The following is a 57,284-nucleotide window of genomic DNA, read 5'->3' as shown; positions in this document are numbered from 1 at the left end:
AAGCAGGCCCTCGCCCAGCTCGCCGCGGCCTACCCCGACCGGATCAACCCCTACCTGTGACCACCCCGCTTACACAGACAAGTTGACACGCCCGCTTGGCCGGGTATCCCAGCCGGTCCAGCTCGGCCCCGAATGCCTTAGCGCTCAGAGGGTCTGCCCCGTCCTGCACTGCCCATGCCGCCCATGACTGGTGCAGGTCACTGGAGCGCGCGGACGCGCCCGCCATGACGACGCAGTTCTCGGCGATGAACCGGCGCACCGCGTCAGACTGGACCGCGTAGGCGTCCGTTGCGGCCTTCACCGCGTCAGGCTCACCCATGCCGTGGTCCTCGTAGTCCCACCACCCGCGCACCGCCCACGTCACTACAGCGTCAGCGGCGGCGCGCAGGCGCTCGGGCAGGGCCGTGTCCCGGTGCTCGGGCGGAATCACCACGTCAAACGGAATGACTCGGACCCGTCGCCACACCGCCGGATCGTTGCCCTTGACCTTGGGCAGATGATTGGTGACGAACACGAATTGGTGCGAGGGCTCCCAGGTGACGGGCGCCTGATACAGATTGCGCGCCGTGATGGGATCACCGCCAGTCAGGCGCTTCATCAGCGCCGCGTCCAGGGGCTTGCCCTCTTCGGTCTCAGAGCCGATGACCAAACGGGCACCGAACAGCTGCATCATCTCTGGCCCGCCTGGCCCCCGTCCGGAGGTCATCAGCAGTTCCGGGTCGATGATGGCGGCGTAGTCGCCCAGCGCGTGCGCAATGGCGGTGTAGGCGGTGCCCTTGCCGTTTGCTCCCGTGCCCGTGAGCACGGGGAACAGGTGCTCACGGACGGCACCGAACACGGCTTGCCCGATGACACGGCGCAGATACTCCCGTTCTGCTTCGACCGGGAGGATCGTTGCCAGAAATGCCTCCCACTCGCCCCCGTCCGCCTTGGGTTCCCACGCGCCACGACATACGCGCGTTAAGCGGTCGGCGGGGTCGTGTGGGCGCAGGGTGCGCGTGCGCAGGTCCAATGTCCCGTTGACGACGTTCAGCAGGTACGGGTCAGCGTCGAGGGCAGACACCGGCACCCGGATACCGGGCAGGGTGGCCGCGATGTCCAGCACGCCTCGGATGCCGGCGGCCGTCTCGCAGCGGCGCACATCATCACGCAGATTGCGGTCACCGTCGTGGGACTCAGCCAGAGCGGAGCGCAGCACCTCATGCACGGCCCGTTCAGCGGCGGCGGTCTCGTCCGGCGCCCACCGCTGCCCGTCCCAGACGTGCCAGCCCAGCCCGTTGACGTACATCAGCCGGCCGCTGTGGGCCTCGGCCAGGCGGTGCGCGATGCGCAGCTGGCCCCGGTGCTTCTCTCCGGGCCGTTCTGCCGGCGGGTGCTCGGCGTAGAGGTCCGGGTGGAAGTAGTCGGGCCGCTGGCGGGTCGTCTCGGACAGGTCCACGTCCTCCATATCAAGCGGCGATGCCATGCGCGTACACCTCCCGGCGGGCCTGGGTGTGCCAGTCCCGGAAGTGGGCGGCAGAGCGGGCGTGGGCCGCCTCGGCGCCGTCCCACCCGGCGAACATGCGGGCCACGGAGTCAGCGATAGCCGGGTGAGCGGGCCCCTCAGCGGCGCCCTGCACGCGTCCGGCGGCCAGACCGGATGCGTGCCCCTGGGCGTAGCCCTCGGCATAGCCGTATGCCCAATCCGCGCAGTGGCGACAGGTCGGGCCGCTCATGCCTTCCACCCCTCGGCCAGCGTCGTGACCGGTGCCAGCCGGCACAGGGTGATGGACGCGGCGTGTCCGCGCTCCACCGCGCGATCAGCGGCGCGCTGAGCGGCGGCCACGGTGTAGAACACGCGGCGCCTGTAGCGGGTTTCCCCGGCCTCGGCGTGGGCGACAACGAGGACGAGGACGCCCTCCAGCATGGTCTCGGGGTCGAGTAAGATGGGAGTGGCGAGCTTGGTAGTGGGGGCCGCCCCGTCGGTAGCGGGGCGGCCCTTCTTCATGTCCGTCATCACGTAGTTTTGGCCTCCGTCTGGCCCGAATCCGGGCATAAAAAAACCCCGCTCGGGGCGGGGTTCGTCAGGTGGGTGATCCGGTCGATCTGTTCAGGGGTGAGCGGGGGCCACGCCTCTACCAGCCGGCGGGCGGCCGCCGCGATTTCAAGGGCGCTCAAGGGCGAGGGCCTCCCGGGCGGCCTGAACGTCGATACGGCGCGTCCGCGGGCCGAGCACGTAGGCCGGCAGGGCGCCCTCCCGGATCAGGCTGTTGATACGGCGGGTGGAGACTCCGAACATCTCTGCGATTTCGCGAGGGCTGTACAGGGTGGGGGCCATCTCGGACAAGGGTTTCCTCCTGAGTTTGGGCACGAAAAAAGGCCAGTCGAGTGACTGGCCTTAGCGATGTGCGTAGGGGTGGGAGTGGGCGGGGGGCTCCCTGCCCGTAGGGCAGATAGAGCGGCCCCGTGGTGTCCGGCGTAGCGGGGCGGCTAGACAACCCTTGTGGGCGCCTGCCCCGAGGACGTGGGACTGTCGTCAGCTTGAGAGGTGTGTTGGCCGCTTCTCCGCCATGTCTGACACCTTGGCCCACCTCTTGCGACCTAACTACACGCTATGACTCACTTCGGCGGCTGTCAACCAGACGGGGCAAAGATCGCCCGCCTGCGGCGACTGGCGGAGAGCGTCCAGCCCTGCCGCCTGGTGGGAGCACTACGTGGCTCTGGCCCACCTCTGGCGACCTAACTACACGTTATGTGACAGTTCCTGCCCCGTCAACGGGATGTGATAAGTATCACCTTGGTGTGCGGGTCCTCCGTGGGCGGCCCACCCTGCTGTCCGCTGGTTCCGCGGAACTCCTCACCCCGTGCGCGGTGTGATCTCCACGGATGCCGGGTCGAACCGGGACCCTTGCGACGTGCGCAGGATCCGCACGTTCATGAGCGTGTCTATCACCGCGCGTCGCCGCGGTATATCCAGACGCTCCCAGCCTGCCGCCACGCTCTCCGCTTCAAGCAGGGGGCGCAGTGCCGCATTGCCCTCGGCCGCGACCATCGCTGCGGTGACCTGTTCGAGACGCTCCGCCATGCGGGCGTTAGCTGCGCGCAACTGTGCGGCGGTAAGGGTGCCGTCGGCGAACTCCACGGCTAGCGCTTCTTGTCGTGCTCGGATCCGGTCGGCCTCGGCCGAGAGTTCTACCTGCCCCGCGTCGTCATGGCGGGTAAAGGCGGCGGCCCCCCGGGTGGACAGGACGCCCACGGCGACCTCAGAAACGTATGCGTCCACGGCCTCCGCGGAACGCGCCACGTGTCCGGCTCGGCACGCGTACTGCCGCTTGTGAGTCGCCGTGTAGTTGGTTCCCACCGGGCTATCGCAGACCCCGCACCGGGCCACGCCGATCAACAGATGTTTAGCGCCGCTGCCTCCTACACGCTTCGTCGGCGCGTCCATGCGATCGAGGGCGGCGCGGTAGACCGATTCGCTTACCAGGGGCGCCCATTCAGCGGGGCCGATGATCTCCCCCCGGTAGGCGCGGAGGCCGGCGTTGCGGGGATTGCGGAGAAACTGCCGAAGGGCGGGTTGAGTCCACTCCCGGCCCGTGCTCGTGCGCACACCCTCCGCGGCCAGACGGCGGCAGATCTCGCGCTGGCCCACGCCTGCATTGAAGTCGTCGTACATGCGACGCACCACGGCCGCCTCGGCGGGGTCATGGGCCACCTTGTCCTCAGCGAATCCGAACGGCCGGCGAGGGCCCCACCCCTTGCCGAGCTCGGCGCGTTGCTGAGCGGCGCGCACCTGCCGCGCGCTCTTACGGTCCACCTCCTGGCGGGAGACGGCCGCCTTAATACGGGCGAACATCCGGCCGGCATCCGTGCCTAGGTCGGCCTCCCCGTTCGCGGTCACGAGGTGTAGTCCGCGTTGTTCGGCGGCGTCGATCCAGTCTTCCAGCTGCCGGGGCTGGCGAGTGAGGCGGTCGAGGTCCCAGCAGACAACGGCGTCGAAGCGGCCGGCCTGCCAGTCTCGGACCATGCGCTCATACCCGGGGCGGGTGACGGTGCGTGATGAAGCTGACACGGACGGATCCTCATAGGTGGCGACGTGCTCCCATCCACGCTGAGCGATGATCCGTTTGCAGTCCTCGCGCTGCCGCTCTACTGCAAGGCCGTCGCCGTGACGGTCGAGGGAGATGCGGAGGTAGATGGCGGCGCGCATGACTCCATCCTAAGCGATGTTGACTTCTATGGGTCCATCCCCGCGTGCAGGCAGCCGGGCTGTTCCATCTCCCGCATCCCGGCGCGCGTGGGCAGGACGCCGCCGTCGCCCTCGTTGCGGTCGCGGGCCTCGGGCGCGAAGAACCGGAACGCGTCGAAGTGCGTGCACCGGATCCGCGAGCCCTCCACCACCGCGTCCGTCCCCTCGGCCCCGAGCCGCAGCGGCAGCTGGGAGTGCCGCACCCCGTGCACGTCCGAGCGGTACGCCATCGCCCACTCGTGCAGCCCGAAGCAGCCCAGGCGTGGCGCCCGCCCCGCCGTGCGCGCGAGCAGGTCCCGCGTGAACGCCACCCCCGACGCGCGGTCGGCCAGCACCGCCGCCGCGTCCACCAGCCAGCCGCCCACCGGGCGGCCGTCGACGACGGCGCCTGCCACCTCGCCGGCCTCGACGCGCCGGTAGTGCTTCCACTCGCCCCGTGGGGTCGTGCCCAGCTCGGCCGCCTCGGCGTGGGCCGCGGCGCCGTCGTCGTCCGCGAGGAGGACCCCCGGCCCGGGGTGCCAGCGCTGCAGCGCGGCGGGGGAGTGCGTGTAGTAGCCGAAGAGGAAGTCCTGCACCGGGTGCTTCTCGCCCCGCATCCGCAGGGCCACCAGCGGGTCCGTGCGTCGGGCGATGCGCTCGCGGTGCGCCAGCGCGTGGGCCCGCCACACGTCGGCGGGCAGGGCGACGACGGCGGGCGGCAGGGTCTCGGAGGGCGCGGGGGCGGTGTGTGGCTCGGGCATGGCCCCACCATCCTCCCCCGTGGCGCCCCTCATGAGCGAGCGGGCCCACGTGATGCCGACGCGGGGAGCGCACTCCGGCGGCCCCAATTCGACGGTCCTGGACGTTGCCTGGCAAAGATCTGGTCAAACGCCCTACCGGACGGTAGATTGCACATGTCTCGCTGTGGTGCCCATCACATGGGCGCCGATCTCCCCGTCCCCCGGCGTCATCCCCGCCGGCGTGCCACGGGTGAGAGCTGGGCGGACCTTGATGAGAAAGGCGGAGGCAATGCCTCAGAACCCCACCCCTGCCCGGCGCCGTCGGGCCCTGGCCGCGGCCGTCGCCGGCGCGAGCCTCGTGGCCGCTCCCGCGCTCGCGGTGTCGGCCACCGCCGTCGAACTGCCCGACGGCAGCACCGTCTCCAGCCCGCAGGGCGAGGTGCAGGTCCAGCAGCAGTTTGAGGACGGCCGCTACTTCGTGGTCCTGAAGGACCAGCCGTCGGTGACCGCCCCCGAGGCCGGCGCCGTTCCGGGCGCCGCCCCGAAGGCGAAGTTCGACCCCTCGCACCCGCGAGTGAAGAACTACGAGGCCAAGCTCCAGCGCCAGCAGGCGAAGGTCGCGAAGACCCACGGCGCCAAGGCCGAGATCTCCTTCCAGCGCGCCGTGAACGCGTTCGTCGCCGAGCTGACCGCCGAGGAGGCCCAGGCGATCGCGAAGGACCCGGCCGTGCTCGGCGTCGCACCGGACGAGCAGGTGGCCCCGGACTACAGCTCCACCGAATTCCTCGGCCTGCCCGGCAAGAAGGGCACCTGGAAGTCCGTGTACGGCAAGGCCGAGAACGCGGGCAAGGGCGTGGTGGTCGGCGTCATCGACTCCGGCATCCACCCGGACAACCCGTTCATCGACGGTCAGCCCGTCCAGCCGCTCAAGGGCAAGGCCAAGGTCGGCGTGCCGTACCGCACCGCGGACGGCCAGATCGCCGTGCTCAAGGCGGACGGCACCACCGCCACGGCCGAGTGCGAGACCGGCCCGGACTTCCCGGCGTCGTCGTGCGACTCCAAGCTGATCGGCGCCTACGCCTTCTCCGACGACTTCGAGCGCTTCGTCCCGGTGGACGAGCGGGCCCCGGAGGAGCGCATCTCCCCGCTGGGCGTGTTCTCCCACGGCACCCACGTGGCCACCACCATCCTCGGCAACACCGGGGTGGAGCAGACCATCGACGACGACTCCTTCGGCGAGGGCGCGGGCGTGGCCCCGGCCGCCCACCTGATCTCCTACAAGATCTGCTGGGAGGACACCGACCCGAACACCGGCGGCTGCTACACCTCCGCCTCCGTGGCCGCCATCGAGCAGGCCATCGAGAACAACGTGGACGTGCTGAACTACTCGATCTCCGGCTCCAACACCTCGATCGTGGACCCGGTGGCCATGGCCTTCAAGTCCGCCGCCGAGGCCGGCATCTTTGTGGCCGCCTCCGGCGGCAACTCCGGCCCCGGCCCGAACACCGTGAACCACGGCTCCCCGTGGCTGACCACCGTGGCCGCGGAGACGTTCTCCAACGAGCTCACCGCCACCGTGCAGTTCTCCGACGGCACGCAGCTCCGGGGCGCCTCCTCGGCCCGCACCGGCGTGGGCCCGGCCGAGGTCATCCACGCGTCCGAGGTCGCCGCCGGCGACGCCGAGGCCGCGCGTCTCTGCCTGCCCGGCGGGCTCACCGAGGAGGCCGCCGGCAAGATCGTGCTCTGCGAGCGCGGCGGGAACGCCCGCACCGAGAAGTCGCAGGTGGTGGAGGAGGCCGGCGGCGTCGGCATGATCCTCGTGAACACCCCGTCCGGCTCGCTGGACGCGGACATCCACGCGGTGCCGACCGTGCACATGAACGACAACGGCGTGATCGAGAAGGTGAAGTCCTCCGACCTCACCGCCACGATCGTCCCGGGCGACACCACCGGCCTGCCGGAGGACCCGCTGCCCCAGATCGCCGGCTTCTCCTCCCGCGGCCCGGCCAACGCCGTGAACCAGGAGCTCCTGAAGCCCGACCTCGCCGCCCCCGGTGTGAACGTGATCGCCGGCGTCTCCCCGCTGGACCCCGACTACCACGGCAACACGTTCGGCCTGATGTCCGGCACGTCCATGGCCTCGCCGAACCTGGCCGGCATGGCCACGCTGCTGATCGGCAAGTACCCGGCCTGGTCCCCGATGGCCGTGAAGTCCGCCCTCATGACCACCGCCGGCGACGTGTACAACGCCGACGGCACCGTGAACACGGACAACTTCGCCACGGGCGCCGGCTCCGCCGATCCGGCCGCCGCCGCCCGCCCGGGCCTGGTCTACGAGTCCGGCAAGGAGCAGTGGGACGCGCTGCTGCGCGGCGACATCGCCGGCCGTGACGTGAACGTCCCGTCCCTGGCGATCCCCGACGTCGTCGGCTCGGCCACCGTGACCCGCACCGTGACCGCCCGGGAGAACGGCCGCTGGCAGTTCTCCGCGAACGTGCCCGGCTTCGAGGTGACCGCCTCCCCGGCCGTGCTGGACCTGAAGGCCGGTCAGTCCGCCGACGTCGAGCTGACCGTCACCCGCACCGACGCCGCGGTGAACACCTGGACCCACGGCTCCATGTCCTGGACCACCGCCAAGGGCAAGGCCGTCCCGGAGGTGACCTCCCCGGTCACCGTGAAGGCGAAGTCCGCGACCGTCACCTCCGCCGTCGAGGGCTCCGGCGCCACCGGCTCCGCCGACGTGGAGATCACCCCCGGCGTGACCGGTGAGCTGACCCCGCAGGTCCTGGGCCTGGGCAAGGTGGACTCCACCGTGGCCGCCGCCACCGCGAGCAACTCGCTCGAGTCCAGCGCACTGGCCGTGTCCACGGTGACCGTGGAGGAGGGCACCAAGTCCCTGGTGGCCTCGATCAACGCGGGCGCCGCCGGCGCCGACTGGGACCTGTACGTGATCACCCCCGAGGGCAAGCAGCTCTCCCGGGCGACCGCGGACGAATCCGAGACGCTGACGATCGCCGACCCCGCCCCGGGCGCCTACACCGTGGTCGGCCACCTGTACGCGGCCAACGGCGGCAAGGACACCGGCACCCTCGAGACGCTCAAGCTGCGCGAGGACGCGGGCAACCTCACGGTCTCCCCGAACCCGGTCCCCGTGACCTCGGGCAAGGCCACCGAGGCGACCCTCTCCTGGTCCGGCCTGACCTCGGGCACCTGGAAGGGCCTCGTCACCTGGGACGCGGGCATCACGACCGACGTGACCGTCCAGGTCCCGTGACCGCCCACCCCCTCCGTCCTCGCTGACGGAGCGGGAGGAACCGCCCGCACGACGCCGGCCCCGCACCTTCATGCTGAAGGTGCGGGGCCGGCGTCGTGGTGGGTGGGGCAGGGGCGGGTGCGGCGTCAGCGGCCGGTGCCGCCGTAGACCGTGGCCTCCTCCTCGGCGTCGAGACCGAAGGCGGCGTGCACGGCGCGGACGGCGTCGTCGAGCTTGCTCTCGGCGGTGACCACGGAGATGCGGATCTCCGAGGTGGAGATGAGGTCCACGTTCACGCCGGCGTCGGCGAGGGCCTTGAAGAAGGTGGCGGAGACGCCCGGGTTGGAGCGCATGCCCGCGCCGATCAGCGAGAGCTTGCCGATCTCCGGGTCCGAGACGATGTCCTGGAAGCCGATCCGGTCCTGGGCGGCGCGCAGGGCGGCCATGGCGTCCTTGCCCTCCACGATCGGCAGGGTGAAGGAGATGTCCGTGCGGCCCGAGCCCTCGCGGGAGATGTTCTGCACGATCATGTCGATGTTCACGTTGGACACGGCGATCACGCGGAAGATCTCGGCGGCCTTGCCGGGCACGTCGGGGACGCCGACGATCGTGACCTTGCCCTCGGAGCGGTCGTGGGCGACGCCGGAGACGATGGGCTGTTCCATGGGAGCGCCTTCCTGAAGGGTGATGGTGTCGTTCGGGTCGGGCATGATCCAGGTGCCCTCGTGGTCGGTGAAGGAGGAGCGCACGTGCAGCGGCACGCCGAAGCGGCGCGCGTACTCCACGGAGCGCAGGTGCAGCACCTTGGATCCGGAGGCCGCCATCTCGAGGGTCTCCTCGGAGGAGAGCTCGGTGAGCTTGCGGGCGGTCGGCACGACGCGCGGGTCGGCAGAGTAGACGCCGTCCACGTCCGTGTAGATCTCGCACACGTCCGCGCCGAGCGCGGCGGCGAGGGCGACGGCCGTGGTGTCCGAGCCGCCGCGGCCCATGGTGGTGATGTCCTTGGACTCGGGGCTCATGCCCTGGAACCCGGCCACGATGGCCACGCGGCCGGCGTCGAGGGCCTCCTGCACGCGGTGGGGGTTGACCTTGACGATCCGGGCCCGGCCGTACGAGGTGTCCGTCAGCATGCCGGCCTGGGAGCCGGTGTAGGAGCGGGCCTCGACGCCCTCGGCGTGGATCGCCATCGCCAGCAGGGACATGGAGATGCGCTCGCCGGCCGAGAGCAGGATGTCCATCTCGCGCGCGGGCGCGTCCTGCGTGAGCTCGGCGGCGAGGTCGAGCAGCTCGTCCGTGGTGTCGCCCATGGCCGAGACCACGACGCACACGCGGTTCCCGGCCCGGACCGTGTCCGCGACGCGGCGGGCCACGCGCTGGATGCCGGCGGCGTCGGCCACGGAGGAGCCGCCGAACTTCTGGACGATGAGACTCATGGGTCGCTCCGGACGGGGTCGAGGGTCGGTTCGGGCCAAGTCTAGGGGCGCGCACCCGCGCGGGTCCGCCAGGTGAACCCCTGTTCCGGATGCTGGACCCGGCGCCCGCGGCCGGCCGGGACGACGGCGCCCGCGGCCCCGCCTGCGACCCCGGTCGGGCTGGGATCGGCGCCGGGATCATCCCCCGGGTGGATCCGCGTCCGAGCACGGCCCGGCAAGGATGGGGCCATGACCGCTCCAGCACCCCCGCCCGCCTCACCCGTCCTGGGGGCGGCCGCCCACGACGGGATCGTGGCCCACGGCCTCGCCCGCTCGTTCGGCGCCGTCCATGCGGTGCGGGACGTCTCCCTCACCGTGCCCGCCGGCTCCGTGACGGCCCTCGTCGGCCCGAACGGCTCGGGCAAGACCACGCTCCTGCTGATCCTGGCCACCCTGCTGCGCCCGGACGCCGGCGCCGTGTCCGTGGCCGGGGTGGACGCGGTGCGCGAGCCCGTCGAGGCCCGGCGGCGGCTCGGCTGGATGCCCGACACCCTGGGCGTGTGGGAGGAGCTGACCTGCCACGACATCCTCTCCAGCCTGGGCCGGCTCTACGGCATGGGAAAGGCGGAGGCGTCGGCGCGCGCGGACGAGCAGCTCGCGTGGGTCGAGCTCACGGAGTTCGCCCACCGGCCCGCCCGCGTGCTCTCCCGCGGCCAGCAGCAGCGCCTGTCCCTGGCTCGGGCCACCGTGCACCGGCCCTCCGTCCTGCTCCTGGACGAACCCGCCAACGGCCTCGACCCGGCCGCCCGCATCCGGCTGCGGGACGACCTGCGCGCCATGGCCGCAGCCGGCACCGCTGTGCTCGTCTCCTCCCACGTGCTCGCCGAGCTCGAGGAGATGTCCGATCGCGCCGTGTTCCTCCGTGAGGGCGCCACGGTGGCCACCCAGGAGTTCCGCGCCACCGACGACCTCGCCCGCCCCTACCGGATCGCCGGGCCCGACCCGACGGCCCGGGACACCCTCGTCCGCGCCCTCGAGACCCGCGGCCTGACCGTCACCGCGGCCACCGGCGCCGGCGCGGGCCAGCGCCGGGACGGCGTCGTGGTGCAGCTGCGGGGTGAGGCCGCCGCGGCCGCGCTGCTCGCGGACCTCGTGCGCGAGGGTGTGCTCGTCAGCCACTTCGCCCCGGAGGGCTCCCGCCTCGAGAACGCCTACCTGGGCCTCCATCTGGAGGGCCCCCGCACCGAAGGAGACCGGCCGTGAGCACCGCCGTCGCGACCTCGATCCACGACCGCCGCCCGCCGCAGCCGCAGCCAGGGGGACGCCTCGGTGCGGCCCAGGCCGTGGCCACCGTGGTGGGCATGGAACTGCGTCAGCGGCTGCGCTCGCGCGGCTGGTACGTGCTGTTGGGCGTCTTCTTCGTGGTGGTGGGGGCGGTGACCCTCGGCGCCCTCGGGCTGCGAAGCCTGGGCGTGACGGAGATGGAGGCGTCCGGCCTGGAGCCGGAGCTGGCGGAGCAGCAGATGCGCGCCCTGGGGCGGACGCTCTTCGACGGCGTCCTGCTCTTCGTTCTCACCCTCTCGCTGCTGGTCTCGCCCGCCCTGGCGGCCAACGCGATCTCGGGCGACCGTGCCGGCGGCACGCTGGCCATCACCCAGGTCACGCTGCTGCGGACCGGGCACCTGATGGCGGGCAAGTGGCTGGCCGCGTGGATCGCCTCCGCCGCGTTCCTCGCGGCGGCGCTGCCGTGGCTGGCGGTCGCGGCCGTGGTGGGGCGCGTGTCCCCGTGGGCCGTGCTGGTGGGGCTCGTGATGATCCTCGTGGAGTTCGGCATGATCGCGGGGATCGGCGTGGCCGTCTCGGCGATCGCCGGGCGCACGCTGTTCGCCGTCGTGGTGACGTACCTGATCGTGGCGGCGCTGACGATCGGCACCCTGGTGGCCTTCGGGCTGTCCCTGCAGTTCCTGCAGACCGAGGTGCGGGCCAACGACGCCGAGTTCGGCTCCATGACGGCGGAGCCGTTCACCGAGGCGGAGCTCGAGAAGATGACCCCGGAGGAGGCGGATCAGGCCTGGGCCGAGTGGGAGGCGGCGAACCCGGAGCTGTTCGACGGGATCGCCGACCGGTGCGTCGGCCCGGTGACCACCCGGACGATCCCCGACCCGCGGCGCAGCGGATGGCTGCTCGCGGCGAACCCCTACGCCGTCCTCGCGGATGCGTCCCCCTGGGAGGGCGGGCTCGTCGAGGACGGGACCTGGGCGGAGCCCGGGCCGCTCAACCTGCTGTCCGTGGGCCTGCGCTGGACCCAGCGTGACCCCGTTCGGGACGTCGAGTGCCTCGACGGCGAGCTGCGCGGTCTCGACCAGAGCGGCGTGCCGGACCGGCAGGGCACCTGGCCGGTGTGGCCGCTCGGTCTGGCGATGCAGGGTGTGCTGGTGGCCGGGCTGGGTTGGTGGGGCCACCGTCGCCTGGACACCCCGGCCGGGCGGCTGCCCGCCGGCACGCGAGTGGCCTGAGCCGGGCCGGCGTCGGGCGGGACCTGCTCGACGCCGGCCGGTGTCAGCCGCTGATCAGGCGGCGTCCTTCGAAGGCACGGCCGAGGGTGACCTCGTCCGCGTACTCGAGGTCCCCGCCGACGGGCAGACCGGAGGCCAGGCGCGTGACGCGGATGCCCGTGGCGCCGAGGAGCCGGCCGAGGTAGGTGGCCGTGGCCTCGCCCTCGAGGTTGGGATCCGTGGCGAGGATGACCTCCTGCACGGCCTCGTCCTGCAGCCGGGTGAGCAGCTCGCGGACGTGCAGCTGCTCGGGGCCGATGCCGGCGATCGGATTGATGGCCCCGCCGAGCACGTGGTAGCGGCCCTGGAAGGCGCGGGTGCGCTCCATGGCCATGACGTCCTGCGACTCCTCGACCACGCAGATCTGGGAGCGGTCCCGGCGCTCATCCCGGCAGAGCGAGCACACCTCGTCCTCGGAGACGTTGAAGCAGACCGAGCACAGTCGCACCCTGTCCTTGACCGTGCGGATGGCGTCCGCGAGCCGCAGCATGTCCTCCCGGTCCGCCTCCAGCATGTGGAAGGCGATCCGCTGGGCGGACTTCGGCCCGATGCCCGGCAGGCGGCCGAGCTCGTCGATCAGGTCCTGCACCGCGCCCTGGTACATCCGTCTCCCTCGTCCGATGGTGCGTCTCGTGGGGCGTGCGCCCCGACGGGGCGCCGTGGTCCGGCGCCCCGTCCATCATGCCCGCGGCCCCGGACGGCGTACGGGCGCGTTCGCCTCAGGCGTCGTTGGGGCGTTCCTCGAGCAGACGACCGCCGAGCACCCGCTCGACGACGGCCCGGCCCACGAGGCCCGAGTCCTCGAGCGGGACGTCGTCGTCGCTGGCGACCTCGTCCTCCCACCCCACACCGGATGTCGCCGGGGCGGCGGGGCCGGTGTCGGCGGGCCGGGCCGGGCCGCGGCCCTGGGCGGCCTCACGGGCGGCGCGGATGGCCGCGGCCCGCGCGTCCAACGACGGCGGCGCCGAGGCTCCCCCGGCGGGCTCGGCGTCGGCGGGGCGTGCCCCGAGCGAGGCCGCGCTCGGTCGGCCCCCGGCGGGAGAGCCCGGCGTGGCGTCCGGGTCGGGGCCACCGGGGGCGCCGGGGCCGCCCGTCCCGCCGCTGGAGCCCGCATTCACCGGAGGCTCGAGGGGCCCACCGGCCCGCAGCCGCTCCATGAGCCGCGGGTACATGCTCGCCGGATGGCCCGAACCCGGGAAGTCCGCCCCGCCCGGGCCGGCAGCCGCGCGCGGCGCGGCGTCCGCGTCGTCGGCGGGCACGCCCGGATCGGGGGTCGCGTCGGCCGTGGGCGCACCCGTGGGGCGCCGCTGCTCGTCCGAGGACGGGCCGGCGCCCGAGGCGGCCGGGTGGGGATCGCGTCGCTCCGTGGCCGCTGCGTCGTCGTCCGGGGCGGGCGACGGCGTGGCAGGCCGGGCGGAGTCACCGTCCGCGGCCGCGCCCGCGCCGTCGTCGAAGCCGGCGGGACGGGTCGCGCCGAAGCGCTTCGCGAACTCCGCGCGCAGCTCCGCCTCCGGACGGGCGAACACGGGGATCGAGTGCTCCTCCTCGCGGACCAGCGGCCCCGGGTCGTAGGCCCGACGGACCTCCTCGGCGCTCGGCTCGCTCTCGTCGGGGGCCGGGGCGTCGGGCCGGACCGGGGAGTCCTGGCCGGCGTCCGGCGCGGCGCCGCCGGGGGCCGGTGCGGCCTGCGGCGGCGCCCCCCAGTCCTCGACCGACGGCACGGGACCGTCCCAGCCGGGTGCGCCGACGGGCCGCTCCTCGGCGTCGCGGGCAGGCGGGGTCCAGCCCTCGGGGCCGTCCGAGTCGTCCTGCTCCGCGTCCGGGTCGAACGCGGGCAGCGAGTCCCACGGGTCCTCCTCGGGCGGGGGAGCGTCGTCCCAGGCGGGCGGCTCCTCATCCGGGCCGCCCCAGCCGTCCGCCGGCGGGGCGGGGGCGGGCGTCGTCGACGACGTCGGCGTCGGCCCCCAGGAGGTGGCGGGAGCCGCGGGCGTCCAGGCGGGGGACGGCTCCGGCGTCTGACGCTGCTGTGTGGCCCGGGGCGGAGCCGCCGGCGGCGCCGGGTCGTCCTCCGCGGTGGAGGGTGCGGCGGAGCGCGGCGGGGCGGGGCGGGAGGACTCCGGCTCGCGCGGGGCCTGCCCCGGTGCCGGAGCGGGTCGGTTCGGCTGCGCCGCCGCCGGTCGGTCGGGCCGGCTCTGCTGCGGGGCCGGACGTTCAGGCCGGTCCGTCCGCGCCGGGCTGGCCGGGCGGGCGCCGGACTGTGCGCGGGCCTCCCCGGTCGGCGCGTCCCCACCGAGGATCAGGTCGAGCCGCGGGCGGATGCCGAGCACCTGGTGGACGGCCTCGCCGAGCACGCGGTCGCCGCCCCGGCCGAGCAGCGACTGGCGGGGTCCGTCCTGCTGGAAGCCGATCGTCAGCAACGAGCCGTCGTAGCCCGCGACGCTCGCGTTGTCCTTCACCAGCATCCACACCAGGCGTGAGGCGTCCTCGAGGGCCGCGAGGATGTCCGGCCAGGCCCGGCGGATCATCTCCACCTGGCTCGCTGCCGGGGCGGGCGTGGGGCTCGACGGCGCGGCCGTCTCCTCCGGCCCGTGGGCGGGGGCCGGCGCGGCACCGGTGCGGTCCTGGGCCTGGGGCCGGCCCTCGGGGCGGCCCTCAGGCTCGGCGCGGCTCCCGGCCTCCGGGCGGCGCGTGTCCCCGGAACGGGCCCCGACCTCAGCCGGTTCGGGCCGCTTGGGCTGCGGCGGCTGCTGCGGACGTTCGGACCCCGTTGCCCCGGCGGCCGCGTCCCCCTCCGGCGCCTCTGCCACGGACTGCGGGGCAGGCGGCGTCCAGCGCTCCGGCGGGGCGGTGGGCGCCGTCGGCGCGGGCTCCTCCGGCCGCCGCATGGCGGCCCGGGCGAGCGCGGCACCGGTCAGAGGGCCGGAGCCGTCCGCGTCCCCGGCCGATCCGCCGCCGTCCTTGGCGGGCGTGCCGGACCGGGCCGGCGTCGTCGTGCCCTCCGGGGCGCCGTCCTCGACGGGCGCGGCGCCACCGAGCTCCAGGCGCCGTTCGAGGGCCTCGAGGCGGGCGGCCAGGCCGCGGTGCGTCTCGTCCGAGGCGGGCAGCAGCAGGCGCGCCATGAGCAGCTCGAGGTGCAGGCGGGGACTGGTGGCCCCCACCATGTCCGTCAGCGCGAGGTTGGTGATGTCCGCGAGGCGGGAGAGCTCCGCGCGGGAGAGCTGCGCGGCCTGCGCCGACAGACGCCGCACCTGGTCCTCCGGCATGCCGTGCAGGATCGCCCCGGCCTCCTCCGGCAGGGCACGGGCGATCACGAGGTCGCGGAAGCGGTCCAGCAGGTCCTCGACGAAGCGGCGCGGGTCCTGGCCGGACTGCACCACGCGGTCCACCACGCGGAACACGGTGGGGGTGTCGTCCGCGGCGACGGCGTCGATCACGTCGTCCAGCAGGGCTTCCGGGGTGAAGCCGAGCAGGCTCACCGCGAGCTCGTAGGAGACCTGGCCCTCCTGGGCACCCGCGATCAGCTGGTCCAGCACGGAGAGCGTGTCACGCACCGAGCCCGTGCCGGCGCGCACCACGAGCGGCAGCACGCCCTTCTCCACGGACACGCCCTCCTCCGCGCACAGCTGCTCGAGGTAGGCGATGAGCGGCTCCGGCGGCACGAGCCGGAACGGGTAGTGATGGGTGCGGGAGCGGATGGTCCCGATGACCTTCTCCGGCTCCGTGGTGGCGAAGATGAACTTCAGGTGCTCCGGCGGCTCCTCCACGATCTTGAGCAGCGCGTTGAAGCCCGCCGCGGTGACCATGTGCGCCTCGTCGATGATGAGGATCTTGTAGCGGTCCCGGACCGGGGCGAACGTGGCCCGCTCGCGCAGGCCGCGGGCGTCCTCCACACCGCCGTGCGAGGCCGCGTCGATCTCCAGCACGTCCAGCGAGCCCGGCCCGCCGGTGGCCAGGTCCCGGCACGAGTCGCACTCGCCGCACGGCGTGGGCGTGGGGCCTTGGGCGCAGTTCAGGCAGCGCGCGAGGATGCGGGCGGACGTGGTCTTGCCGCAGCCGCGCGGGCCGGAGAAGAGGTAGGCGTGGTTCACGCGGTCCTTCGCCAGTGCGGTGCGCAGCGGGACCGTGACATGGTCCTGCCCGATCACGTCCTCGAAACGGTCCGGGCGGTAGCGGCGGTACAGGGCGGTGCTCACCCTCGAAAGCCTATCCGGCGGGCGGACGGGCTAAGGGAGCCGGGGAATGCGCACGCCCGCCGGCCCGTTCCCTGGCCCATGACCACCACGCACATGCACACCGACGCCGAGGACACGATCCACCCCACGCAGCCGGCCCCGGACGCGGGACCGCTGAGTCAGGCCGAGATCGACCGCCTCTTCGCGGACCGCCACACGACGCAGCTCTTCTCGGACGAGCCCGTCGACCTCGCGCTGATCGAGCGGGCCTACGCGGACCTCCGCTGGGCGCCGACCGCCATGAACAACCAGCCGCTGCGGCTCGACGTCGTGGACAGCCCCGAGGCCCGCGCCCGCCTGGCCCCGCTCATGATCGAGTTCAACCGGGAGAAGACGGAGCGCGCCCCGCTCACGCTGATCGCCTCCTACGACCTCGACTGGCACCGCCACATGGGCCACCTCGCCCCGTTCCGGCAGGGCTTCGAGGAGAATGCCGAGGGCAAGCCGGGCATGCGCGAGGGGATGGGCCGCACGAACGCGCTCATCCAAGTGGGCTACCTGCTCGTGGCCCTGCGCGCGCACGGGCTCGAGGTCGGCCCCATGGCCGGGTTCGACGCCGCCGCCGTGGACGCCGAGTTCCACGCGGACCGTGCCTGGAAGTCCCTCCTGGTGATCAACGTCGGCCACGCCGCCGCGGACGACGAGAAGGCGCAGCAGCCCCGCCAGGGCCGCCTCGACTTCGCCCAGGCCGCCCAGGTCCTCTGACCGGGGCCGGGCCTGCGGCGGGCCGGGACGCCGGCCCGCTCAGAGCCCGGTGAACACCCACGGATCACGCGGCAGGGCGGCCGGGTCGAACGCGGGCACGGCGGCCGCCAGCGGTCCCGCGGGCAGGCCGAGGGACTCCAGCAGCCGGTCCCGCACCCGCTCGGGGGTCCACGCCGGGTCCTGCGCAGCGAGGTCCTCGAGCGTCACGGCGCCGTCCCGCTTGGCCAGCCGCCGCCCCTCCGCATTCAGCACGAGCGGCACGTGCAGGTACTCCACTGCGGGCGTCGGCTCCCCGCGCGCGGCGCACAGCACCTCGGCCAGCCAGCGCTGGCGCGGGGCCGAGTCGAGCAGGTCGTCGCCGCGGACCACCTGGTCCACGCCCTGCGCCAGGTCGTCCACGACGACGGCCAGGTTGTACGCGTACGCCCCGTCGTTCCGGCGCAGCACCAGGTCGTCGACCAGGCCCGTGACCTCGCCGTGCAGCACGTCCACGGCGGTGGCGCGCGGGATCTCGCCCGCCGGCAGGCCCGCGACCTTCGCCGCGTCGATCCGCAGGGCGGCGGGACGCACCCGCCGTCGCTCGGCCCGCTCGGCCTCCGTCAGGCCGCGGCAGGTGCCCGGATAGAAGCCGGGCGGACGCAGCGGCACGGCGCCGCCGGAGGCGGGGGCGCCGTCGTCGGGCCTCGGGTGCGGGGCCGACGTCGCCTCGGCGATGTCCTTGCGCGAGCAGAAGCACTCGTAGACCGCGTCCGCGCCGTGCGCGGCCCGCAGGGCGGCCACGGCGGCGTCGTACCGGGCGGTGCGCTCGGACTGACGCACCGGCTCGGCGTCCCAGTCCAGCCCGACGGCGGCCAGGTCCGCCCGCTGCCCGGCCTCGGCCCCGGAGCGGACGCGGTCCAGGTCCTCGACCCGCAGCAGGAAGGCACGGTCCGTGGCGCGCGCCGCGAGCCACGCGACGAGCGCGGTGCGCAGGTTGCCCAGGTGCAGGCTCCCCGTGGGGGAGGGGGCGTAGCGTCCGGCGGGCATGGGATCTCCTGGGGAAAGTGAAGACCCCTCACGCACCTGCCAGAGCCCACCTACCCTTGCTACCTTCCGGTCCTGGGGGAGTTCAGCGAGATGACACCACGTGAGGGGCCGCCCACGACTCTACCAGGGCGGCGGTGGGCGGGGCGATTCGGGCCGCGGCGAGACCCGGACCGGGCCCTCGCCTCCCGCGGGGGATTGGCGCGGCCCAGGACGATCTGGTTATGATGGAGCCTGCCCTCGCGCGGTCCGCCGCATGAGGGCGCACCAAGGAGGATTCGCCTAGCGGCCTATGGCGCACGCCTGGAACGCGTGTTGGGTTAACAGCCCTCGGGGGTTCAAATCCCCCATCCTCCGCGTGTAAGCCCCGGGACCCCAGTGGTTCCGGGGCTTTTCGCATGTCCGGGACCGCTGTCGAGGGGGAGGATGCGCCCGGACTCCTCATCCGCCGCGCTGGGTGCGAGACGTGCGTCACATTTGCGCGTATCCTTCTCCCCAGTCGCCCGGGACCGCCGGCGGCCGCCGCTCGGAGCTCGCACCGCACCGGCCATCCCCACCCGATCTGGAGACCCCATGTCCTTCGCAGATCTCATCACCGCCGTGAACGACGTCATCTGGTCCCCGGCCCTGATCTGGCTCTGCCTGATCGTCGGCCTCTACTTCACCATCCGGACCATGTTCCTGCAGTTCGTGAACATCCCGGACATGGTGAAGCAGCTCCGCGAGGGCCAGGACTCCGCGGACGGCACCTCGTCCCTCCAGTCCCTCATGATGTCGCTCGCCGGCCGCGTCGGCATGGGCAACATCGGCGGCGTCGCCACGGCCATCGCGTTCGGCGGCCCCGGCGCCGTGTTCTGGATGTGGGTCATGGCCCTGCTCGGTGCCGCCACGTCCTTCATCGAGTCCACGCTCGGCCAGATCTACAAGGAGCGCGACCCGGACACCGGCGAGTACCGCGGCGGCCCGGCGTACTACTTCGAGAAGGCCTACAAGCACACGGCCGCCGCCCCCGCGTTCAAGGTGTACGCCATCCTGTTCGCCGTCGTCACCGTCTTCGCCACCAGCTACTTCCTGCCGGGCGTGCAGGCCAACGGCGTGGCCGCGGCCGTGGGCGAGGCGTGGGCCGTGCCCGCCTGGGTCGTGGCCCTGGCCATGGTCATCCTGCTGGCCTTCATCGTCCTGGGCGGCGTGAAGCGCATCGCGACGTTCGCCGTCTACGTGGTGCCCGTGATGGCCGTGCTGTACATCATCCTCGCGCTGATCGTGCTGTTCCTGAACTTCGACCAGATCCCCGAGGTCTTCGGCTCCATCTTCGCCAGCGCGTTCGGTGTGCACGCCGTGTTCGGCGCGATCCTCGGCCTCGCCATCCAGTGGGGCGTGAAGCGCGGCGTCTACTCCAACGAGGCCGGCCAGGGCACGGGTCCGCACGCCGCCGCGGCCGCCGAGGTCTCGCACCCGGCCAAGCAGGGCTTCGTGCAGGCGTTCGCCGTGTACATCGACACGCTCTTCGTCTGCTCGGCCACCGCGTTCATCATCATCTCCACGGGCGCCTACCGGGTGTACTCGGACGGGTCCGGCTCCGGCCTGCTGTTCGAGGGCATCGTCTCGCCGACGGCCTCCGAGGGCCCGGCCTTCGTCCAGACTGGCTTCGACGCCATGTTCACCGGCTTCGGCCCCACGTTCGTGGCCGTGGCGCTCGCGTTCTTCGCCTTCACCACGATCGTGGCGTACTACTACATGGCCGAGGTCAACCTCGTGTTCCTCACGCGCAACCTGCGCAACGGCATGGTCCGCCGCGTCGTGCTGCGCTTCCTGCAGGCCCTGATCCTCGTGTCCGTGGCCTACGGCGCCGTCGCCACCACGGGTGCGGCCTGGGGCCTCGGCGACATCGGCGTGGGCTCCATGGCCTGGCTGAACATCCTCGGCATCCTCGTGCTGCAGGGCCCGGCCCTCAAGGCCCTCAAGGACTACCGTGCACAGAAGCGCCAGGGTCTCGACCCGCAGTTCGACCCGCGCCCGCTCGGCATCCGCAACGCGGACTTCTGGGAGCACCGCGCCGACGGCCTGATCACCCAGGGCGTCGCCGGCACGGCCGAGCACCCGATCGTCACCGAGGGCGGCGCCCACCGCGCCTGACGGGCCGGCGGGGCTGGGCCCTCCCCGCCCCACCACGACGACGGCCCGGACGCCGCCAGCGTCCGGGCCGTCGTCGTGCGCGGCAGGTCAGAACAGCTGGCGCAGGTTCGCCTTCGCGAGGTCGAGCAGCTTGGTGCCCTTGCCGTCGAGGACGGTGCGCATGGCGTAGAGCGCGAAGCCCTTGGCCTGCTCGAACTCGATGCTCGGCGGGATCGTCAGCTCCTGACGCTCGGTCTTGACCACCAGCAGCGCAGGCCCGTCGTGGGCGAGGAACTCGCGCATCACCGCAGGCAGGTCCGTCGTGTGGTCCGCGCGGAAGCCCTTGATGCCGGCTGCCTCCGCGATCGCCGCGAAGTCCGGGTTCTGCAGGTCCGTCCCGAAGGGGACGAACCCGGCGGCCATCATCTCGAGCTCCACGAAGTTCAGCGAGTCGTTGTCGAACACGAGCGTCTTCACGGGCAGGTCGTTCTGCACGAACGACAGCAGCTCGCCGAGCATCATGGCCAACCCGCCGTCGCCGGCCATCGCCACCACCTGGCGGGTGGGGTCGACCGCCTGGGCGCCGACCGCCTGCGTGACCGCGTTGGCCATGGAGCCGTGGGACAGGGAGCCGATGATCCGGCGGCGCCCGTTCATCGTCAGGTACCGGGAGGCCCAGACCACCGGGGAGCCGACGTCGGGCAGGAACACCACGTCGTCGTCGGCCAGCTCGTCGAGGAGGCGGGCCACGTACTGCGGATGCACGCGTCCGCGTCCCGGGGAGGCCAGCTGGTCGAGGTCCTTGCGGGTCTTGGCGTAGTGCTTGAGCGCCTTGTCCAGGAACGCCGACGACGAGTTCCCGCGCAGCAGCGGCAGCAGGGCCTGGGCCGTCTCCTTCACGCCGCCCACGAGCGGCACGTCCACGGCCACCCGTCGGCCGATCTGCTCGCCGCGCACGTCCACCTGGATGACCGTGGCGTCCTCGGGGTAGAACTGCCGGTACGGCAGGGAGGAGCCGAGGATCAGCAGAGTCTCGGCCTCCTTGAGCGCGTGGTAGCCGGAGGCGAAGCCGAGCAGGCCGGTCAAGCCGACGTCATACGGGTTGTCGTACTCGATCCGGTCCTTGCCGCGCAGCGCGTGGACGATCGGGGCCTGCAGGCGCTCCGCCAGGGCCACGACCTCGTCGTGGGCGCCGGCCGCACCCGCGCCGGCCAGGATGGTGATCCGCTTGGACGAGTCCAGGGCCTCGGCGGCCTCGCGCAGCACGGAGTCCGCCGGGATGACGCGGGACGGCGTGTGACGGATCACCTCGGGCTTCGCGGAGAGCTCGGTGAGGGCCACGTCGCCCGGGATCACGAGCACGGCCACGCCCCGCTGCTCGACGGCGGCCCGCATCGCGGTGCGCAGCATGCGGGGCATCTGGTCCGCCGAGGAGACGTGCTCCACGTAGACGGAGCACTCGCGGAACAGGTCCTGCGGATGGGTCTCCTGGAAGTAGCCCGAGCCGATCTCCTCCGACGGGATGTGCGCGGCGATCGCGAGCACCGGAGTGCGGGAGCGCTGGGCGTCGAACAGGCCGTTGATCAGGTGGAGGTTGCCCGGACCGCACGAGCCCACGCAGACCGCGAGCTCATCCGTGAGCTGGGACTCGGCGGAGGCCGCGAAGGCCGCGGTCTCCTCGTGCCGGGTGTGCACCCACTGGATGCCGCCGTGGGAGCGCAGGGCCTCGGTCAGCCCGTTGAGGGAGTCCCCGGGCACGCCGTACATGCGGCGCACGCCCGAGGCGTGGAGGGTCTCGACGATGTTCTGGGCGACGGTGGCCACGGTGGAACCTCTCTCTGGTCGGGAGGCGCCCGGGCCGGTTTCGGCAGGGGCGCGGCATTGCCTTCCACGCTAGGGGTCGAGGTCCAGGCCCGGGGAGGGTCGGCCGTCCGCAGAGGGGGCGTCCGGCCTGGTCAGCGCAGCAGGTCGCGCTCCACCCAGCGCAGCAGGGACTCGCCCGCCCGCTCGTGGACGTCGTCGGCGTCGCCGATGCCGCGTTCGGCGAGGATCGCCGCCGTCACCACGCCGTAGGGCTTCTCGGGGACGCCGTCGGCGGGCCGCACGTCCATGTGCTCCACGGCGAGTCCGCGCTCGTGCAGCCGGTCGGCCATGGCGTAGTCGCTGCGCGAGTCGCCCGCGGTGAGCCAGCGTTCGGGCACCGGGGTGCCCGCCTCCGCCAGCAGGTCGAAGCAGCGCTCGACGCCCAGGTCCTTGCCGGAGGAGCGGTGCTCGACGTCCACCGAGATCACCGAGGGGGCCACGCGCACCTCCTCGGCGAGTCCGCGCTCGGCGAGCAGATCCTCGACGCCCGCGGCGACGTCGTCGCGCACCCGCTCGTACTCCGTCTGGTCGGCGCCGACCGTCTTCTCGAGGGAGACCATGGCCAGCTTGGTGCGGTCGGTGAACTGCAGGTCCCCGGCGCGCTCATCGTTGAGGGCCCAGATCGCGTCACGGGTGTCCGCGTCGATGGCCATGTCCGGGTCGGTGCGGAGCCAGTCCGGGGCGGTGCCGTCCACGGTGACGTCGGGCAGGTCCCCGGAGGGCACCGCGGAGAACGGGAACCACACGGCGCCCTTCTCGCAGATCGCGTGGAAGGGAGCGTCGTCCGGGAGGCCCGCGTCGCGCAGCGGGGCGATCAGGTTGTGCAGGAGGAAGTCCGTGGAGCGGCCCGTGTTGAAGCCGACCGGCACCCCGCGCCTCGCGAGACGGACGAGCACGTCGATGATCCCCTCCGGCACGGTCCGGGTCTCGGTGGAGGCCACGGGGGCGTCCACGTCCAGCAGGAGTCCTATCGGGGAGGAAGTGCGCATGCCCCCACCCTAGGCCGCGGTGGCCCGTGCCCGCGATGGGCCCGGCGGCTACGCTGACCCTGAGACCCGCCCCGCCCGGGGCACACCCCCGACGATCACCCCACGGGAGCACCCATGAGCACCGCCACCGACCTCGGCCCGTCCCGCAGCCCCTTCGGCCCCGACGCCGCGGCGCGCGTCCCCAGCTCGGGGACGGGGCTGTCCTCGACGGGCGGCCGGGTGGCCATGCTCGTGGTCGTGATCCTCGCGGTCGTGGCCGCGTTCCTGGGCTCCGGCGTCGTCGGCGGCCTGACCCCCGTGGCCGAGGCCGCGGGCGGCTGGCTCGGCCCGGACGCCACCTGGGTCTCCCCGGCGACCCCCGCGTTCGGCATCTGGTCCGTGATCTACGCGGGGCTGCTGGCGTACGCCGTGTGGCAGTTCCTCGCCTCGGCCCAGTCCGCCCGTCACGACCGCCTGCGACCGTGGATCCTGGTCTCGGTGCTGCTCAACGCCGCGTGGATCTGGACGGTGCAGGCCGGGCTGCTGGGGCTGAGCGTCGTGGTGATCGCGCTGCTGCTGACGTGCCTGGCGTGGATCCTGGTGCTCCTCGAATCCGTCCGCGCGCACAGCTGGGGGGAGCGGATCCTCCTGGACGGGGTGCAGGGCCTGCATCTGGGCTGGGTCTCGATCGCCGCCGTGGCGAACCTGGCCGCGTGGCTGGCCTCGACCGGCGTCGTCGGCGATCCGGGGCAGTCGTCCCTCTGGGCGAAGGTGATGCTCGTGGTGGCCGTGCTGATCGGCGCGTTCACGGCCGTGTACAACGGCGGCCGCCCGGCTCCGGCGTTCGCGCTCGCGTGGGGTCTGGTGTGGATCGGCGTCGGCCGCGCGGACGGCACGGGGCTGCTCTCGGGCAGCCTCGCCCTCCTGGCGTGGGGCGGCGCGGCGATCGTCCTGCTGTGCTGGCTGGCCGCGCTGCTGCTCTCCCGCCGGTCCGCGACGGGCGAGGCCCGCGACCTCGTCCTCGACGCACTCGACGGCGGCGGCGACCCCATCGACGGCCGTCGCTGACCCCCGTCGTCATTGACGGAACGGGGACCGATGCTGTCGTGACGTGCGGCAACACCTGTGCCTCCCACATGCGATGATGTGGTGATCCGAAGGCCCCGCCTCACGGCGGGGCCTTCGTCATGTCCCCGTCCCTTCCCCTCCAGGATCCTCGTGCCCCTTGCCCGTCTGCGCGCGGCGCTCCCCGCGGCCGCACTGTCCCTGCTCCTGCTCACCGGCTGCACCGCCACCGACGACGGCGTCACCCCGGCGAGCGATGCCGACACCTCCGCGTCGGTCAGCACGATGCCGACGACGCCCACCCCGTCCGTCGACGCGGCCGCGACGAGCCGTGCCGCTGCGTCGTCGCTGGCCGCTTCCTCCTCCGCCGCGCAGAGCTCGCGCGCCGCAGCGTCGTCCTCGAGCGGGGCCGCCGAGTCGCGTGCCGCTGAGGGCTCCCGCAGTGCCGAGCCGGCGGCGCCCGCCGCCCCGGCCGACGTCGAGGGAGACGTGGTCACGGTCGAGTCGATCTCGGACGGCGACACGCTCCGCGTGACCCTCGGCGAGGTGTCCACGCGGGTGCGCCTGCTCAACATCGACACCCCCGAGACCCACCACCCCTCGAAGCCGGTCGAGTGCATGGGACTGGAGGCGACGGCGGCGCTGAAGTCGATGATCAGCCCCGGCGACACGGTGGTGCTGCGGTACGATCGCCGGCTCTACGACCGCTACGACCGCCTCCTCGCCGGCGTGTACGCCGACGGCGTCCTGCTCAACGCCGAGATGGCCCGCCTGGGCTACGGCGAGCCGGCGGTCTTCGACGGCAACGACCGTTTCCTGCCCGAGGTCGAGGCGGCGTGGGAGCAGGCCCGGGCGAACGGCGTCGGCAGGTTCTCCGGGGAGTGCGGCACCGCGGCCGAGCCCATCCCGGAGGCGGCCCCGGCCCCCGCCCCGGAGGCGGCCCCCGCGTCCGGCGACGCGGGGCCGGTGAGCGGAGCCGACTCCGTGTGCCCGGACTCCCACCCGGTCAAGGCCAACGACAACTCGGGCATCTACCACATGCCCGGTCAGCAGCACTACGGCAAGACCAACGCGCGCAACTGCTACGCCTCCGCCGCCGCGGCCCAGGCGGACGGCTACCGGGCGGCCCGGCGCTGAGGGCCCCGCGCCGGGCGCGGTCAGCGGCCCTCGTGGACCGCCCGCAGTTCGTAGCCGCGCTCCTCCACGGCCGTCTGCTTCTCGGCGCGCTTCTCCACCCCGGCCACGTCCTTCGGGGGCAGCTGCACCCGAGCCTCGGCGGGCAGGCCGGCCTCGAGCTGGCGGGCACGCTCCACCTCGGCGTCGACCTCCAGGCCGAGCAGCAGCACGATGTTGAAGATCCACAGGGCGAACAGCAGCGCCATGACCGTGCCGATCGCACCGTACGCCGAGTAGCCGGCGAACTGCGTGAAGTACACGGACAGGGCCACCGCGGCCAGCACCATGCCCACCAGCGCCACGATGTTGCCGGGGCCGAAGAGGTGGAAGCGCGGCTTCTGGACGTTCGGGGTGGTGTAGTACAGGGTCGCGATCAGCACCAGCAGGATCACGACGACGACAGGCCACTTCGCCCACGCCCACACCGGCAGGAACGTGTCCGAGAGGAAGTTCACCACGCCGGTCATGCCGAGCGGCCCGGCGATCGGCTGGAGGAAGCCGTCCACGAGCGAGCGGTTCAGCGCCAGCGAGAGCAGCACGACCACGATGCCCACGATCAGGATGAGCGTGGTGAGCAGGTTGGTCAGCGTCAGCTTCACCAGGCCGCGGCCCTCCTCGTAGCCGTACACCGTGTTGGCCGAGCGGTTGAACGCCTTCACGTACGCGGAGGCGGACCACAGGGCGGTCGCGATGCCGATGATGAGGGCGATGATCCCGCCGCCTGAGCCGGCCGAGTCGCTCATGGTGGTCACCAGGTTCGTGACGAGCGGCTGGTAGTCGCTCGGGACCAGACCGGTCAGCTCCCCCAGCAGATCGTCGATGGCCCCGCGGTTGGAGGCGAGCACGAGGGACAGGATGGAGAACACGGCCAGCAGGGAAGGAGCCAGCGAGAGCACCAGGTAGTAGGTGAGCTTCGCGGCCAGGTCGGTGCCGCCGTCGTTGCCGAACTCCTTGAGCGCGCGTGTGAGCGCGTACTTCCAGCCGGCGCCGTCGAGCTTCACGCCCTTGAGCCTCTCGGCACGCTGGTCGGGATCGATCTTCGCGGCCTCCAGGGTCGCGTCCACAGGATGAATGGCCACGTCGGTCCTCTCGCGCTCGGGGGCAGGGTGCGGGTCGGGCCCCACGGTAGCGGACGGGTGCCCCGTCCGTCCCGACCGGAGCGGCGCTGGGCCGCGGACCCGGGCGATCAGCACTCGATGACGTTCACGGCCAGGCCGCCGCGCGAGGTCTCCTTGTACTTGGACTTCATGTCCGCGCCGGTGTCGCGCATGGTCGTGATGGCCTGGTCCAGGGTCACCCGGTGCGAGCCGTCCCCGAGCAGCGCCAGCCGGGCCGCGTTGATGGCCTTCACGGACGCGATCGCGTTGCGTTCGATGCACGGCACCTGGACGAGGCCGCCCACGGGGTCGCACGTCAGCCCGAGGTTGTGCTCGATCCCGATCTCGGCCGCGTTCTCCACCTGGTCCACGGTGCCGCCGAGCACGGCGCACAGCGCGCCCGCCGCCATGGAGCAGGCGGAGCCGACCTCGCCCTGGCAGCCGACCTCGGCGCCGGAGATGGAGGCGTTGCGCTTGTACAGGATGCCGATCGCCGCCGCGGTGAGCAGGAACTCGACCACCTTGTCGTCCCGCTCCTGCTGCGTGGCGCCCTCGGGGAGCACGAAGCGCATGTAGTAGAGCATGACGGCCGGGATGATGCCCGCGGCGCCGTTCGTGGGCGCGGTGACGATGCGCCCGCCCGAGGCGTTCTCCTCGTTCACCGCGAGCGCGAAGAGGTTGACCCACTCCATGGCCCACATGGGGTCGGTGCGGTCGGTGGTCTGGAGCAGGTGCTCCCGCAGCGCGGGGGCCCGACGGCGGACCTTCAGTCCGCCGGGCAGGATCGGCTCGGTGCGGGACACGCCGTTGTGGACGCATTCCTCCATGACGGCCCAGATGGCCAGCAGCTGGGTGCGCAGCTCGTCGAGGTCGTGGCGGGTGGCCTCGTTGGCGAGCATGAGCTCCGCGATGCTCAGGCCCGCCTCGTGACAGCGGGCGGCGAGCTCGGCGCCCGTGGAGAAGGGGTACGGTTCGCCGGTGTCGCCGTCGTCGGCGCGGTTGACGTCCTTGGTGGCGTCCAGCTCGGCCTCGAGCTCGTCCGAGGTGACCACGAAGCCGCCGCCCACCGAGTAGTAGTCGCGGGTGTGGAGCTGTCCGCCGGCGTCGTCGTAGGCGGTCAGGCGCATGCCGTTCGGATGCCCGGGCAGGGACTCGCGCATGTGGAGGGTCAGGTCCGCCTGCCGGTCGAAGGCGATCTCGTGGCGCCCGTCCAGGGGCAGTCGACCGCCCGTGACGATCTCCTCCACGAGCCCGGTGCAGGCGTCCGGGTCGATGGTCTCGGGGTCCTGGCCGGCCAGGCCGAGCAGCACCGCGGTGTCCGAGCCGTGGCCCACGCCGGTGGCCGCCAGCGAGCCGAACAGCTCGGCGTGCACGCGGGCCGTGCGCTCGAGGACGCCGTGCTGGCCCATGCTGTCCGTGAAGCGGCGGGCGGCGCGCATGGGTCCCACGGTGTGGGACGAGGACGGGCCGATGCCGATCGAGAACAGGTCGAGGACGCTGAGCGCCATGCAGTGCTCCTAGGGTGCGAGCGGGACGCGCGGCGGCTGGGGGTGCGGGCCGGACGCGCGGAGCCGGGTGATCCGGTGCAGACCAGACTAGGGGCACGGGGCCCGGCAGGCCATGGGGTCGCGGCTCGTGGTCCGCGCTGCTCTCCGGCCCGTCGCCCACCGCACGGACCGGAGACGGGAGCGCTCAGAGGATGTTGTCCTTGGACTCCTCCACCTGCGCGGCCGCACGGAACGCCGTCAGGTCACGCAGATACTCGTCCGCGTGGGGGAACACGGGCCCCTGCCCGGCCACGAGCATGACCCCCTCGAGGGGCTCGAACCGGGAGCGGCCCGCGTGGAGGTCCTCGCCGGCGTCGACCAGGGTGCGCAGCTGCCACCACGTGGGGGCCATCAGGTTGACCTCGCCGGCCCGGAAGCGGCGCAGCAGCTCGGCGGGCGACGCCCAGCCGTGGCTGGCCGCCTCGGAGGACATCCGCTCGGGGGACTGACCCTGCGGCAGGTGGACGGCGAAGAAGAACGTGTCGTAGCGGCGCGGGCCCCCGTGCGGGGTGATCCACCGGGACCACGGCACGAGCGCGCCGGCGTCGGGGCGCAGCCCCTCGCGGTCGAGCAGATCCCCGAAGTCCACCTCGTGGCGCTCGACGGCGTCGCGCAGCTCGTCGGGGAACGCGGCCACCCGGGCCGGGTCCACGGGGGTGCCGGTGTCGGCGTCCCGGGCCAGGAGCACTCCGGTCTCCTCGAACGTCTCGCGGACGGCGGCGGCCAGCACGCGGCCGGCGCCGTCGGCGGGGTCGAGTTCCGCGAGGGTGCCGTGGGCGTCCGCGGGCTCGTGCGGCAGCCCCAGGCGCCGGCCCCAGTCGGCCAGATCCGTGCCCTCCCACAGCCTGTCCGGCAGGTCGTCCGCGGGGTCCACGCGGCCGCCGGGGAAGGCCGTGGCGTGGGCGCTGAAGGCCATGGTCCCGGCGCGGCGGACGGTGAACACCGAGGTCTCGCCGCCGGCCCCGGGCCGGACCAGCACGAGGGAGGAGGCGGGCGCCGCCGGGACCCGGGGCCGGTCCTCGGCGGCCGGCGGCTCGGCGGGCGGGGCGGCGGGGCTCACGGTGCCTCCTCGGTTCGGGCGATCATGGTCCGGACGCACGGGCCGACGACGGCGGCCCCGGCCGCTCCCGCGCGCGGGTCATGCGGCCCGGACGTGCGCGGACCCGTAGTCTGTAGCGTAAGTCACCGTGCTCGGGGCGGAGGCCCCGGGGCGAGACCGCGACCCAAGGAGGAGAGGCCGTGAAGATCCTGGTGCTGGCCAAGCAGGTGCCGGACACGTGGCAGGAGCGTGAGCTGAGCCTGGAGACCGGCTGGGTGGTGCGCGACGGCGCGGCCGAGCCCGTGCCGGACGAGATCAGCGAGCGCGTCATGGAGGTCGCCCTGGGCTGGCGGGACGCCGGCGCGGACATCGAGGTCGTGGCCCTGACGGTGGGCCCCGAGGACTCCTCGAAGACCCTGCGCAAGATGCTGGCCATGGGCGCGGACTCCGCCGTGCAGATCACCGACGACGCACTCGTCGGCTCGGACGCCGTGCAGACGGCTCGCGTGATCGCCGCGGCCGTCGAGAAGGAGGGCGCCGACCTCGTGCTCGCCGGCACGGTGTCCACGGACGGCGGCACCGGCGTGGTGCCGGCCATGGTCGCCGAGCTCCTGGACCGGCCCTACCTGCCGCACGCCGAGGCCCCCGAGCTGACCGACGGCGAGCTGACCGGCACCGTGGCGACCTCGGACGCGGATGTGCGCGCCGCCGTCGCCCTGCCCGCCGTGGCGAGCCTGACGGAGAAGACCGCCGAGCCGCGGTTCCCGAACTTCAAGAACATCATGGCGGCCAAGAAGAAGCCGCTCACCGTGCTGTCCCTGGCCGACCTCGGCATCGCCGCGGGCCCGGCCGAGGCCGCCTACCGCTCCGTGATGGTCTCGGCGGACACGCGTCCCGAGCGCGCCGCGGGCGAGAAGATCACCGACGACGGCACCGCCGCCGAGCGGCTGGTGGAGTTCCTCGCGGGTCGGGGGCTCGTGTGAGCGCGAACGTGGAGGAGACCGAGATGACGACGCAGACCGACGCCGCGAACAGCGGTCAGACCGTGCTGGTGCACGCCGAGATCGGCGCGGACGGCGCGCTCCGCCCGGTCGTGGCCGAGCTGCTCGGCGCGGCCGCCACCGTGGGCGTGCCCGAGGCCGTCCTCGTGACCGATGCGGAGGGCAGGGACGCCGCCGTCGCCCGGCTGGGGGAGTACGGCGCCACGCGCGTCCACGTCCTCGTGGCCGACGACGCCGCCACCACCCTCGGCGACGCCGCCGTGCAGGCCCTCGCCGCCGCGGCCGCCCGCACCGCGCCCGTGGCCGTGCTGCTCTCCGGCAGTCCTGAGTCCCGCGCGGTGGCCGGCCGCCTGTCCGTCCGCGCCCGCGGCCCCGTCTGCGCGGATGCCGTGGGGCTGCGCTGGGCCGACGACGAGGTCATCGCCCGCCACTCCGTGTTCGGAGGCGACTACCTCAGCGAGTCCACCGGCGAGGGCGGCCCCCGGATCATCACCATGCGCCCCGGCGCCGTCGCGGACCGGGCCCCGGCCGTCGAGGCGCCCGAGGTCGTGGAGCTGGCCGCCGCCGAGCTGGGCCCGGTGACCGCCGGCGCCCGGGTGCTCGAGGTGAACGCCCGCACGCAGAACTCCGCCCGTCCGCCGTTGCGCGGCGCCAAGACCGTCGTCGCCGGCGGACGCGGCGTGGGCTCCGAGGAGGGCTTCGCGATCGTCGAGCAGCTCGCCGACGAGCTCGGCGCCGCCGTGGGCGCCTCGCGTGCCGCCGTCGACTCCGGCTACACCGCGGCCGAGCGCCAGGTGGGCCAGACCGGCGTGATCGTGTCCCCGAACCTGTACATCGCCCTCGGCATCTCCGGCGCCATCCAGCACCTGGCCGGCATGAAGACCGCCAAGACCATCGTGGCGATCGACAAGAACGAGGACGCCGAGATCTTCGAGCACGCCGACTTCGGCGTGGTCGGGGACATCTTCCAGGTGGTCCCGCAGGTCATCGAGCAGCTGCGCACCCGCCGCGGCTGAACCGGTGCGGGCGCGGTCCGCTGCGGACCGCGCCCCTCGGACGAGGAGAAGCATGCCCAAGCAGCGAATGGCCGGCTACGTCCCCCTGAAGGGCGCCCCGGCCGAGACCGAGCCCGCCCCCGCCCCGGCGCAGGACACCACGACGGCGGCCCCCGCCTCGGCCGCGGCCGCCGTCCCGGTGGCGCCGACCGCGCCGACGTCGGGCCTCACGCCCCTGTCCGCGCGACGCCGCATGGCCGGGTACGTCCCGTTCGCCCGCGAGGCCGAGTGGCTCGGCGGCGCCCCCGCCCCGGCCGCGGGATCGATCCCGGCCGCCGCCCCGGCGCGGTCCGTCGCGCCCGAGCCGATCGCCGCCTCGGCGTCCCCGACGCGGGCCCCCGCACCCGCGGAGACCGAGCCCGTCGTGCCGGACGTGGCGGCCGTCGTCGCCTCCGCGACCGGTGCGCCGGCCGCGGCCGGGGTGGGCGCTCCCGTGGAGTCCGACCTCGTGCCGCTCGCGAAGCGGCGACGCATGGCCGGGTACGTGCCGTTCGCCCGGGAGGGGGAGTGGTTCACCGAGCTCGCCGCCGTGGGCGGCCCCACCGCGCCGGAGATGGTGGCGCAGGAGGTCGACGCACCGGAGCAGGCCACCGCCGAGCCCACGGCCGAGCCCGCCGCCGCGGCGCCGGCCCGGCCGGTCGTCGCCGAGCTGGCCGATGTCGAGCCGGCCGATGCGGAACCGGCCGTCGCCGCCCCCGTGGCCGCGGCGTCGGCCCCCGAGGCCCCCACCGCGCCGGACACCCGTTCGGCCCCGCCGGCCTCCGCCGTGCAGCCGCCCCGGGCTGCCACCGGTACGCCCGCTCGGACCGCGGAGACGGACGCCGCCGAGTCCGCCGTCCCGTCCCGTCTGCGCAAGGCGCTGCCGGCGGTGGCCGGCGTCGTGGTGCTGGCGCTGCTCGCGGTGCTGGCCGCACGCTGGCTGCGGAGCCTGGACCCGGTGGCGGACTTCATCGCGACCTACGACGGGCACCCGGTCCTGCCCGAGGGCACCCCCGAGGGGATGCCCTGGTGGATGGGCTGGCAGCACTTCCTGAACATGTTCCTGATGGTGCTGATCATCCGGACGGGCCTGCAGATCCGTCACGAGACGCGGCCTCCGGCCAACTTCACTCCGACGAAGGACGGCCTGTTCTCCGCGCGGGGCAACACCCCGAAGAAGTTCTCGCTCACCATCTGGACGCACCAGGCCCTCGACGCGCTGTGGCTGCTCAACGGCGTGATCTTCGTGGTGCTGCTGATCGTCACCGGCCACTGGGCGCGGATCGTGCCCACGGACCCGCACGTGTTCCAGCACGCCCTGTCCGCCGGCATCCAGTACCTGTCCCTGGACTGGCCCACGGAGAACGGCTGGGTGCACTACAACGCGCTGCAGATGCTCTCCTACGCGCTGGTGGTGTTCGTGGCCGCCCCGCTCGCCGCCCTCACGGGCTGGCGCATGTCCTCGTGGTTCCCCACGGAGGCCAAGGGACTGAACAAGGCGTTCCCCATGGAAGTGGCCCGCAAGGTGCACTTCCCGGTGATGGTCTTCTTCGTGGCGTTCATCGTGGTGCACGTGTTCCTCGTGGCCTTCACGGGCCTGCTGACGAACCTGAACCACATGTACACCTCGCGCGGCGGGGCCACCGACGCGTGGGGCCTCGTGGTGTTCCTCGTGAGCGTGGCGGTCACCGCCGCCGCGTGGTTCTTCCTGAAGCCCGCCTTCACGGCCCCCGTGGCCTCCCGGTTCGGCACCGTGGGCCGCTGAGCCGGCCGCACGACGACGGCCCCTCCTCCTCCCGGGACTTTCGAACGTGATGTCGGGGGAATGAGCGCTTTCGAACGTGAGATAGGCCCTTTCTCACGTTCGAAAGCGCTCGGGTGCTCGGGCGGGCGGGGCGTCAGCTCCGGGCAGCGCGGAAGGTGACCTGCACCTGGACCATCGGCTTGTCGGCCACGGGGACGCCGTCGGCGCCGACCGGCACGAGGTCCACCTCCACGAGGCGCAGGGACCGGCCGGCGTGTCGCACCCGTGTGAGGGCGACCATCTCGCCATGCCCCGGGCGCACGAACACCACGTGCACGGCCTGGACGTCGTAGCGCACGCGGTCCGGCATGGCCGCCTGCGCGGCGATGACCGCCCGCAGCGTCATGGCCCCGCCGTGGACCGCGCCCGACGGGTTGGCCAGCTCCGGCTTCGGGGCGAAGCGGGCGCCCGCGCTCGCCGCGGCAGCGACGGCGGGGCGCACGTCCGGATCGGCCGCCGGCAGCGACTCGGGGCGGGCGGCCAGCAGCCCCGGCATGGGCACGCGGGTCTCGGCCCCGCGGGGCAGCCGTCCGGCCGCGACGAACTCGGCCATCCGCTCCGGCGCTCCGGCCGGCACCGACTGGAACCAGCCGGTCGCCTCGACGACGCGACGCCCGTCCGCGTCCTCGAGCCACGCGCGGGCCACGCCGCCGCCGGCATCCCAGGCCAGCGGGCGGGTCCAGCACTCCAGCAGCGGGCCGTCCTCGTCCCCGGCTGTGACCGCCGCCGCGTCGAAGGCGGGCAGCGGGCCGAGCACGTTGACCTGCAGCTCGGTGGTGACCACGGTCTCGATGTCCCGGGCCGCGTGGTGCACGGCCACCGCCGTGGCGTTGTCCATGATCACGGTGGCCGCCGCGCCGGTGGGCCGGCCGTCCAGGTCGAGGCACCACGGGCCGACCTCGAACGCGGCCGGGTTGAGGGCGCCGTTCCGCTCGGTCATCAGCGCATGGCGGCGGATGCCGAACAGCTGTTCCGTGCGGCCGGAGGGGTGGGAGCGGGGGCCGGTGGGCGAGTCCGCGGTGGGGCTGGTGGTGGTCTGCACGGGGAGCACGCTAGCCCACGGCCCGGCGGCGACACGGCTAATCATTGGATGTCCTATTATCGTGGTGACGACAGTCACACCCTGTCGCCGCCCGCGGTGTCACCCCCGCACCACCCCGTCGTGGACCGCCCGCGCGGCCGGCCCGAGCCCCAGGAGGACGAACCCATGTTCCCCATCACCGACGACCAGAAGGCCCTGGTCGACGCCGTCCGCGACTTGGCCGAGCAGCGCGTCGCCCCGCACGCCCTCGACTGGGACGCCGAGTAGCATTTCCCGGTGGACGTCCTCGCCGAGGCCGGCGAGCTCGGCCTGGGCGGCATCTACGTGGGGGAGGAGCACGGCGGCACCGGCCTGGCGCGCACGGACGCGATCCTGATCTTCGAGGAGCTCGCCAAGGCGGACCCGGCCTTCGCCGCCTACATCTCCATCCACAACATGGTCGCCTGGATGATCGACTCCTTCGGCAGCGACGAGCAGCGCGCCCGCTGGATCCCCGACCTCGTGGGCATGGAGCACCTGGCCAGCTACTGCCTCACCGAACCCGGCGCCGGCTCGGACGCGGCCGCGCTGAAGACCCGCGCCGTCCGCGACGGCGACCACTACGTCCTCAACGGCGTCAAGCAGTTCATCTCCGGCGCCGGCTCCTCCGGCTACTACGTGGTCATGTGCCGCACCGCGGACACGGGCGCCCGGGGGATCTCCGCCGTCGTGGTCCACAAGGACACCCCCGGCCTGTCCTTCGGCCCCAGCGAGAAGAAGATGGGCTGGCACACCCAGCCCACGCGCCAGGTGATCTTCGAGGACGTCCGCGTGCCCGTGGCCGACCGCCTCGGCGAGGAGGGCGACGGCTTCCGCATCGCCATGAAGGGCCTCAACGGCGGCCGCCTGAACATCGGCGCCTGCTCGATCGGCGGCGGCCTGGCCGCCCTGGACAAGGCCACCCGCTACCTCAAGGAGCGCAGCGCGTTCGGCGAGCCGCTCACCACCAAGCAGGCCCTCGTCTTCGAGCTCGCGGACATGTCCGTGAAGCTGGAGACCGCCCACACGATGCTCATGCGCGCCGCGGACGCCCTGGACCGCAACGACCCGGACACCGTGCGCCTGTGCGCCATGGCCAAGCTCGTGGCCACCGAGTCCGGCTACGAGGCCGCCGACACCGCCCTGCAGCTGCACGGCGGCTACGGCTACCTGCACGAATACGGCGTGGAGAAGCTCGTCCGGGACCTGCGCGTGCACCGGATCCTCGAGGGCTCCAACGAGATCATGCGCATGATCGTGGGCCGCGGCCTGATCGGCTGACGTCGGGGGCCCCACCCGGTCGCCCCACCCAGCACGGCGCCCCGCGGTCCCCACACGTGACCACGGGGCGCGGTCCGTCGGGGCGGGCTCAGCCGAGCTGCAGCGGGTCCACCCCGGACACGGGCTCGAAGTGCCCGGCCACGTCCTCGGTCGAGACGTCCTCGAGCCGGGCCGGGCTCCACGTCGGATCCTTGTCCTTGTCCACGAGCAGCGCGCGGATGCCCTCGGCCATGTCCGGCTCGCGCATCAGGTGGGTGGCGATCGTGAACTCCTGGCGCAGTGCGTCGGCCACGGTCAGGTCCGCTCCGCGCGCGGCCAGCCGGCGCTGGGCCTCGTGGGCCACGGCGACGGCGGTCGGGGACTTGGTGCGGATGGCCTCGGCGGCCTGCCCCGCGGCCTCGGCGTGCTCCCCGCCCGCGGCGGCGCGCTCGTCCAGGGCGGCGAGGACCTCGGCGGCCGTCTCCCGGTCGTAGACGTCCTCGATCCACTCCCGGCCGGCCACCAGCGCGGAGGCGGGCTGTGCGTCCTCGGCCACCGCGAACCGGGCCAGCACCTCGTCGGCGGCGGCGAAGGCGGCCTCGTCGCGCGCGCCCGCGTCCGCGGCCGGGCCGAGGGCGCCGAACGCCGCGGCGAGGGCCTGCTCGAGCTCGTCCAGCCGGGCGGACTCCACGAAGACGTCCGCCAGGCCCAGGGCCACCGCGTCGGACCCGGAGGCGTGCGCCGAGGTCGCGGCCAGGTGCCGGCCCGCCTGGAAGGGTGCGCGGGCGAGGTGGAAGGAGCCGCCGACGTCGGGGGTGAACCCGATCGCCGTCTCGGGCATGCCGGCGCGCGTCCGCTCGGTGGCCACACGGTGCGAGCCGTGCGCGGACACGCCCATGCCGCCGCCCAGGACGACGCCGTCCATGAAGGCCACGTACGGCTTGGGGTAGGCGGCGATGCGCTCGTTCATCGCGTACTCGTCGCGGAAGAACTCCTCGGCCTCCGCGAACCGCCCCGCCAGGAGGGAGGCGCGCAGGGAGACGACGTCGCCGCCGGCGCACAGTCCCTTCTCCCCGGCGCCGCGGATCAGCACGCCGCGCACGGCGGGGTCCGCGGCCCAGTCGGTCAGGGCCGCGTCGATCGCCCGGACCATGTCCTGCGTCAGCGCGTTCAGGGCGCGCGGACGGTTCAGCGTGATGCGGCCGAGGCCGTCGCGGACCTCGAGGAGCACCTCGTCCGCCGCGCCGTCCTGCCCGGCCGCGGGGGCCGTCGTCGCCGTGGTCTGCGCGTCGCTCATCGGTGCTGCCACCCCGCCTCGCGCTTCGCCGCGAACGCGTCCATGCCCTCCTTCTGGTCCGCCGTGGCGAACGCGGCGTGGAACACGCGGCGCTCGAAGGCGATGCCCTGGGCGAGCGTGGTCTCGAACGCGGCGTTGACGGCCTCCTTGGCCATCCAGGAGGCCGGCTTGGACTTGGACGCGATGGTCGCGGCCACCTCCAGCGCCTCCTCGAGGGCCTTCTCGTCGGCCACCACGCGGGAGACGAGTCCGATGCGCTCGGCCTCCTCCGCCCCGATCATGCGGCCGGTGAGGATCATGTCCATGGCCTTCGCCTTGCCCACGGCGCGGGTCAGGCGCTGGGAGCCGCCCATGCCGGGGATGACGCCGAGGTTGATCTCGGGCTGGCCGAACTTCGCGCCCTCGCCGGCCACGAGCACATCGGCCATCATGGCCAGCTCGCAGCCGCCCCCGAGGGCGTAGCCGGTCACGCACGCCACGATGGGGGTGCGGGCACGGGTGAGCCCGTCCCAGCCGGCGAACCAGTCGGCCGCGTACATCTCGGAGAACTCCTTGGTGGCCATCTCCTTGATGTCCGCACCGGCGGCGAACGCCTTGGGGGAGCCGGAGAGCAGGATCGCCCCGATCTCCGGGTCGGTGTCCAGCTCCTGTACCGCCGCGACGACGGCGCGCATCGTCGCCTCGTTCAGCGCGTTCAGGGCCTTTGGCCGGTTCAGGCGGATGTGGCCGACCCGGCCCTGCCGCTCCACGATGATCGGCGACTCGGCGCCGTCCGGGGTGGTCTGCTCGCTCATGCCTCGCTCCTGTCCGTGTGGGATGCTCGGATGTCCTCGATGATGCCGGAAAAGTCGCGGGCGGCGCCTTCTCCGGCGGCGTACTCGGCGTACTTGGCCTGCGCGAGGCGGCCCAGGTCGGCCGCCACGTCCTGCTCGTCCAGGGCCGCGAGCGCGAGCCCGAGGTCCTTGGCCATCAGGGCGCCGGCGAAGCCGGGCTGGAAGTCCCGGTTCGCGGGGGAGCCGGGGACGGGGCCGGGCACCGGGCAGTTGGTGGTCAGGGACCAGCACTGCCCGGAGGCCTTGCTCATCACGTCGTACAGGGCCTGGTGCTGCAGGCCCAGGCGCTCGCCCAGGACGAAGGCCTCGGCGACGGCGATCTGCGTGACCCCCAGCACCATGTTGTTGCAGATCTTCGCGGCCTGGCCCAGGCCGGCGGCCCCGCAGTGCACGATTCGCGCGCCCATGACCTCGAGCAGCGGCAGCACCTCGGCGTACACCTCGTCCGAGGCGCCCACCATGAAGGCGAGGGTGCCGGCCTCGGCGCCCACCTGGCCGCCCGAGACCGGCGCGTCGGCCGCCCGCATGCCCGCCGCCTCCGCCGCCGCGGCCGCCTCGCGGGCCTCGGCGACGTCGATGGTCGAGCAGTCCAGGAACACGGTGCCGGGCCGGGCGGCGGCGAGCAGGCCGCCGTCGCCGTCCTCACCCCGGTAGACGTCCAGCACCAGGCGTCCGTGGGGGAGCATGGTCAGCACGACGTCGGCCTCCGCGGCCGCCGCGGCCGTGTCCGTGACGGTCTCGACGCCGGCCGCACGGGCCTTCTCGAGGGCCTCGGGGACGAGGTCGAAGCCGAGCACGCGGTGGCCCGCGGCGGCGAGGTTGGCGGCCATGGGGCCGCCCATGTGGCCGAGGCCGAGGAACAGAACGGTGGTCATGGGGTCCTCCTGGTCGGGACGGGCTGCGGGGCGGTCAGGAGCCGGCCGGCATCACGAAGCTGGCGCCCTCGCGCACGCCGGAGGGCCAGCGTGTGGTGACGGTCTTCGTCTTGGTGTAGAACTTCAGCCCGTCCGTGCCGTGCTGGTTCAGGTCGCCGAAGCCGGAGGCCTTCCAGCCGCCGAAGGTGTAGTAGGCGATCGGCACGGGGATCGGCACGTTCACGCCGACCATGCCGGTGTCCACGCGGGTGGAGAAGTCGCGGGCGGCGTCGCCGTCGCGGGTGAAGATGGCCACGCCGTTGCCGAACTCGTGCTCGTTCACGAGCGTGAGCGCCTCCTCGTAGTCCTTCGCGCGGACCACGGAGAGCACCGGGCCGAAGATCTCCTCGCGGTAGATGCTCATCTCCGGGGTGACGCGGTCGAACAGGGTGGCGCCCACGTAGAAGCCGTCCTCGTGGCCCTCGACGACGACGCCCCGGCCGTCCTCGACCAGGTCGGCGCCCGCCTCGACGCCGGCCGCGATGTAGCCCTCGATGCGCTCCTTCGCGTCCTTCGAGACGACGGGGCCGAAGTCCGAGGACGCCTCGAGCGACGGGCCGACCCTGAGGTCCTTGATGCGCTCGCGGAGCAGCGCGATCAGGCGGTCGGCGGTCTCCTCGCCGACCGGGACGGCCACGGAGATCGCCATGCAGCGCTCGCCGGCGGAGCCGAAGGCGGCGCCGACCAGGGCGTCGGCGGTCATCTCGAGGTCCGCGTCCGGCATGACCACGGCGTGGTTCTTGGCCCCGCCGAAGCACTGCGCGCGCTTGCCCATGCGGCCGGCGTGGGCGTAGATGGACTGCGCGATCGGGGTGGAGCCGACGAAGCCGACGGCCTTGACGCGCGGGTCCTCGATGAGCGCGTCCACGGCGGCCTTGTCGCCGTGCACCACGTTGAGGGCGCCGGCGGGCATGCCGGCCTCGAGGGCCATCTCGGCCAGGCGCACCGGGACGGAGGGGTCGCGCTCGGAGGGCTTGAGGACGAAGGCGTTGCCCGCCGCCAGGGCGATGCCGGCCTTCCACAGCGGGATCATCGCCGGGAAGTTGAAGGGCGTGATGCCCACGGCCACGCCGAGCGGCTGGCGGATGGAGTGCACGTCGATGCCGGTGCCCGCGTCGGCGGTGAACTCACCCTTGAGCAGGTGCGGGGCGCCCGCGGCGAACTCCACGACCTCGATGCCGCGCTGGATGTCGCCCTGGGCGTCCGGGAAGGTCTTGCCGTGCTCCTGGGCGAGCACGGTGGCCAGCTCGTCCATGTTCTCGTTGATCAGGTCGACCCAGCGCAGCAGGATGCGGCCGCGGCGCTGCGGGTTCAGCCTCGACCACGCGGCGAAGCCCTCCTCGGCGGAGGCCAGGGCGGCGTCGATCTCCTCGGCGGAGGCCAGCGGCACGCGCCCCGCCACGCCGCCCGTGGCCGGGTGGTAGACGTCGCCGTGCCGGCCGGAGGCGCCCTCGCGCCGCTCGCCGTGCACGAAGTGGGGGATCACGGGGGCGGTCTCGGTGGGCGCGGTCTTCTCGGACATGGGGGCTCCTCGCGGGTCCAGGCGGAAGGCGGACGCCGGGCGGCGCCGCCCACGGCGGGCGGGGCGGGCCCGGCCGTGCGTGTGATCTGGGTTACTCATCCGCTAATCTAAGATGAGAACGTAGGACATGCAACTATCGAACTCGGGGGGTATCCCGAGGAGGAAGGGAGGGTCCGCCCATGGACCTGTCGAACCAGAGCGCGATCGTCACCGGCGGGGCCTCGGGCCTCGGCCATGCCACCGCCCGCCGCCTGGCGGACGCGGGCGCCGCCGTCGTGGTGGTCGACCTGCCGGACCGCGAGGGCGAGACCGTCCGTGCCGACGCCGTGGCCGCCCTCGGCCCCCGCACGCGCTTCGTGACGGGCGACGTCACCGCCGAGGACACCGCCCGGGAGGCCGTGGCCGCCGCGCTGGAGGCCGGGCCGCTGCGGGTGCTGGTCAACTGCGCCGGCGTGGCGACGCCGGGCAAGCTCGTGGGTCGCGACGGGCCGCTGTCCACCGAGGTGCTGAGCCGGGTCCTGGCGATCAACGCGGTCGGCACCGTGTCGATGATGGCCCAGGCCGCCGCCGCGATGAAGGCGCAGGAGCCGCTCGGCGAGGACCGCGGCGTCATCGTCAATACCGCCTCCGTGGCGGCCTACGACGGGCAGATCGGCCAGATCGCGTACTCCGCCTCCAAGGGCGCCGTGGTCGCGCTGACCCTGCCCGCGGCCCGCGAGCTCGCCTCCTCGCAGATCCGCGTGGTCACGATCGCCCCCGGTCTGATGGAGACGCCCATGATGGCCGGCCTGCCCGAGGCCGCCCGCGAGGCGCTGTCCACCAAGACCCCGCATCCGGCCCGCCTCGGCCGGCCCGAGGACTACGCGCTGCTCGTCGAGCAGATCGTGTCCAACCCGTTCCTGAACGGCGAGGTCATCCGGCTCGACGGCGCCGTGCGCCTCGAGCCCCGCTGAGTCGGACGGTCCGGAGGCCGGAGGGCGCGTCAGGAGGAGGTGTGCTCCGCCGTCGCGGGCGCGCCGGCGTCGGGGCCGTCGGCCTGGAAGTCGCCGGCCTCGGCGCGGAACCGGCCGAGGACGTCGATGAGGGTGTCCACGTCCGCCGGACCGAAGCCGGAACGGCCGAAGACCTCGGCGTTGAGCGTCTCCGTGGCGGCGACGGCGACGCGCCGGCCCTCGTCCGTGAGGGCGAGCACGAGCGCGCGGCGGTCCGACTCGTGGGGTGTGCGCTCCACCAGCCCGGCGGCCTCGAGCCGGTCCACCGCATTGGTCACCGAGGTGGGGTGGACCTGCAGGAGCGCGGACGCCTTGGACATCCGCATCCGCTTCTCGCGCGAGAAGTTCAGCAGCGCCAGCAGCTCGTACCGCGCGAAGGTGAGCCCGTAGGGCTTGAGCGCGGCCTGCGCCCGACCCAGCAGGATCTGCTGGGCCCGCATGATCGAGGTGATGGCGGCCATCGGGCGGGCGACGTCACCCCATCCGTGACGCTCCCAGTTCCGGGCGGCCTCCCGGATGGGGTCCTGGGCGAGGGGTGGCTTCTTCATGGCGCTCCAGACTAGCGGCGCACCGGGGGTCCCCCGCCACCGCCGGACACGGACGGGGCGGTGGCGGGGAACGGCCGGTCAGCGCTGCAGGTCCAGGTCCTCCTCCCGGAACTCGGTGCCGTAGCCGTCCGGGGCGGCGCCCGTCTGGGCGCGCTCGACCTCGGCCTTGCGCAGCTCCACGCGGCGGATCTTGCCCGAGATGGTCTTCGGCAGCTCGAGGAACTCGATGCGGCGGATGCGCTTGTACGGGGGCAGCTGGGTGAGCGTGAACCGCAGGATCGCCCGGGCGGTCTCCGCGGTGGGCTCGTGGCCCGGGGCGAGGGTGACGAAGGCCTTCGGCACGGCCAGGCGCAGCTCGTCCGGGGTGGGGACGATCGCGCCCTCCATCACGGCCGGGTGCTTGACCAGCACCGACTCCAGCTCGAACGGGGACACCTTGTAGTCCGAGGACTTGAAGACGTCGTCCGCGCGGCCCACATAGGTCAGCACGCCGTTCTCGTCGCGGCGGGCGATGTCGCCGGTGTGGAACACGCCGTCGCGGAACACCTCGTCCGTCTTCTCCTGGTTGCCGTAGTAGGACTTCAGCAGGCCCACCGGACGCGGGTCCAGGCGCAGGCAGATCTCGCCCTCCTCGGCCTCCTGGCCCGTGAGCGGGTCGAGCAGGGTGACGTCCATGCCGGGCAGCGGGCGGCCCATGGAGCCGATGACGACCTTCTGGCCCGGGGTGTTGGCGATCTGCAGGGTGGTCTCGGTCATCCCGAAGCCGTCGCGGATCGTGGTGCCCCACGCCTTGTGCACCTGGTCGATCACCTCGGCGTTGAGCGGCTCGCCCGCGGAGATGGTCTTGGTCGGCGGGGTCGTCAGCTGCGCCAGGTCCGCCTTGATGAGCATGCGCCACACGGTGGGCGGGGCGCAGAAGCTCGTGACGCCGTAGCGCTCCATGTTGGCCATCAGGGCCGCGGGGTCGAACTTGCGGGCGTTGTGCACGAAGATCGTGGCCTCCGCGATCCACGGGGCGAAGAAGTTGGACCACGCGTGCTTGGCCCAGCCCGGGGAGGCCACGTTGAGGTGCACGTCGCCCGGCTCCAGACCGATCCAGTAGAGCGTCGTGAGGTGGCCGACCGGGTACGAGGTGTGGGTGTGCTCCACGAGCTTCGGCTTCGAGGTGGTGCCCGAGGTGAAGTAGAAGAGCAGCGTCTCGTCGGCGGGGGTCGGCTCGGCCGGGGTCAGCTCGGTGGCGGCGTCGTCGGCGTCGTCGTAGGAGAGCACGGTGTGGCCGGCGACCTCGGGGGCGCGGCGCGCCGGGCCCTCCGCGAAGACGCCCGGCACGTGCACCAGGTGCAGGTCCTCGCCGACGCCGGCGAACTTGGCCAGGTCCTCGGCGCCGGCCACGGCCCACGCGGCGCCGGCGCGCGTCACGCGGTCCTCGAGGTCCCCGGAGGTCATCTGCGTGGTGGTGGGCACCATGACCACCCGCAGCTTGATGCAGGCGAGCATGAACTCCCACAGCTCCACCTGGTTGTTCAGCATCAGGATGAGGCGGTCGCCGCGGCGCAGGCCCTGCGCGGAGAGCCAGTTCGCCACCCGGCTGGAGGCCGCGGAGAGCTCGGCGAAGGTGCGTTCGGTGCTGCGCCCGTCGTCCTCGGCGATGATCAGCGCCGGCACGTCCGCGCGGGCCGGGTCCTGGGCCAGGCGGTCGAACCAGTCGAAGCCGAAGTTGAAGTGCTCGAAGCGGGGCCACTCGAACTCGGCGCGGGCGCGCTCATAGTCGGTCTGGCACTCGACCAGCAGGTCGCGGGCCGCGCGGAACACCTCCGTCGGTGACGGGGCGGCGACGGCGGTGGGGTCCTGGACGGTCATGGGTCCCTCCTCGGGATGGCTGCTGAACGGATCCTTGGCCGGGGGCCTGTGATCTGGAACACTACTGGCAGACCTGGATAGTTGGAAGTCCTACAGTCGGATTCGCGGCGAAACCGCCCGCCGTCGTCGGACCGCCCCCGAAGGAGAGCCATGACCGCCATCGCCGACCGCCCCGTCCCCGACTCCGGCGCGCCCGCCGTCCCCCCCGGCCTGCCCCACGTGGACCTGCTGCGCCTGCGGGACCGCCTCGAACCGGTCGAGCGTGCCCGGCTCGACGCGATCGAGGACCACCTGCAGACCCGCGTGCGGCCACACCTGACCCGCTACTGGGACGCCGAGGAGTTCGCGTTCGACCTGCTGCCGGGCCTGGCCGAGCTGGGTCTGGGGCGCCTCGTCCTGGACGGCTCGTCCTCGCTGTTCCAGCAGCTCGTGCACGCGGAGATCGCCCGTGTGGACCTGTCCCTGTCCGCCCTCGTGGGCATCCACAACGAGCTCAACCTCGGCATGATCGCCGGCCTGGGCTCAGAGCGTCAGAAGGCCACGTGGCAGGGGCGCCTCGAATCCTTCGACGCCCTGGGCGCGTTCTGCCTCACCGAGCCGGACCACGGCTCGGACATCGCCGGAGGCCTCGCCACCACCGCCACCCGCGACGGCGACGAGTGGGTCATCCGCGGCGCCAAGCGCTGGATCGGGGCCGGCACGATCGCCGACGTCGCGCTCGTCTGGGCGCGCGACACCGCCGACGGCGAGATCAAGGGCTTCGTGGTGCCCACCGACACCCCCGGCTACGAGGCCACCAAGATCAGCGGGAAGATGGGCCTGCGGATCATGCAGAACGCGGACATCACCCTGGACGTGCGCCTGCCCACGGACGCGATCCTGCCCGGCGCCACCACCTTCGCCGCCACCCGCGCCCTGCTGCGCGACTCGCGCATGTGGGTCGGCTGGCAGGGCGTCGGCGCGCAAATGGGCGTGCTGGACGTGCTGCGCTCCTACGCGCTGCGGCGGCAGCAGTTCGGTCGCCCGCTGGCCGCGTTCCAGCTGATCCAGGCCCAGATCGCCGAGGTCGCCGGCAACCTGGCCGCCTCCGCCGGGATGATGCTCCAGGTGGACGCCCTGCGGCAGGAGGGGCGGATGGAGATGATGCACGCGGCGATGGCCAAGGCCACCTCGACCCGGCTGGCCCGGTCCTCGGCGGCGCTCGCCCGCGACGCCCTCGGCGGCAACGGCCTGCTCACGGAGCACGAGATCGCCAAGATCATGGGGGACGTGGAGGCCATCTACTCCTACGAGGGCTCCTACGGCATGAACACCCTGATCGTGGGGCGTGCCCTCACGGGCGTCTCGGCCTTCGTGTGAGCCACGCGTCCTGCAGGTCCTGGATCAGCGGGCGGTGGGCGATGAGCAGCAGCACGCCGGCGACCGGGATGACCACCTCGAAGCCCAGCCAGAGGTAGCCGGCCGCGCCCGCCACCCCGCCCAGGAAGAACAGGGCCACGAGCAGCGCCAGCAGTCCCACGCGCCGCGGTTCCCCGACGACGGGGGCCGCGGCCGCGGGCGCGTTGCGGTACAGGATCTTGCCGAGCTCGACGCCGATGTCCGTGACCATGCCCGTCACGTGCGTGGTGCGGATCGGCCACGCCCCGATGCGGGTGATCAAGGCGTTCTGCAGGCCCATGGTGAAGCACAGCACGGCCACCACGACCAGCGGCCGGTGCGCATCGCGGACGTGCTCGGCGAGCAGGCCGAACACCAGCATGCCGACGCCCTCGAGCAGGAGGATGTTGGCGTAGCGCGAGCGGAGGCCGTTGACCCGGCCCCAGTTGAACACCAGCGCGCAGACGACCGCGCCCAGGATGAACATGGCCAGCGCGAGCAGGCCCGTGCCGACCAGACCCGGGGCGTGGAGGACCGCCGCGTCCGCCATGGACGCCACGATCCCCGTCATGTGGGACGTGTACGTGGCCACGGCGACGAAGCCCACGGAGTTGAGGATCCCCGCGATCGCGGTCAGCACCAGCGCCAGGTGGGTGTTGCGGCGCACGGTGCGCTCGGGGGCGCACAGGTTGAGCACCCCGCCATCCTACGACCGGACGCCGCCGTCGGCGCCGACGCGGGAGGCGCTGTCGTCGACGCCTCCCTCACCGTGCCCGGGCTCAGTAGCTGGAGTAGCCGTCCTCCGACAGGGTGTGCTTCTCGTCGCCGGTGATGGCGGGGTTGAACACCGAGATCAGGTGCATGTCCTCGGTGCCGCCGCGCAGGTCGTGCGGCTCGTGGTCCGGCAGGACGTAGATGACACCCGGCGTGATCTCGTGGACGGTGCCGTCCGGCTCCACCACGGAGCCGTTGCCCGCGATGCAGTAACAGGCCTCCTTGTGGTTGCGGTACTGGAGCTTCGAGGACGATCCGGCGCGCACGATCGTGTGGGCGACGGCGAAACCCATCTCGTCCTTCGCGGTGATGAGGCGTTCGGAGGTGCCTCCGCCCCACTCGACCTTCTCGACGTCGTTCCGGCTACGGGTGTACATGGCGTTCCTTTCGGCGAGCTCTGCGGGTCGGGCAAAGGGCCGTAGCCCTGGCTCCATCGTAGGGATGCCCGTCTCAGACCATAAGGGGCAACACGTGGGGGCTCATATGGGATGAAATAGTCCAGATCCACTATGATGTGTATCATACCCGGCATACGCTTCATCTTGACCCATGCGGGCCGGAGATGGAGGAGACGCGATGGCAACGCAGGCGAGGGATGGCCGGTTCTCCAATGAGGTGTTGCCCCAAGACGAGAGGCCTAGTCGTTTCGGTCCGGGGCTAATCATCGCCGCGTCCTTCATCGGGCCGGGGACCATCACAACCTCCATCGTTACCGGAGCCGAGCAGGGATTCGTCCTGGCCTGGGCTGTCGTCTTCTCAATTTTGGCCACCATCGTCTTGCAGGAGATGTCGGGACGGTTGGGCCTCGCGACCCGCATGAGTCTCGGACACGCTCTGCGCGAGGTGTTCTCCTCGGTGCCGGCACGACTTGTCATGGCGATCCTCGTCGTCGCGGCGATCGGCATCGGAGGGGCGTCCTACGCCGGTGGTGACACAGTCGGCACCGCCCTCGCCTTGACTAGTGTGACCGGACTCAGTCAGCCCGTGGTCGTCATCGGGATCGTCCTCACGATCGGCATTCTGCTCTGGACAGGCAGCTACAAACTGATCGAGCGGGTGCTGACCGTCATGGTCGGGTTATTGGGGCTGCTGTTCATCGTCACTGCAGTCCTAGTTCAGCCTCCGATCGGCGACCTCTTGATGGGCATGTTCATTCCCCGGCTGCCACCCGGCACGGCGTTGCTGGCGGTCGCACTGATCGGGACCACCGTGGTCCCTTACAACCTCTTCCTGCACGCGAGTTTGGTGCAGGAGAAATGGGGGCCGGGTCTGGATTCGCGGGAATCTCTCCGAGCGGCGAGGACGGACACGGCGGTGTCGATCTCCGTCGGAGGTGTAATCACTCTGGCCGTGATGGCGACGGCGTTCGGTGGGATGTACGTCAAGGGCATGCAGGCCGAGACCGGTCGGGACCTCGCCTCCGCCCTGGAACCCCTCCTCGGGGACGCGGCTGGCTGGGTGTTCGCGGCGGGCATGTTCGCGGCCGGGTTCACGTCCGCCGTAGCCGGCCCGCTCGGCGCGGCGTACGCGATTGCCGGCACACTGGGCCAGGACACCGATCTGCGCAGCGTCCCTGCTCGCATCGTGTGGGGCGCAGTCCTTGCGATCGGTGCCCTCATTGCCCTGACGGGAACGAATCCCACGGAGGTCATCGTCATCGCACAGGCGGCGAACGGGCTTCTCCTGCCCATCGTGGCCGTATTCCTGATGGTCGTGATGAACAGTCGTCGGCTGATGGGCTCGCATCGGAACGGCCCACTGGCCAACGCCCTGGGAGGGCTTGTCTGTCTTGTCGTCATCGGGCTCGCGGTTTACCAGCTGGGCGGGCTTGCCGGGCTGTGGGATTGAGGCCCGGCGATGACGCGCGCCGCCGAATGACGTCCCTTACCGACTGTCGTGAGCCGACGGCATGCGACTGAGTCATTCCTCCCGTCACCCGTTTCCTGAACGAAAGCGCTTCGACACGCCGCCGTTTCATCAACGAAAGACCTCGACACGCCCCGTCCGGCCCCTCCCGGTCGCCCTGTGACGCGGCCTACACGTGTGGGATACTGGCGGCACGCCGCATGCCCCGCGCGGGAGAGCGTCGGCGCGCGTCCTGCCCCGGCCGGCCGCGTGAGCAGGCCGCCGAAGGAGCAAACCCTCCCCGGGAATCTCTCAGGCATCCGTACCGCGTGGGGTCAGGCGCTCTGGAAAGCGTCTCACTCCGCCGCGCCCGCGTCCGGACCGAGACCACCGACGGTGCAAGCCGCCCACCCGGGCGTCGGAAACTCTCAGGTCCATGACAGAGCGGGGAGGAGCAGACCCACGCCGTGACCACGGCAGGATCCCCCCGGAGGTACCCCGTGACCAGCCCCCAGACCACCGAGAGCACGACCGCGCTGCCCCACGAGCGCATCGAGCCCAAGGACGCCGCCTCGGCCCCCTTCGTGGCCCGCCACATCGGCCCGCGCCCCGCGGACGTCGAGCACATGCTGCAGACCCTGGGCTACGACTCGCTCGAGGCCCTCGTGGACACCGCCGTCCCCGCCGGCATCCGCCAGCCGAAGCCCCTCGAGCTGCCCGCCCCGCTGACCGAGTCCGCGGTCCTGGAGCAGCTGCGCGAGATCGCCGGCCGCAACGTCATGAAGACCCAGATGATCGGGCAGGGCTTCTCGGACACCGTCACCCCGGGCGTCATCCTCCGCAAGGTGCTGGAGAACCCGGCCTGGTACACGGCCTACACGCCGTACCAGCCGGAGATCTCCCAGGGCCGCCTCGAAGCCCTCCTGAACTACCAGACGATGGTCCAGGACCTCACCGGCCTGGACATCGCCAACGCCTCTCTGCTGGACGAGGCCTCCGCCGCCGCCGAGGCCGTGCTCCTCATGCACCGCGCCAACCGCCGCAGGACCGACGGCGTCACCCTCCTCGACGCGGACCTCTTCCCGCAGACCCTCTCCGTGGTGCGCCTGCGCGCCGAGGCCGTGGGCATCGACGTGCGCGTGGCCGACCTCTCCGCAGGCATCCCGGAGGACGTCCGCGCCGAGGTCGAGGAGAAGGGCCTGTGCGGCGTCGTGCTGCAGCAGCCCGGCGACTCCGGCCGCATCCACGACCACGCCGCCGTCATCGCGCAGGCCAAGGAGGCCGGCGCCCTCGTGACCGTCGCCGCGGACATCCTCTCCCTCGCCCTGATCACTCCGCCCGGGGAGCAGGGTGCGGACATCGCCGTCGGCTCCACGCAGCGCTTCGGCGTGCCCCTGTTCTTCGGCGGCCCCCACGCCGCCTACATGGCCGTGAAGGAGGGCCTGCAGCGCAGCATGCCGGGCCGCCTCGTGGGCGTCTCCCACGACGACGCCGGCAAGCCCGCCTACCGCCTCGCCCTCCAGACGCGCGAACAGCACATCCGGCGCGAGAAGGCCACCTCCAACATCTGCACCGCCCAGGCGCTGCTCGCGATCGTCGCCTCGATGTACGCCGTCTACCACGGCCCCCAGGGCATCGCCCGCATCGCCCGCCACGCCCACGCCCAGGCCGTCCGCCTGGCGGAGGCGCTGCGGGCCGGTGGCGTCGAGGTCGCCGAGGAGCACTTCTTCGACACGATCACCGTCCGCGTGCCCGGCCGGGCCGAGCAGGTCCTGCAGGCCGCCGAGGAGAACGGCGTGAACCTGCGCCTGGTGGACGCGGACACCCTGCGGATTGCCGCCGATGAGACCACCGTCGACGCCGACCTCGTGGCCGTCCTGACGGCGTTCGGCCTGGACGCGGGCTCCCTGCCGGCCTCCGCGCACGAGGGCGCCGTGGCCACCCCGGCCGTGCCGGAGTCGCTGCGCCGCTCCTCCGCGTTCATGACGCACCCGGTGTTCAACACCCACCACTCGGAGACGAAGATGCTGCGCTACCTGCGCCGCCTCTCCGGCTACGACCTGGCGCTGGACCGCACCATGATCCCGCTGGGCTCGTGCACCATGAAGCTCAACGCCACCGCGGAGATGGAGGCCATCTCCTGGCCCGAGTTCTGCTCCATCCACCCGTTCGCGCCCGACCACCAGACCGAGGGCTGGCGGTTCCTGATCGCGGACCTGGAGTCCAAGCTCGCCGAGATCACCGGCTACGCGGGCGTCTCGGTGGCCCCGAACGCCGGCTCGCAGGGTGAGTTCGCGGGCCTGTGGGCCATCCGCCAGTACCACCTGGCCCGCGGCGAGGGCGAGCGGGACATCTGCCTGATCCCGGCCTCCGCCCACGGCACCAACGCGGCCTCGGCCGTGCTGGCGGGGCTGAAGGTCGTCGTCGTCGCCACCGCCGACGACGGCACGATCGACGCCGCCGACCTGGGCGCCAAGATCGCGGCCAACGAGGGCCGCATCGCGGCCATCATGATCACCTACCCCTCCACGCACGGCGTGTACGACGCCGACGTCAAGGAGGTCTGCGCCACGGTGCACGCCGCGGGCGGCCAGGTGTACATCGACGGCGCCAACCTCAACGCGCTCGTGGGCCTGGCCCAGCCGGGCGAGTTCGGCGGAGACGTCTCCCACCTGAACCTGCACAAGACGTTCTGCATCCCGCACGGCGGCGGGGGCCCGGGCGTGGGCCCCGTGGCGGTGGGCGAGCACCTGGTGCCGTACCTGCCCTCCCGCGAGGCCCTGATGACCGCGGCCCCGCACGGCTCGGCCGGCGTGCTGCCCATCTCCTGGGCCTACATCCACCTGATGGGCGCCGAGGGCCTGCGCTCCGCCACCGCGCACGCGCTGCTGGGCGCCAACTACATCTCCCGCCGCCTCGCGCCCCTCTACCCGACGCTGTACACGGGCAACGACGGCCTCGTGGCGCACGAGTGCATCCTCGACCTGCGCGAGCTCACGGCCCGCACGGGCGTGACCGCCGAGGACGTGTGCAAGCGCCTCATCGACTACGGGTTCCACGCCCCCACCCTGGCGTTCCCCGTGGCCGGCACGCTCATGGTGGAGCCCACCGAGTCCGAGGACCTCGAGGAGATCGAGCGGTTCATCGAGGCGATGGAGGCCATCCACGCCGAGATCACCGCCGTCACCCCGGAGACCGTGGCGGACTCCGTCCTGCGTCGCGCCCCGCACACCCTCAACGTCCTGATGGCCGACGAGTGGGATCGCCCCTACTCGCGCGCCCAGGCGGGCACGCCGGTGCCGAGCCTGCGTCTGGACAAGTACCTGCCGCCGGTGGGCCGCATCGACGGCGCCTACGGCGATCGCAACCTCGTGTGCTCGTGCCCGCCGCCCGAGGCGTTCGAGGGCGCCGTGGCCGACACCGCCGACGAGGACTGAGAGGATCACCCCCATGAGCGATTCGACGCGCAACTCCCCGCTGCACCCGGTCCACGAGGCCGCGGGCGCCACGTTCACGGACTTCGGCGGCTGGAACATGCCCCTGAAGTACGGCTCCGAGCTGGCCGAGCACAAGGCCGTCCGCACCTCCGCAGGCCTGTTCGACCTCTCCCACATGGGCGAGATCCGGGTCACCGGCCCGGAGGCCGGGGCCATGCTGGACCACGCCCTCTCGAGCGTGCTCTCCACGTTGAAGCCCGGCCGCGCCAAGTACGCCCTGTGCCTGACGGACGCCGGCACCGTCCTCGACGACACGATCGTCTACCGGATGGACGACGGCGAGGCCGGCTCCGAGCCCGACTACCTGGTGGTGCCCAACGCTGGCAACATCGCCGCGGTCCACACCGCCCTGAACCAGCGGGCGTCGGGCTGGGACGCCGTCGTCGAGGACGAGTCCTCGACCACCGCCCTCGTGGCCGTGCAGGGCCCGCAGGCCGAGAGGATCCTCGCCCGGGCCATGCCGGAGGCCGCGGCGCAGCTGGCCGAGCTGAAGTACTACGGCCACCTGACCCTGACCGTGCCCACGGACGCCGGTGACGTCATCGCCGTCGTCGCCCGCACCGGCTACACCGGTGAGGACGGCTTCGAGCTGTTCCTGCCCGCCGCCTCCACCGCCGAGGCCGGCGACCGCGGCTCCGCCGTGTGGAACACGATGCTCTCGGCCGCGGACGAGGCGGGCGTGGAGCTGACGCTGTGCGGGCTCGCCTCGCGGGACTCGCTGCGCCTCGAGGCGGGCATGCCGCTCTACGGCAACGAGCTGGACACCGGGCACCAGCCGCACGCCTCTGGCGTCGGCTTCGCGGTGCCCGCGAGCAAGGAGGCCGACTTCGTCGGACGATCCGCGCTGGTCGGCAGGGACGACGTCGAGGAGGTCCTCGTGGGGCTGCAGGGCGCGGGTCGGCGTGCCGCCCGGCACGGTTACGCCGTGCTGGACGAGTCCGGCGAGCGGGTGGGCGAGGTGACCTCGGGCGCCCCCAGCCCGACCCTCGGACACCCCATCGCCCTGGCCCGTGTCCGCCGCGACGTGGCCGCCGAGGGCACGTCCCTGCAGGTGGACCTGCGCGGCCGCGGCGAGCCGTTCACCGTGGTGGCCACGCCGTTCTACCGCCGGGAGCGCTGAGCCCGACGCAGCCGTCCCTCGGCCCGCCGCTCGGCGGTCCCGGGGCCCTTCGCTAGACTCGGGCTCCGGGCCGTCGTCGCGGCCCCCCGTCCCGCCGTCCACCTGCAGGAAGTCCGCATGACTCACGTCGCCGCCCGTGCCCGGGTCCCCCTGAAGGGGCTGCTGGTCTTCCTCGCCGTCGCCGCCGTCCTGCTCCTGCTGGGCATCGTCACCGTCCTCCGCGGCGTGGCCGCCGACGCCGCCCGCGTGGACATCGTCACCGTGCTGGACGGCAACACCGTGGTGGTGAACCAAGGCGGCACCGAGCGGACCGTGGTCCTCGCCGGCGTCACGAGCGCGGGCCGCAACCCGGAGGGCCTCAAGGTCGGCCCCAACCTCTGCATGGGGGAGGAGTCCTACTCCTGGCTGCGTGATCGGCTCCCGCAGGGGGCGACCGCGAGCATGACCACCTCGGACGAGGGCGCGCCCGAAGGGATGGAGAGCGCGGTCATCTCGATCGGCGGCGGCACCGTCAACGTGGCCATGGCGGAGGCCGGCATGGCCGCCCCCACGGATGTCGCCGTCGGCAAGCGCCTGGCGGAGGAGATCGCCCAGGCCAATCAGGAGGCCGTGGGTCGCGGCGTGGGGCTCTACGACATCGAGGAGCCCTGCACGTACCAGAACCGGCTCTACGAGGCCCAGTTCGCCCTGGAGCAGATCCCGGAGGACGCGGAGGCGTCCCTGACGAAGATCGACGAGCGAGCGGTGGAGTACGCGGCCGGCCTGGACCAGGTGCGCCTGGTGCAGCAGGAGATCCGGGCCCTCGACCCGGAGAACGGCACGTTCGCCGACCTCGCCTACGGGCCGGCCAAGGAGTCGCTCCTGGCCGAGGCGGACCCGGTGGTGGAGCACGGGATGCAAGTCCTGAAGGACCTCAACACGCGGCGCAACGAGATCGCGGCCCGTGGCTGACCCCGCCGCGCTCAGTCCAGGGCGAGGGTGACGAGCCCGAGCTGGGCCGCCCGGATGATCAGCTGGACGCGGTCGCGGACCTCCAGCTTGGCCATGATCCGCGTGAGGTTGGCCTTGACCGTGGACTCGGAGACGAAGAGGTTCGCGGCGATCTCCGGGTTCGACTGACCCCTGGCCAGCAGCCGCAGCACGCCCAGCTCCCGCTCGGTGAGGTCGGAGCCGTCGGGGCTGCCGGGCTGCACCGAGGTGGGGCCCACCGTCGGCCGGTCCCGCTCGATCGAGGCGAGCAGCTTGGTCGCCACGGCGGGGGAGAGCACGGACTCGCCGCGATGGACGGCCTGAATGGCGCCCAGGATGGCCGGCGGCTCCGCGTCCTTGAGGAGGTAGCCGCCCGCTCCGGCGCGCAGGGCCGGCACGAGATAGTCCTCGGACGTGAACGTGGTGATCGCCAGGACCCGGATCGCGGGGTGGGTCTCCTTGATCCGGCGTGTGGCCTCCACCCCGTCCATCAGGGGCATCTGCATGTCCATCAGGACCACGTCCGGCTCGATGGCGGCGCACGCCTCCACGGCTTCGACGCCGTTGGCGACCACACCCACGCAGGTCATGCCGGGGGCAGAGTCGACGAGCACGCGGAGCGCGCCGCTCATGAGCGGCTGGTCGTCGGCGATCAGGATGCGCAGCTCTTCGGACACGCAGGTCAGCGTAACCGGTGCTGTGGCGCATGCCACCTTGTCGGCGTCGGGGCGAGGCCGGGGTGCCCGCCGGCCGTCATCTGCGCCATGCCGCGGCGCGGCCTGTGCGCGGCGTGCACCATTTGTGACGGGCGTCATACATACTGGGGCCATGAAGACTCGCGCTCTCCTCGCTTCCGCTCTCCTTCTCGCCTCCACCCTCGTCGGCGCTCCGGCCGCCGCCGCCTCGGCGGCCTCGGCCGAGGACGACGTCGTCACGCCCCTGGGCCTCTCCAAGGGCACTGCGGAGTGGACCTGTCGCCACTTCGGCATCTGGTGCGACTGACCCCGGGTCGGCCCGCCCCTGATGCCTGATTCGAGCCCATCGATCCCCTCCGTCCGGAGCGGCGCGCCCTCCCGGGCGCGCCGCTCCTCGTCGTGGCGTCAGCCGCGCAGCCTGCGGTGGGGCGCGTTCTGGGCCGCGGCGCCGCTGAGCCGCGTCTATCTCGCCTTCGGGTCGGCCTTCCTGCTCGCCTCGACCGCGTCCGACATCGGTCTTTTCGGCCCGGGCCACGGCGCCATCCCGGTCCTGGACGGGATCGCCATCGCGTCGGCGACCAGCGCCTTCCTCGCCCAGTGGTGGCGCAGCACGGTGGGCTTCGCCCTGCTCCTGCCCGGGGCCGTCGCGACCGTCGTCGGCGGTTCCGAGGTGCTCTTCGCCGTCGTCGCGCCCGTGGTCCTCGGGGCCGTCGCGGCGACCGCCCGTTCCTGGGGGTTCGTCGTCACGGCCGCCGTCCTGGCACTGACCTGGGGCGTCGCCCAGCCGTTCGCGGTGGGTCAGTCGAACGCGACGTGGTTCATCCTGCTGCTCATGTCCATGGGCCTCGGCGGCGGGCTCTTCATCCGCGAGAGCTTGGCCCGGCGGGAGCGGGATCGCCGCCGGGTGTTCGAGGCGGAGGAGCGGGCCCGGCTGGCCGCCGAGGCCGAGCGTCGCTCCCTGGCCCGCGACCTGCACGACGTGGTCGCGCACAACCTCACGATCATCTCGATGCAGGCTCGGACGGCACGCTACCTCGGCGCCCCGGAGGCGGCTCAGGGCGTGCTGGACGTGGTGGGGGACTCCGCGAAGGACGCGCTGCGGGACCTGCGGCGCATGCTCTCCATCCTCCAGGAGGACGGGATCGTGGACCCGAGCGGTGAGCCGGGCGCCGCGGGGGGCGCGGACGGGGCGACGTCCGCGGATCCGGTGCTGTCCGTGGCCCAACTGGCCGAGGAGCTGCGCAGTCTCGGAATGACGGTGGAGACGGACGTCCGCTGCGACCAGAACGCGATGCCGATCTCCGTGCGCTCCACCCTGCACCGGGTGCTCCAGGAGGCCACCACGAACGTCGCCAAGCACGCCGGCGAGGGCGCGCGCGTGTGCATCGAACTCCGCGACGCGGGGCCGGACGTGGTGCTCGAGGTGGAGAACACCGTCACCGAGCGGTCCGGCCCGCCGCAGTGGAACTCCTCCGGTGTGGGCCTGAACTCCATGCGGGATCGCGTGGCCACCTTCGGCGGCACGATCGAGGCCGGGCCGGGGGGCTGGGGGTGGCGGGTGCGCGCGGTGCTCCCCAGGTCCGTCTGACGAGGCCGACGCCGTCGCAGCGGCGGACCAGACCCATGTGACCTGCATCACATCAGGGCCCGAAAGTCTGCACCTTCCGCCACTGTCGGGGGCGCCGTCGTCCCTCCTAGAGTGGGTCATGCCCCATTGAGACGGTGCACAGTGCGAATCACGAGCCGGGATACATGCCTGAGGGGATGCGGGCCCCGGACGCGGTTCCGAGAAGGACGATGGCCATCCGGCCATCGTCCTTTTCGTTGTCGGGCGTGCTCAGGCCGGCTCGGCGGGCGACGGCTCCGGGGTGACCGTGCGGACGAGGGGACGGGCCGCCGTCCGGCCCAGGGCCATGAGCACGGCGGCCGGGAAGCCGATCACCGGGATGAGCATCGGCAGGATGCCCGCAGCGCCCTGCGTGAGCACCACCAGGCCGTAGAGCATGCCGATCAGCGCGTATGCCAGCACGTGGACCCACTGGTTGAGCACGTGCCGGAACGCCCAGTTCACGAGCAGGCACAGCGGCAGCCCCACCACCAGCCCGGCGACCCCGACCACCGTCAGCAGCGGTGTCAGGCTGCCGAAGGCCTGCAGGCCCGGGACCACGGCCAGGATCGCCACCACGGCGGCCATCACGAGGTTGGGCAGCAGCCAGGCCACGAGGAACCCGTTCAGTCCCATGCGCAGCTGCGGGCGGGGGCCGGAACGGGCCGCGCGGCGACGGGCACGGGCGGCGGACGCGACCGGGGCGGGGGTGGTCATGGCGGGAACTCTCCGGGAGGGGGATCGACGACGTCGGGCGGGTCCCCACTGTAGTGGGCCGGGCTGGACGGGCCCCGGGAGAGTTCCCGGTCAGGCGCGCCGGTCGCCGTCCACGTGGAAGGCCAGGTCCTCGACGCCGGGGAAGGACTCGATCTCCTGGAACGCGTCCCAGGCGTCGCTGTCCGCCTCGGCGTCCGCGGGCAGGGTCACCGTCAGGGCGCCGATCTCCCCGTCGATCACCTGCAGGCGCAGCTCGAGCTCGTGTCCTCCGGCGGATCCGGAGGCGAAGCGGCCGCGGACGGGCCAGACGCAGTCGTTCGGCACCGCGCGCCGGACGTCGTCGTCGGTCTGGACGACGAGCGGCACCCAGTCCGGGACCTCGCCGGCTTCACGGATGGCCTCGGCCACCGATGCGACGGTGCGCGCGTGCGGCAGCTGGGAGCGCAGCGCCTCAGCCCCGGGCAGGTCCCGGCCCTCGGCCAGCGCCGGGTCGAGCAGGGTCTCGAGCAGCACGCGCACCTCGACCGGCAGCTCGGCGGTGGCCTCCGGCTCGACCTCGTCGACCGGGTCCTCGTCCAGGCCGGCGGGTCCGGTGACGGCGAGTTCGACGGCGTCGCGGCGGGTCCGGCGGGCGTCCTCGTTGGCCAGCAGCATCGCCAGGGAGGCCGCTGCGGCCAGCGCGACGCGCGGGGCGGGGACGCCGACCCGCTGGAGCCCGCGCACCAGGGCACCGTCGATCCGGTCGTTCAGGCCGGTGGCACGCAGCGTGACCGCCGCGACCGCGCCGCCGACGGCCAGCCCGCCGAGCCCGCGCAGGGCACGCGCGGCGGGGGAGGGGGCCACCTCGCCGTCGGCGATCGCGGCGGTGTGGAGGGCGTTGGCGGTCTCGGCCGCGAGGACCGTGCCGCTGACGGCGGCCTCGAGCTCTGCGAGGGCCCGACGCTCGCGCCCTCGGCGGGCGTGCGGATCCAGCAGGGTGAGCCCGCCGACCGCGGCCGCCGCCGCCAGCCCGTAGAGCCGGCCGCCCGGGGCGAGGGCGCGCTGGCGCAGCGCGGGGAAGACGGCCTCGACGCCGTCGACGGGAACGGACGACGCCGAGTGGTGGACCTCGCCGGGGGCGGAAGGGGCGGGGGAGGGGAGCTTCATGCCCCCAGTGTGGCGCACCGCCCGGCTCAGGACGAGTCAGCGGCCCACGTGCGCGCTCAAGCGGAGCGCAGGCCGCCCTGCCACAGGGCGGCGAACGGCGTGCGGCCCTCCACCGCCTGCGCGATGCCGGCTCGCACGAACTCCTTGGCGCGGCGCGCGGCCTCGAGCGTGGTGGCACCCTTGGCCAACTCGGCGGTGACGGCGGCGGCGAGCGAGCAGCCCGCACCAGAGACGCCGGACTGGCCGATCTTCGGGGCGGAGAGCACCTCCACGGTGTCCCCGTCCACGAACACGTCCACGGCGTCCGGGCCGGGCAGGTGCATCCCGCCCTTGGCCAGGACGGCCGCGCCGGAGATCTCGTGGATGCGCCGAGCGGCCGCCGTCAGGTCCTCGACCGAGCGCACGGTCATGCCGGA

Annotated in this window: 46 protein-coding genes, 1 tRNA gene, 1 other RNA gene, 1 pseudogene and 1 riboswitch (1 of these 50 cut by a window edge); of the genes and pseudogenes, 20 read left to right on the top strand and 29 right to left on the bottom strand. The window is 73.0% G+C overall.

The features are described 5' to 3' along the window. Window positions 1-43 precede the first annotated feature (43 nt). From ACUW6W_RS09745 to ACUW6W_RS09720, 6 genes are all read right to left on the bottom strand, one after another. The gene (locus tag ACUW6W_RS09745; protein ID WP_454180159.1) at window positions 44-1,465 is read right to left on the bottom strand and encodes a DNA primase family protein; all 1,422 of its coding nucleotides are present in this window, start codon (window positions 1,463-1,465) and stop codon (window positions 44-46) included. After that, a complete protein-coding gene (locus ACUW6W_RS09740) occupies window positions 1,449-1,571 on the bottom strand; it encodes a hypothetical protein (RefSeq protein ID WP_274607831.1) in 123 nt (40 codons plus the stop codon). Before ACUW6W_RS09740 ends, ACUW6W_RS09745 begins: the two co-directional genes overlap by 17 nt. A gap of 140 nt (window positions 1,572-1,711) precedes the next feature. Continuing rightward, the gene (locus ACUW6W_RS09735; RefSeq protein WP_145992768.1) at window positions 1,712-1,996 is read right to left on the bottom strand and encodes a hypothetical protein; all 285 of its coding nucleotides are present in this window, start codon (window positions 1,994-1,996) and stop codon (window positions 1,712-1,714) included. Window positions 1,997-2,143: 147 nt separating this feature from the next. Then, window positions 2,144-2,317: a helix-turn-helix domain-containing protein gene (locus ACUW6W_RS09730; protein WP_207476666.1), complete on the bottom strand. Its 174-nt coding sequence runs from the start codon at window positions 2,315-2,317 to the stop codon at window positions 2,144-2,146. Window positions 2,318-2,836: 519 nt separating this feature from the next. Next, window positions 2,837-4,189 carry a recombinase family protein gene (locus ACUW6W_RS09725; RefSeq protein ID WP_206496669.1) on the bottom strand — a complete coding sequence of 451 codons (1,353 nt, stop codon included), beginning with the start codon at window positions 4,187-4,189 and terminating at the stop codon, window positions 2,837-2,839. 26 nt (window positions 4,190-4,215) lie between these two features. Beyond that, window positions 4,216-4,968: a hypothetical protein gene (locus ACUW6W_RS09720; RefSeq protein ID WP_454180158.1), complete on the bottom strand. Its 753-nt coding sequence runs from the start codon at window positions 4,966-4,968 to the stop codon at window positions 4,216-4,218. Window positions 4,969-5,236: 268 nt separating this feature from the next. Between ACUW6W_RS09720 and ACUW6W_RS09715 the strand changes: the two genes are divergently transcribed. Continuing rightward, a complete protein-coding gene (locus ACUW6W_RS09715) occupies window positions 5,237-8,221 on the top strand; it encodes a S8 family serine peptidase (RefSeq protein WP_217565267.1) in 2,985 nt (994 codons plus the stop codon). Between the two features lie 125 nt (window positions 8,222-8,346). On the opposite strand, the gene ACUW6W_RS09710 is transcribed toward ACUW6W_RS09715, so the two are convergent. Next, window positions 8,347-9,633: an aspartate kinase gene (locus ACUW6W_RS09710; RefSeq protein WP_217565266.1), complete on the bottom strand. Its 1,287-nt coding sequence runs from the start codon at window positions 9,631-9,633 to the stop codon at window positions 8,347-8,349. 228 nt (window positions 9,634-9,861) lie between these two features. On the opposite strand from ACUW6W_RS09710, the gene ACUW6W_RS09705 reads away from it, so the two are divergent. Next, a complete protein-coding gene (locus ACUW6W_RS09705) occupies window positions 9,862-10,875 on the top strand; it encodes an ABC transporter ATP-binding protein (protein ID WP_217565265.1) in 1,014 nt (337 codons plus the stop codon). Further along, on the top strand, window positions 10,872-12,128 hold the full coding sequence (locus tag ACUW6W_RS09700) for an ABC transporter permease (protein WP_159227888.1): 1,257 nt from the start codon (window positions 10,872-10,874) through the stop codon (window positions 12,126-12,128). The genes ACUW6W_RS09705 and ACUW6W_RS09700 overlap by 4 nt, the downstream gene beginning before the upstream one ends. Window positions 12,129-12,171: 43 nt before the next feature. Here the strand turns inward: ACUW6W_RS09700 and recR are convergent, their stop codons facing one another. Beyond that, window positions 12,172-12,771 (bottom strand): recombination mediator RecR, encoded by a 600-nt coding sequence (gene recR / locus ACUW6W_RS09695; RefSeq protein WP_002856659.1) that lies wholly within the window; start codon window positions 12,769-12,771, stop codon window positions 12,172-12,174. A 115-nt stretch (window positions 12,772-12,886) separates the two neighbouring features. Beyond that, window positions 12,887-16,360: a DNA polymerase III subunit gamma and tau gene (locus ACUW6W_RS09690; protein ID WP_217565264.1), complete on the bottom strand. Its 3,474-nt coding sequence runs from the start codon at window positions 16,358-16,360 to the stop codon at window positions 12,887-12,889. 78 nt (window positions 16,361-16,438) lie between these two features. On the opposite strand from ACUW6W_RS09690, the gene ACUW6W_RS09685 reads away from it, so the two are divergent. Continuing rightward, window positions 16,439-17,104, top strand: a complete 666-nt coding sequence (locus ACUW6W_RS09685) for a malonic semialdehyde reductase (RefSeq protein WP_036383999.1) — start codon at window positions 16,439-16,441, stop codon at window positions 17,102-17,104. Window positions 17,105-17,143: 39 nt separating this feature from the next. On the opposite strand, the gene gluQRS is transcribed toward ACUW6W_RS09685, so the two are convergent. Beyond that, a complete protein-coding gene (gluQRS, locus tag ACUW6W_RS09680) occupies window positions 17,144-18,130 on the bottom strand; it encodes a tRNA glutamyl-Q(34) synthetase GluQRS (protein WP_036384004.1) in 987 nt (328 codons plus the stop codon). 16 nt (window positions 18,131-18,146) lie between these two features. After that, an RNA gene (gene ffs, locus ACUW6W_RS09675) (signal recognition particle sRNA small type) lies at window positions 18,147-18,243 on the bottom strand. A 155-nt stretch (window positions 18,244-18,398) separates the two neighbouring features. On the opposite strand from ffs, the gene ACUW6W_RS09670 reads away from it, so the two are divergent. Together ACUW6W_RS09670 and ACUW6W_RS09665 are read left to right on the top strand one after the other, a co-directional pair. Further along, window positions 18,399-18,484, top strand: a tRNA-Ser gene (locus tag ACUW6W_RS09670). Between the two features lie 216 nt (window positions 18,485-18,700). After that, window positions 18,701-20,263 carry an alanine/glycine:cation symporter family protein gene (locus ACUW6W_RS09665; protein WP_063189055.1) on the top strand — a complete coding sequence of 521 codons (1,563 nt, stop codon included), beginning with the start codon at window positions 18,701-18,703 and terminating at the stop codon, window positions 20,261-20,263. Window positions 20,264-20,350: 87 nt separating this feature from the next. Here ACUW6W_RS09665 and poxB read toward each other — a convergent pair whose 3' ends face one another. Next, entirely contained in the window at window positions 20,351-22,066 is a 1,716-nt protein-coding gene (gene poxB, locus ACUW6W_RS09660; RefSeq protein WP_041102769.1) for a ubiquinone-dependent pyruvate dehydrogenase, read from the bottom strand. Between the two features lie 131 nt (window positions 22,067-22,197). Then, on the bottom strand, window positions 22,198-23,094 hold the full coding sequence (locus tag ACUW6W_RS09655; RefSeq protein ID WP_049146689.1) for an HAD family hydrolase: 897 nt from the start codon (window positions 23,092-23,094) through the stop codon (window positions 22,198-22,200). A 114-nt stretch (window positions 23,095-23,208) separates the two neighbouring features. On the opposite strand from ACUW6W_RS09655, the gene ACUW6W_RS09650 reads away from it, so the two are divergent. After that, window positions 23,209-24,141, top strand: coding sequence for a TspO/MBR family protein (locus ACUW6W_RS09650; protein WP_041102773.1), 933 nt, complete (start codon window positions 23,209-23,211; stop codon window positions 24,139-24,141). 150 nt (window positions 24,142-24,291) lie between these two features. Continuing rightward, window positions 24,292-25,275, top strand: a complete 984-nt coding sequence (locus ACUW6W_RS09645; RefSeq protein WP_454180157.1) for a thermonuclease family protein — start codon at window positions 24,292-24,294, stop codon at window positions 25,273-25,275. Between the two features lie 20 nt (window positions 25,276-25,295). Here the strand turns inward: ACUW6W_RS09645 and ACUW6W_RS09640 are convergent, their stop codons facing one another. The 3 genes from ACUW6W_RS09640 to ACUW6W_RS09630 form a co-directional block, all read right to left on the bottom strand. Continuing rightward, a complete protein-coding gene (locus tag ACUW6W_RS09640; RefSeq protein ID WP_227717929.1) occupies window positions 25,296-26,393 on the bottom strand; it encodes a YihY/virulence factor BrkB family protein in 1,098 nt (365 codons plus the stop codon). A 107-nt stretch (window positions 26,394-26,500) separates the two neighbouring features. Beyond that, window positions 26,501-27,919, bottom strand: coding sequence for an L-serine ammonia-lyase (locus ACUW6W_RS09635; RefSeq protein WP_454180156.1), 1,419 nt, complete (start codon window positions 27,917-27,919; stop codon window positions 26,501-26,503). 184 nt (window positions 27,920-28,103) lie between these two features. Next, window positions 28,104-29,018 carry an NUDIX hydrolase gene (locus ACUW6W_RS09630; protein ID WP_454180155.1) on the bottom strand — a complete coding sequence of 305 codons (915 nt, stop codon included), beginning with the start codon at window positions 29,016-29,018 and terminating at the stop codon, window positions 28,104-28,106. 179 nt (window positions 29,019-29,197) lie between these two features. Here ACUW6W_RS09630 and ACUW6W_RS09625 point away from each other — a divergent pair, with 179 nt between their 5' ends. Genes ACUW6W_RS09625 through ACUW6W_RS09615 form a run of 3 tightly spaced genes read left to right on the top strand, consistent with a single transcriptional unit; the run spans window position 29,198 to window position 32,797 of the window. Next, window positions 29,198-29,980: an electron transfer flavoprotein subunit beta/FixA family protein gene (locus tag ACUW6W_RS09625; protein WP_216886429.1), complete on the top strand. Its 783-nt coding sequence runs from the start codon at window positions 29,198-29,200 to the stop codon at window positions 29,978-29,980. Further along, on the top strand, window positions 29,977-31,014 hold the full coding sequence (locus tag ACUW6W_RS09620) for an electron transfer flavoprotein subunit alpha/FixB family protein (protein WP_036315473.1): 1,038 nt from the start codon (window positions 29,977-29,979) through the stop codon (window positions 31,012-31,014). Before ACUW6W_RS09625 ends, ACUW6W_RS09620 begins: the two co-directional genes overlap by 4 nt. 52 nt (window positions 31,015-31,066) lie before the next feature. Next, entirely contained in the window at window positions 31,067-32,797 is a 1,731-nt protein-coding gene (locus tag ACUW6W_RS09615) for a cytochrome b/b6 domain-containing protein (protein ID WP_454180154.1), read from the top strand. 133 nt (window positions 32,798-32,930) lie between these two features. Here the strand turns inward: ACUW6W_RS09615 and ACUW6W_RS09610 are convergent, their stop codons facing one another. Continuing rightward, window positions 32,931-33,878: a PaaI family thioesterase gene (locus ACUW6W_RS09610; RefSeq protein ID WP_073116407.1), complete on the bottom strand. Its 948-nt coding sequence runs from the start codon at window positions 33,876-33,878 to the stop codon at window positions 32,931-32,933. 165 nt (window positions 33,879-34,043) lie between these two features. Here ACUW6W_RS09610 and ACUW6W_RS09605 point away from each other — a divergent pair. Next, a pseudogene (locus ACUW6W_RS09605) lies at window positions 34,044-35,177 on the top strand (acyl-CoA dehydrogenase family protein). An 88-nt stretch (window positions 35,178-35,265) separates the two neighbouring features. Here ACUW6W_RS09605 and ACUW6W_RS09600 read toward each other — a convergent pair. The 4 genes from ACUW6W_RS09600 to ACUW6W_RS09585 are packed head-to-tail and all read right to left on the bottom strand — an operon-like array spanning window position 35,266 to window position 39,722. Next, a complete protein-coding gene (locus ACUW6W_RS09600; RefSeq protein ID WP_135019532.1) occupies window positions 35,266-36,453 on the bottom strand; it encodes an enoyl-CoA hydratase/isomerase family protein in 1,188 nt (395 codons plus the stop codon). Further along, complete coding sequence (locus tag ACUW6W_RS09595; RefSeq protein WP_100059002.1) at window positions 36,450-37,247, bottom strand: enoyl-CoA hydratase; 798 nt, start codon at window positions 37,245-37,247, stop codon at window positions 36,450-36,452. The genes ACUW6W_RS09600 and ACUW6W_RS09595 overlap by 4 nt, the downstream gene beginning before the upstream one ends. Further along, window positions 37,244-38,161, bottom strand: a complete 918-nt coding sequence (gene mmsB / locus ACUW6W_RS09590) for a 3-hydroxyisobutyrate dehydrogenase (protein ID WP_135019531.1) — start codon at window positions 38,159-38,161, stop codon at window positions 37,244-37,246. Before mmsB ends, ACUW6W_RS09595 begins: the two co-directional genes overlap by 4 nt. A 34-nt stretch (window positions 38,162-38,195) precedes the next feature. Next, window positions 38,196-39,722, bottom strand: coding sequence for a CoA-acylating methylmalonate-semialdehyde dehydrogenase (locus tag ACUW6W_RS09585; protein ID WP_135019530.1), 1,527 nt, complete (start codon window positions 39,720-39,722; stop codon window positions 38,196-38,198). A gap of 179 nt (window positions 39,723-39,901) precedes the next feature. Between ACUW6W_RS09585 and ACUW6W_RS09580 the strand changes: the two genes are divergently transcribed. Further along, window positions 39,902-40,675 (top strand): SDR family NAD(P)-dependent oxidoreductase, encoded by a 774-nt coding sequence (locus ACUW6W_RS09580; RefSeq protein ID WP_036316150.1) that lies wholly within the window; start codon window positions 39,902-39,904, stop codon window positions 40,673-40,675. Window positions 40,676-40,704: 29 nt separating this feature from the next. Here ACUW6W_RS09580 and ACUW6W_RS09575 read toward each other — a convergent pair whose 3' ends face one another. Together ACUW6W_RS09575 and ACUW6W_RS09570 are read right to left on the bottom strand one after the other, a co-directional pair. Further along, entirely contained in the window at window positions 40,705-41,262 is a 558-nt protein-coding gene (locus tag ACUW6W_RS09575) for a MarR family winged helix-turn-helix transcriptional regulator (protein WP_036316148.1), read from the bottom strand. A 78-nt stretch (window positions 41,263-41,340) separates the two neighbouring features. Next, window positions 41,341-43,122, bottom strand: coding sequence for an AMP-binding protein (locus ACUW6W_RS09570; protein WP_036316146.1), 1,782 nt, complete (start codon window positions 43,120-43,122; stop codon window positions 41,341-41,343). A 150-nt stretch (window positions 43,123-43,272) separates the two neighbouring features. On the opposite strand from ACUW6W_RS09570, the gene ACUW6W_RS09565 reads away from it, so the two are divergent. Next, window positions 43,273-44,481, top strand: coding sequence for an acyl-CoA dehydrogenase family protein (locus tag ACUW6W_RS09565; protein ID WP_036383962.1), 1,209 nt, complete (start codon window positions 43,273-43,275; stop codon window positions 44,479-44,481). Here ACUW6W_RS09565 and ACUW6W_RS09560 read toward each other — a convergent pair. Continuing rightward, a complete protein-coding gene (locus ACUW6W_RS09560; RefSeq protein ID WP_036383960.1) occupies window positions 44,456-45,196 on the bottom strand; it encodes a YoaK family protein in 741 nt (246 codons plus the stop codon). The two genes, ACUW6W_RS09565 and ACUW6W_RS09560, sit on opposite strands and share 26 nt — an antisense overlap. An 82-nt stretch (window positions 45,197-45,278) precedes the next feature. Then, window positions 45,279-45,650 carry an ectoine synthase gene (locus ACUW6W_RS09555; RefSeq protein ID WP_036338798.1) on the bottom strand — a complete coding sequence of 124 codons (372 nt, stop codon included), beginning with the start codon at window positions 45,648-45,650 and terminating at the stop codon, window positions 45,279-45,281. 199 nt (window positions 45,651-45,849) lie between these two features. Here ACUW6W_RS09555 and ACUW6W_RS09550 point away from each other — a divergent pair, with 199 nt between their 5' ends. From ACUW6W_RS09550 to ACUW6W_RS09535, 4 genes are all read left to right on the top strand, one after another. Then, window positions 45,850-47,121 carry an Nramp family divalent metal transporter gene (locus tag ACUW6W_RS09550; protein ID WP_080694971.1) on the top strand — a complete coding sequence of 424 codons (1,272 nt, stop codon included), beginning with the start codon at window positions 45,850-45,852 and terminating at the stop codon, window positions 47,119-47,121. Window positions 47,122-47,339: 218 nt separating this feature from the next. Further along, window positions 47,340-47,456, top strand: a riboswitch (glycine riboswitch). 162 nt (window positions 47,457-47,618) lie between these two features. After that, window positions 47,619-50,555 (top strand): aminomethyl-transferring glycine dehydrogenase, encoded by a 2,937-nt coding sequence (gcvP, locus tag ACUW6W_RS09545; RefSeq protein ID WP_317676627.1) that lies wholly within the window; start codon window positions 47,619-47,621, stop codon window positions 50,553-50,555. Window positions 50,556-50,568: 13 nt separating this feature from the next. Continuing rightward, window positions 50,569-51,735 (top strand): glycine cleavage system aminomethyltransferase GcvT, encoded by a 1,167-nt coding sequence (gene gcvT, locus ACUW6W_RS09540; RefSeq protein WP_100056587.1) that lies wholly within the window; start codon window positions 50,569-50,571, stop codon window positions 51,733-51,735. A gap of 117 nt (window positions 51,736-51,852) precedes the next feature. Then, window positions 51,853-52,686, top strand: a complete 834-nt coding sequence (locus tag ACUW6W_RS09535) for a thermonuclease family protein (protein WP_134415958.1) — start codon at window positions 51,853-51,855, stop codon at window positions 52,684-52,686. Window positions 52,687-52,697: 11 nt separating this feature from the next. Here the strand turns inward: ACUW6W_RS09535 and ACUW6W_RS09530 are convergent, their stop codons facing one another. Then, window positions 52,698-53,381, bottom strand: coding sequence for a response regulator (locus ACUW6W_RS09530; RefSeq protein ID WP_100056586.1), 684 nt, complete (start codon window positions 53,379-53,381; stop codon window positions 52,698-52,700). Window positions 53,382-53,532: 151 nt separating this feature from the next. Between ACUW6W_RS09530 and ACUW6W_RS09525 the strand changes: the two genes are divergently transcribed. Beyond that, on the top strand, window positions 53,533-53,706 hold the full coding sequence (locus ACUW6W_RS09525; protein ID WP_166795239.1) for a hypothetical protein: 174 nt from the start codon (window positions 53,533-53,535) through the stop codon (window positions 53,704-53,706). Window positions 53,707-53,727: 21 nt separating this feature from the next. Continuing rightward, window positions 53,728-54,987 (top strand): sensor histidine kinase, encoded by a 1,260-nt coding sequence (locus ACUW6W_RS09520; protein ID WP_101967249.1) that lies wholly within the window; start codon window positions 53,728-53,730, stop codon window positions 54,985-54,987. A 249-nt stretch (window positions 54,988-55,236) separates the two neighbouring features. Here the strand turns inward: ACUW6W_RS09520 and ACUW6W_RS09515 are convergent, their stop codons facing one another. From ACUW6W_RS09515 to ACUW6W_RS09505, 3 genes are all read right to left on the bottom strand, one after another. Next, complete coding sequence (locus ACUW6W_RS09515; protein WP_020624818.1) at window positions 55,237-55,722, bottom strand: hypothetical protein; 486 nt, start codon at window positions 55,720-55,722, stop codon at window positions 55,237-55,239. 90 nt (window positions 55,723-55,812) lie between these two features. Continuing rightward, on the bottom strand, window positions 55,813-56,868 hold the full coding sequence (locus ACUW6W_RS09510) for a hypothetical protein (protein WP_020624819.1): 1,056 nt from the start codon (window positions 56,866-56,868) through the stop codon (window positions 55,813-55,815). Between the two features lie 56 nt (window positions 56,869-56,924). Continuing rightward, on the bottom strand, window positions 56,925-57,284 hold the end of the coding sequence (locus ACUW6W_RS09505) for a hydroxymethylpyrimidine/phosphomethylpyrimidine kinase (RefSeq protein ID WP_020624820.1). The gene runs 486 nt beyond the window's last position; the window shows 360 of its 846 coding nt (coding positions 487-846); the start codon falls outside the window, past its right edge; its stop codon occupies window positions 56,925-56,927.

This window comes from Micrococcus sp. 093350064-1, assembly GCF_053627955.1.
The sequence above is the reverse complement of the archived record's forward strand: the minus strand, read 5'-3'. Positions and strand labels throughout refer to the sequence as shown.

Coding starts and splice junctions, on each gene's coding strand:
- ACUW6W_RS09745 (WP_454180159.1), bottom strand. CDS start 1,465: ATGGCATCGCCGCTTGATATGGAGGACGTGGACCTGTCCGAGACGACC.
- ACUW6W_RS09735 (WP_145992768.1), bottom strand. CDS start 1,996: ATGACGGACATGAAGAAGGGCCGCCCCGCTACCGACGGGGCGGCCCCC.
- ACUW6W_RS09730 (WP_207476666.1), bottom strand. CDS start 2,317: ATGGCCCCCACCCTGTACAGCCCTCGCGAAATCGCAGAGATGTTCGGA.
- ACUW6W_RS09725 (WP_206496669.1), bottom strand. CDS start 4,189: ATGCGCGCCGCCATCTACCTCCGCATCTCCCTCGACCGTCACGGCGAC.
- ACUW6W_RS09720 (WP_454180158.1), bottom strand. CDS start 4,968: ATGCCCGAGCCACACACCGCCCCCGCGCCCTCCGAGACCCTGCCGCCC.
- ACUW6W_RS09715 (WP_217565267.1), top strand. CDS start 5,237: ATGCCTCAGAACCCCACCCCTGCCCGGCGCCGTCGGGCCCTGGCCGCG.
- ACUW6W_RS09710 (WP_217565266.1), bottom strand. CDS start 9,633: ATGAGTCTCATCGTCCAGAAGTTCGGCGGCTCCTCCGTGGCCGACGCC.
- ACUW6W_RS09705 (WP_217565265.1), top strand. CDS start 9,862: ATGACCGCTCCAGCACCCCCGCCCGCCTCACCCGTCCTGGGGGCGGCC.
- recR (WP_002856659.1), bottom strand. CDS start 12,771: ATGTACCAGGGCGCGGTGCAGGACCTGATCGACGAGCTCGGCCGCCTG.
- ACUW6W_RS09685 (WP_036383999.1), top strand. CDS start 16,439: ATGACCACCACGCACATGCACACCGACGCCGAGGACACGATCCACCCC.
- gluQRS (WP_036384004.1), bottom strand. CDS start 18,130: ATGCCCGCCGGACGCTACGCCCCCTCCCCCACGGGGAGCCTGCACCTG.
- ACUW6W_RS09665 (WP_063189055.1), top strand. CDS start 18,701: ATGTCCTTCGCAGATCTCATCACCGCCGTGAACGACGTCATCTGGTCC.
- ACUW6W_RS09655 (WP_049146689.1), bottom strand. CDS start 23,094: ATGCGCACTTCCTCCCCGATAGGACTCCTGCTGGACGTGGACGCCCCC.
- ACUW6W_RS09650 (WP_041102773.1), top strand. CDS start 23,209: ATGAGCACCGCCACCGACCTCGGCCCGTCCCGCAGCCCCTTCGGCCCC.
- ACUW6W_RS09635 (WP_454180156.1), bottom strand. CDS start 27,919: ATGGCGCTCAGCGTCCTCGACCTGTTCTCGATCGGCATCGGCCCGTCC.
- ACUW6W_RS09615 (WP_454180154.1), top strand. CDS start 31,067: ATGCCCAAGCAGCGAATGGCCGGCTACGTCCCCCTGAAGGGCGCCCCG.
- ACUW6W_RS09600 (WP_135019532.1), bottom strand. CDS start 36,453: ATGAGCGACGCGCAGACCACGGCGACGACGGCCCCCGCGGCCGGGCAG.
- ACUW6W_RS09595 (WP_100059002.1), bottom strand. CDS start 37,247: ATGAGCGAGCAGACCACCCCGGACGGCGCCGAGTCGCCGATCATCGTG.
- mmsB (WP_135019531.1), bottom strand. CDS start 38,161: ATGACCACCGTTCTGTTCCTCGGCCTCGGCCACATGGGCGGCCCCATG.
- ACUW6W_RS09585 (WP_135019530.1), bottom strand. CDS start 39,722: ATGTCCGAGAAGACCGCGCCCACCGAGACCGCCCCCGTGATCCCCCAC.
- ACUW6W_RS09580 (WP_036316150.1), top strand. CDS start 39,902: ATGGACCTGTCGAACCAGAGCGCGATCGTCACCGGCGGGGCCTCGGGC.
- ACUW6W_RS09575 (WP_036316148.1), bottom strand. CDS start 41,262: ATGAAGAAGCCACCCCTCGCCCAGGACCCCATCCGGGAGGCCGCCCGG.
- ACUW6W_RS09570 (WP_036316146.1), bottom strand. CDS start 43,122: ATGACCGTCCAGGACCCCACCGCCGTCGCCGCCCCGTCACCGACGGAG.
- ACUW6W_RS09565 (WP_036383962.1), top strand. CDS start 43,273: ATGACCGCCATCGCCGACCGCCCCGTCCCCGACTCCGGCGCGCCCGCC.
- ACUW6W_RS09555 (WP_036338798.1), bottom strand. CDS start 45,650: ATGTACACCCGTAGCCGGAACGACGTCGAGAAGGTCGAGTGGGGCGGA.
- ACUW6W_RS09550 (WP_080694971.1), top strand. CDS start 45,850: ATGGCAACGCAGGCGAGGGATGGCCGGTTCTCCAATGAGGTGTTGCCC.
- gcvT (WP_100056587.1), top strand. CDS start 50,569: ATGAGCGATTCGACGCGCAACTCCCCGCTGCACCCGGTCCACGAGGCC.
- ACUW6W_RS09535 (WP_134415958.1), top strand. CDS start 51,853: ATGACTCACGTCGCCGCCCGTGCCCGGGTCCCCCTGAAGGGGCTGCTG.
- ACUW6W_RS09525 (WP_166795239.1), top strand. CDS start 53,533: ATGAAGACTCGCGCTCTCCTCGCTTCCGCTCTCCTTCTCGCCTCCACC.
- ACUW6W_RS09520 (WP_101967249.1), top strand. CDS start 53,728: ATGCCTGATTCGAGCCCATCGATCCCCTCCGTCCGGAGCGGCGCGCCC.
- ACUW6W_RS09515 (WP_020624818.1), bottom strand. CDS start 55,722: ATGACCACCCCCGCCCCGGTCGCGTCCGCCGCCCGTGCCCGTCGCCGC.
- ACUW6W_RS09510 (WP_020624819.1), bottom strand. CDS start 56,868: ATGAAGCTCCCCTCCCCCGCCCCTTCCGCCCCCGGCGAGGTCCACCAC.